This window comes from Streptomyces sp. NPDC043738, from assembly GCF_056436545.1.
In genome coordinates this window covers 10,083-67,030 of sequence record NZ_JBWKCJ010000012.1, presented here as the reverse complement: position 1 = coordinate 67,030, position 56,948 = coordinate 10,083, and the positions used below count along the sequence as shown (strand labels likewise).

The window sequence follows — 56,948 nt, the reverse complement described above, 5'->3', positions numbered from 1 at the left end:
GTTCACCAGCCATACCGGACCCGGATACGCCGACAGCGTCGCGAGCGGGTCAAGCTCGCGGACGGCGGCGACGACGTCCGGCACGGTCTCGCAGCTCAGACCGCCCGCGGCCATCGCTCGCCCCAGGGGGCCGGGCAGCCCGTGACGGAACGCGAACGCGCTGAGGCGGTTGGCCTCTTCCGGATACCTGGCCGCCGCGCGTGCCGCTCCCCGGTACACGGCGCCGAACGGTCCGCGTGGCAGGGCCGTACAGCCCATCGCCACCAGGCCCGCCACCCGGTCCGGGTGTCCGGCAGCCGTGGCCATCGCGACGTAACCGCCCAGGGACAGCCCCGCCACCACGGCGCGGCCGCCGAGTCGATCCACCGCCTCGGCCACTGCCGCCACGGCGCCGGGCAGGGTGAACTTCTCGCCGCGCCTGGCTCCATGGCCCGGTAGGTCAGGTGCCGCCACGGGGTGGCGGGTTCCGATGGCATGGACAACGGGTCGCCACATCGTGCTGCTGACGCGCGTGCCGTGCACGAAGACGACGGGCAGCGCGGGTTCATTGGTCTCCATGCCCCGGCACGCTACCGCAAATGCAACGCAACGTTGCGTTGTTTCTCGATGCTAACCTTCCCTCATGAGCGAGGAACGACACGGCGGAACGCGACGAAGCGGCGGCCCGCGCAAGGCACCGGAGATCTTCGATGCCACACTGGACCTGCTCGCGGAGAAGGGCTACGAGGGCCTGACCGTCGAGGGAGTCGCGCAGCGGTCCGGGGTCAACAAGACCACGATCTACCGCTGGTGGCCGTCGAAGGGGGCGCTCCTGGGCGCCGCACTCACGGGCGCCAGCCGGCTCGACGTCGAACTCCCCGACACCGGCAGCCTCCGAGGCGACCTGGAGGCACTGCTGCGCACGGTGGTGACCTTGCTGACCGCTCCACCGGGCTCCGACATCGCCGTCTCCGCACTGGGCGCGGTCACCCACAGCCCCGAACTCGCCGGCCATGTGCGCGACTTCTTCGCCGATCGGATCGACCGCGAGCGACCCGTCTTCGACCGCGCCGTCGCCCGCGGCGAACTCGCGGCGGACGCCGACCCGATGCTGCTGGTGGACCTGCTGGCCGGGGCCGCCTGGCTCCGCGTCGTACTGCGGCAGCTCCCGGTGGAGAACGACTTCGTCTCACGCGCCGTGAGTACCGTCCTCAACGGCGCGTCGACTGCCCGGCGATGAGAGAAGAAGGCCCGAAGAGACCCCGAGGGGCCCCGAAGAGAGCCCGCGGAGGACCTGCGCGAGACCCGCCAGAAAACTGACGCAGCCTCCGTTTCGATTCCCCCTAAAGGGACTGTTTCGCCATCAACTACAACTTTACCGACTCTTGGTGTAGTTGAATCAACTTTCACTCCAGTCTCGAACGCAACAGCGGCGGACGCGACATGCACCACACTCCACCCGGAACAGTCGCTTCCATGTGCCGTGTGTGAAATGGGCGAGAAGCACGAGAGGCAACACCAAGATGACGAAGAGGAACGGCAGAACGATCCGGTACGGGAGCCGGCTGATGGCGCTGTCGACGGCCGCACTGGGACTGGTCGCAGCAATGACCGTACCCGCTGCCGCAGACGACGGCCCCACCCGGGAGCAGCTCATAGCCGACTGCGCCTCCGGCGAGGGGAAGTGCAGCTTCAACGAGCCGACGCTCGGCAAGGCGTACCTCGGGGACTTCCGGCAGGTCTCCAACTCCCTTTACAACTGCAGCACTTCGGACGCCACGCAGTCGATGGGCTGGGCGGACACGGTGGGTTCGACGGACAGCGCCGGAGTCTCGGTCACCGCCGGCGGGAAGATCGCCGGTCTGATCGACCTGAGCGTGACCGCGACGTACAGTCACACCTGGTCGAGTTCGCACACCGAGAACAGCTCCCTGAACATGACGGTGAAGCCCGGCGAGGTGGGCTGGATCTCCCGTGCACAGGTCATGCAGACCGTCTCGGGTACCTGGCAGACCCATTACGACAGCCCCAAGTGGGGGCACTACTACTGGTTCGTGCCGGACACCGTCACGGGCCCCGCACCCAACGGGACGGACGGGCAGAGCAACGCGGTCACGGTCAAGACCCGCAAGATGACCGCGTCGGAGAAGGGTTCCTGCTCGGCCGACGCGAAGAAGGGCCGGGCGTTCGTCGTGAAGCGCTGATCTCGGCAGTCGCGGCCGTCTGACGGTGGGCGCGGCCGGCCGAGCAGCCAGCCCGGTGCCTCCCGGCCCACCCCATGGGGCCGGGAGGTTCCCCGGGCAGGACGTCCTTGAGCTGGGCGGTGAGGCGACCACCGAGGTCGCGGCGGCCATCGGCTTCCATGACCCGGCGCATCCGAACCGGCCCTTCGCCCGCCACGTGGGCACCCACGCCGGGGCGCTGTGCCGCCACCCGAGGGCACGGCTCGTCGTGAGGGCGCCGGGAGGGGTGTTTTGGCCGACCGTGGCGTTACGGGGAGCTGAAGTGCCGTCATTTCGGCCATCTCCCAGGGTTGTCGGCCCGACGCGCTGCGTGTTGTGCCTACAGTCCCGCCATGACGCATGGGCAGGACGTGGCCGGCGACCGGGTGCTGGTGGCCGGGGCGTACTCGGTCGATCTTGTGTACCGGGGGCTGACGGGACCCGTTGCGTACGGCAAGGAAGTGTGGGCCGAGGGCTTCAGCATGGTGCCCGGCGGGGCGTTCACCCTGGCCATGGGGCTGCGGCGGCTGGGGCGCGAGGTCGTCTGGGCGGCGGACTTCGGCAATGACCCGTTCAGCCTGGAGGTGCTCGCGGCGGCACGGGACGAGGGGCTGGACGAGCGGGGCTTTCGGCGCCATGCGCGACCGCTGCCCAATGTGACGACCGCGTTGTCACGGCCCGGTGACCGGGCGATGGTCTCGTACGAGGAACCGGTCGTCGCCCCTCCGCTGGCGCAGCTGATCGAGACCTACCGGCCGACGCTGGTGATGCTGCCGTTCCTGCAGTACGGACCGGCGGTGTCCAAGGCCCTGGACGCCGCCGCACGAGTGGGGGCGGAGGTGTTCATGGACTGCCAGGACTACGCCGGCAGCGTCGACGTCCCCGAGGTGGCCAAGGCGCTCGGGCAGGTCGCCGTCTTCGCGCCCAACGCCACGGAGGCCCTGCGGGTGACCGGGACCGGATCCGTCGACGACGCGCTGGAGGTGCTCGCGGGGTTGGTGCGCACCGTGGTGATCAAGCAGGACAGCAGGGGCGCGGTGGCCGCGCAGGACGGTGTACGGATCGCGCAGCCGTCGCTGCCGGTGGACGTGGTGGACACCACTGGCGCGGGGGACTGCTTCAACGTGGGCTTCGTCCATCGCCGCCTCGCGGGCGGGACGCTCGCCGAGTGTCTGGCCGCCGGAGTCGTCTGCGGGGCGGCGTCCGTCACCGCGGCCGGTTCGGGCGCCGCGCTGGACGCGGCCGGGCTCGAACGGTGGCTGGCGCGCCTGGCGACGTAGCGCGGCCGTCTTCGTACGGCGCACACGGGCCGCACGGAGCCGCTCGGAGCAGAACTGCTCGGCGGAGTACAGACCCGCCCCGCCGGAGTACCGACCCGTACCGCGGAGACGCGCCCGACCACAACGGGGGAAACATGGCAGCGCTGGAGTCGGACGAGCAGGCTGCGCGCGGGCCGTCGGCCGCGGGTCCCGGTGACCGGGTGCTGGTCACCGATCTGGACGGCACGCTGCTGGGCGGCGACCGCACGGACCGCCGGCGGCTGCGCCAGGCGCTCGACCGGCACCCGGAACTGACCGTGGTGTTCGCGACCGGCCGCTCACTGCCGTCCGTCGAAGGGATCGTGTGCGCCGATCCGCTCGTCCCCTCTCCCCGGTGGATCATCGCGGACGTCGGCGCGAGCGTGATCGACGGGAGGGACCGCACCTGCGTCGGCCCGTTGCAGGACCGGCTGCGTCACGGCTGGCCGGGGCAGCGGAGCGTACGGGAGCGGTTGGCGCGCTTTCCCGAACTCGTCTATCAGGACGGGGTGGTCCAGGAGGGCCGCTGCTCGTTCTTCCTGCGTCCCGAGCAGCTCTCCGAGGCGATCACCGACGCGGTGCGGGAGCTGGGTTGCGGATGGACGTACTCGGCAGGCCGCTACTTCGACGTCCTGCCGGCCCGGGCCAGCAAGGGCAACGCCCTGGCGCTGCTCGCCCGTCGGCAGCGGTGGCGCATGGACTCGGTCCTCGTGGCCGGGGACTCGCTCAACGACCTGTCGCTGTTCCAGCTCGGCGCACGGGGCGTGCTCATGAGCAATGCGGAAGCCGCACTCCGGGAGCGGCTCCCCGACCGCGCCGACGTCCACCGGCCGGACCGTCCGGGGGCGGCCGGCATCCTGTCCGCGTTGGAGAGCCTGGGCTGGATCGAGCGTGCTCGTCCCCTCGTGGTCGGCTATCACCGTCCGCCGGTGCGATGGGCCGACGGGCAGTGGCAACAGCCCCTGAGCCCGAACGGCGTGCTGCCCACGCTGCAGGGGCTGTTCAGCCCCGACGGTCCCGATGCCGTCTGGGCCACGGCGCTGGTCGGGGACGACGCCCCGCAGGGCAGGGTCGAGGTCACGCAGGGCACGGGCGGTGTCGCGTACGACGGCGGTGCCGGGCCGCGCGGCGGCGAGGGCGCCTTGGCCATCCCTCCCGGCGCGTCCGCCCGTCCGGGTCCCGCGCACGGGACCGGTCTGCCGCTGGCGTTCCTCCCGGTGGCCGCCGCCGAGTGGACGGAGTACTTCCACCGCGCGTGCAAGGAGACGCTCTGGCCGGCGCTGATGTCCCAGCCCGACCGGATGCGCTACAGCGCCTCGGCCTGGCGGCACTACGAGACGTTCAACGCGCGCTTCGCCGACCATGTGAGCGCCCACGCGGCGCGCGGCGCCACGGTCTGGCTGCACGACTACAACCTCTGGCTCGTGCCCGGCATCCTGCGCGCGACGCGGCCCGATCTGCACCTGGGGCTGTTCCACCACACGCCGTTCCCGCCGCCGGACGCCTTCGCGCGCATTCCCACCGCCGAGCAGCTCCGCGACTCCCTCGCCTGCCTGGACTGGGCCGGCTTCCACACCGCCGAGTTCGCCGGCCACTTCCGGCAGGCGCTGGCCGGGGCCCGTCGGGCACCGCGTACCGGCGTCCACCCCCTGGGCATCGACCGGCGGGCCGTCGAGGAGCTGGCCCGTACGCGCCGGGTGCCGGCGGCGCGGCCGGGGCCGGCCCTGATCCTGTCGGTGGAGCGACTCGACTACGCCAAGGCGCCGCTCGAAAAGGTCCGGGCCGTCGCGATCCTACTCTCCCAACACCCCGAATTATGCGGGAAGTTGAGGTTCCGACTGGTGTGCCCGCCGCCCGAACCGGGCATCCGCGTGCACGACGGCACCCGCGCCGCCCTGGAGCGCGCCATCGCGGGCCTCAACGACCGCTGGCGCACCGGCGGTTGGGAGCCGGTCGAGTACCTCCCCCGCGCCCTGTCCTTCGGCGAGGTGGTCGACCACTACCTGGCAGCGGATGTGTTCTGGGTGACGTCCCTGCAGGACGGTATGAACCTGACCGCCAAGGAGTTCATCGCCAGTCATGCCGCCACCGGCCGGTCCGGGGTGCTCGTCCTCTCCCGCCACACCGGAGCGGCCTCCCAACTGGGAGCCGTCGCCCTGCTCACCGACCCGCGCTCCCCCCGGGACCTCGTCGGCACCCTGCACCGCGCACTGACCATGACGCCTTCGGAGCGCCTGACCCACATCACCCGGCTCGCCGCCCTCCTCGACGACCAGACGCCCGCCCGCTGGGCCCGCCAGATCATCGGCGCCATCCCACGGCCGCCGAGGGAGACGGTCAAGGCGACGGGTGCGGCGAGCGGACCGAGCGCGGCGAGTGCGGCGAGTCCGGAGGAGGCCTTCATGCGCTGAGCCGCTCCCCCATCGTGCCTCGAAAGAGCGCGGTGCGAGCGCCCGAACAGCGGGTATCACCCTGGGGAATCCGCATTCTTGCGCTCCCGGGAGCCGCTCATGAGGCACACCCATCCCCAGCCCGGCGACATCGGACTCACCCAGATCTCCGGCGTCACCGGCCGGTTGATCCGCTTCGGACAGTGGATCAACGGCGACGGTTTCGCCGACTACCAGCACGCCTTCCTGGTCCTGCCCGACGAGCGGCTGCTCGAAGCCCAGCCCGGCGGGTCGCGCATCCGGCCGCTCGCGGACTACGCCGACGACGACGTGCTCTATGTGTGCCCGAAGGGGCTCACGGAGCAGCAGCGCGCCGGCATCTGCGCGGCAGCCTCCCGCTACGTCGGGGTGCCGTACAGCTTCCTCGACTACCTCGCGATCGCCACGCACCGGTTGCGGGTGCCCGTTCCGGGGCTGCGGCGCTATATCGCCAGCAGCCGGCACATGATCTGCTCCCAGCTCGTCGACCAGTGCTATCTGGACGCCGGCGTGCACCTGTTCGCCGACGGGCGGTGGCCCGGGTACGTGACGCCGATGGCGCTGTACAACCTGCTGGGCCGCTGACGCCGCCGGAGCCGAGGAGAGGGGCGGCACGAGGGCGGGGGCGGTGCGTCCGGGGCGCCGGAGCCATCCATCCGGCCGCTGGACCGGCGCCCCTTGCTCGTCGTCCTCGGTCGCCCTCGCCCGTCGTGCGTGCCCGGTGATCAGGTACCGGACTTGCGGCCGTAGACGTAGACGTCGTCGCCGTTCTTCAGCAGGGACCAGTACTTCTTCGCGTCATTGCCGCGCATGTTGACGCAGCCGTGCGAGCCGGGAGCCGACCAGACGCTGCCGCTGATGGAGTGGAAGGCCTGACCGCCGTCGAAGAACTGGCTGTAGGGCATGGGGACGTCGTACAGCGTCGAGACATGGTGCAGGTTGCGCCAGTAGATGTTCTTGGCGCCGGTGCGGGTCTCGTAGCCGTCGCGGCCGCTGCGGATCGGGACCGGCCCGAACACCAGCCTCGACCCGTCCTGTATCCAGCTGAGCTGGCGGGTCAGGTCGACACAGGCTATTCGCCCGCGATTGGTGGGGCATTTGCTGGATTTGTTCGGGTTGTGGCCGGCCGCCTTCTGCTGTGCGACCAGGCTCATCACGCCCCAGGTGACGGGACCGGCGTAGCCGATGTTCGGGGTGATGCCGTGGCTGGTCTGGAAGGCGCGGATCGCGCGGCAGTCGGCGGCCGACTGCCTGCCGTCGACCCGCAGGCCGAGGAACTTCTCGGCCTGCTTCTGGTAGGGGCCGCGGCTCGCGGTGCAGGCGGACGCGGCGGTGGCGGCCTGGGCGGTGGAGCCGAAGGCCGCCGTCAGCGGCAGGGTCAGCGCGGTGAGGGCGAGCGCCGCGCCCACCCGGCGGCCGGAGCCGGACCGCTGCCGTCTGCTGAGGTTCACCCGCTGCCGCAGTTTCAGTCGTGGTTTCATGCCGGGTATGACTGTTCGCCCGACCTGTCGGTTGCAGGCGTGACCGACCCGAAATAACGGCGTACATCATATCCGGTCAGGCAGGGCGCCACCCCGGCCCCGACCCGGCCCCGTCCCGGTGCCCGTCGCGGTCCGTCCCTGGCGACGGCGCGGCCCTTGCTCCGGACGCTCGCGCCGACGGATCAGCCTCCCACCATTCCTTCGCTTCCCTTGCGACCATGGGCGCGCCGCCGGGGCTGACGCCCTCCGCCCGTCGCCGCAAAGGAGCCCGTATGACCGCCGCCAGCGCAGAACTGCTCGTCGATGCCTTCGGCCGCATCCGGGAGGTCGTCGAGGAAGTGGTCAGCGGGCTCAGCCCCGAGGAGCTCGACGAGCGCCCCGACGACGCCGCCAATTCGATCGGCTGGCTGGTCTGGCACCTGACCAGGATCCAGGACGATCATGTGGCCGGCGCGGCCGAGGCGGAGCAGATCTGGATCTCGGACGACTGGTACGAGCGCTTCGGGCTGCCGTTCACGGCCGACGACACCGGATACGGCCACTCCCGCAAGGAGGTGGCGGCGGTGCAGGACCTCAGTGCGCAGCTGCTGACCGGCTACCACGAAGCGGTCCACGACAACACCGTGCAGTACCTCGCCGGGATCGAGGACAAGGACCTCAAGCGCGTCGTCGACCGTGCCTGGTCGCCGCCCGTCACGCTGGGCGTCCGGCTGATCAGCGTCATCGCCGACGATCTGCAGCACGCCGGCCAGGCGGCGTACGTGCGCGGCCTGCTCGGTCGCTGAACGGCAGGCCGCCGTCCGGCGGGCATGGCGCGCCCGCCGGACCGCGCCCGCGGGTGCTCACTGCGTGACGAGCCCGCGGGGCAGCTGGTTCTGCTGGAGGAACGTCTGCAGGCTGCGGTCCCAGGTGCGGGCGAAGCCCTGGGCCAGTTCGGAGGTACCGCGGACGGGGACGGGCAGGTGGAGGCCGGGCGTGAAGCCCATCATCCGGGCGATCGCGCGCCACAGCCGGGCGTCGGTGGTGCGGCCGACCGCGGCGTGGTGCACGGCCAGCAGGTGGGCGGCGAGCTCGTCGCCGGCGCCGGCCGCGAAGCGCCACCAGTACAGCGCACTGTCCCACTTGTCGAGGGTGTAGAGGAGACAGGCGAAGGTTCTCGCGCCGGCCGCGTCGTAGTCGGCGGCGAACGCGCCGAGGGTGTCGATGTCCTTGGAGCGCAGCACGACGTTGCACAGCCGCCGGGCCTCCGCGAGGACGGCGGCGGACGGGACGGGCGCGGCGAGGATGGGGGTCGGACGGCGGCGCCGGCGGCCGCGGACCGCGGTCGGACGCACGGGGGTGGGGCGGATGCCGCCGACCGTGCCGCGGGTGACGGGCTCGGGTTCGCGGGCGGTGCCGTCGGTGATGCGGGCGGCCAGGCGCCGGGTGAAGGCCGCCGGGTCGTGATCGGCGAACTCGGCGTCGAGGGCCTCGGCTTGGCGTCGTAGCAGGTCTTCGAGCATCACGCGTCCTCTCCGTCCCCGCAGGAACCGTTCGTCATGATCTCTTTGAGTCGCTGCAGTCCGACGCTGGTGCTGACCTTCGCGGCCCCGGGGGTGGTGCCCAGCCGCTCGGCGATCTGGTCGTACGACAGCCCCGCGAGGTGGCGCAGGCGTACGGAGTTGGCCTGCAGGGGCGCGGTGGACTCCAGCTCGTCCAGGGCGAGGTCGAGCGCTTCGCAGCTGCGCAGCTCCTGGAGGTAGGAGGTGTCGGGCGGGTCGGCGAAGGGCTGTACCCGGCTGTTGCGGACCTCGCGGCGGTAGAAGTCGGAGATGACGCCGTTGAGGATGGTGTACGTCATGGCTTTCGGGTTGACGTGGGCCAGGATGCGCTCCCACTTGCTGTACATGCGGCAACCGGCTTCCAAGGTGGCCTCCTCCGCGTCGCGGCGGTCCCTGAGGCGGGAGGCGGCGATGGCGAGGAGCGCCTTTTGTTCGCGCTGGAAGAAGACCTCGAAATCGAGCGGCAGATCGGTCGGGCTGGCCAGGGGGGAGTGCTCGTTCACCGGGCCTCCTCACAGGGGTGGCCGGTCGGCGGCAGCGGCGCGGACGCGATGCCGGCGTCAGGGAGCGCGCCGCCGCGTCGCGAGCGGCCCTGGAGGGGGGTGCCGTGTGGTGGTGGCACGGCGGTGGCACGGGCGGTGGTGACGGCACGGTGGTGCTCGGCACGGGCCTGCGAGGCGGTGCGGACCACACGGCGGACAAGGGCGTCGAGTCCTGTGGCGGTCAACCGGTAGACGCCGACCAGTGCCAGCGCGTACCAGGGCCATGAATGCCCCAAGTGCTCCACGAAGCCCTCCCTTCATGAGAGTTGCTGCCACCCGCGTCGTTGCGGGTGGGGCGGAACGTGCGATGCGTTCCTGCCCCTCTCACCGACGAGAGGGGCCCTCAGGGTTAATCAGGCTGCGCACATAATCAGCAGAAAGTGATCGATCAATTGCACACTGTGGGTCCGACCTGCGCATTCCTCCCCTCGGAGTGATCAATGCCACATTGACGGGAGGTTTAATGGTGGGTAACTCCTGTTCGAGAGGGGGCGGTTCACGCTCGGCGCCGACCTCACGGGGCGTCCGGGGCGGGCACCGCACCCCCCGCGGCGGCCGGCGCGGGCCCCACGGCTTTCGCCCCGCCCCTGGCGTCCCGGCCGGGGCCGCTCCGAACTGCCCTGGCGGGATGGGTTGTTGCACCGCCGCGCCAGGGCGGGACGAGCCGTTGCACTGCCCAGAGGTCCGTGCGCGGTGCGTGCGGACCTGCGCAGCGCATGCACCAAGTGCCCCGGGTGCGCTCGGCGGACACCCCCGCAGCGGGTGAACGATCCCCCCGACCCGGTGGGGCATGCGCCTACGGCCTGAGGGGTGCGCCCCTGCCCGTCAGAGCGGGTGCGCCGTGGGCAGGCATGCCCGTGCTCCGGAGGCAAGGGGGCAGACCGAGCGGCGACGGCGCTACCGCGCGCTCTGCCGATGCGAACTCGGTGCGTGGTTGTCTCATCCCCGTCGAATTCATGGCGCCGCACGGAAATCGCGGTCGGGGCACCGCTCGAACGCGATTTCCGCCAAGGCGTCACGTTTCCTGAATGGCCGCCAGGGAACTGCGCGGCAAGCGACGGGAGCAAACGCATGGAATTTCCGCAGGTATCGGAATCGACCGCCCGGAATGAATTCCGGGGCTACGGGGTCCGAGGCATCACGGCAGCAGCCGTACTGCTGGCGGCCGGCGCGCTGAACATGGCGGCCGAGCAGCCGGCCGAGGCGGCGGCAGGCGGGACGTGGGACCGCCTGGCCGGGTGCGAGAGCGGAGGCAACTGGCGTATCGATACCGGGAACGGGTTCTCCGGAGGGCTGCAGCTCGCCCACTCCACCTGGCGCTCGTTCGGCGGCCGGGCGTACGGGGTACGAGCGGCGCAGGCGACCCGGGCCCAGCAGATCCACGTGGCGGAACGGGTGCTGGCCCGGCAGGGGTGGGGTGCGTGGCCCGCCTGCTCGGCCCGGCTCGGACTCAACTCGGCCTCGCGGCACACCGCCCCGCGGGTCACCACCCCGCGCCCCGCCCCGCAGCACCGGGCCCAGCCGCCGGCTCGCCAGCGGCTGCCGCACCCGCAGTTCCACCAGAAGCGGTACAAGCCGCGTCCGCAGCGCAGCGGCACCACCGTCGTCGTCAACACCGGGGACACGCTGAGCGGTATCGCGCAGGAATTCGGCTGCCACTGGCAGCAATTCCACCGGCTGAACCGCGGGGTGATCGGCGCGAATCCGGACCTCATTTACCCCGGCACGCGACTGGCCGTGCCGCGAAACAGCTCCCGCTGAGCACCAATTGACCGGAAAGCGGCCGGCGGACACGAACTGAGCGCACCGTAGAACCGCTTCGAAACCCCTTTTCGAAGCCCGATCCGAAACCCGTTACGGAATACCCGGGTATTCCCCAGCGGTGGGTTGCAGGCCGTCCGTGGCGCCGCGGACGGCCTGCCCGCGCGAGCGGACCCGGTGCGGATGCGGGCTGGACGAAGCGTCAGACCTTGGTGAAGCAGAGCGTGTAGTTGCCGCTGCGAGAGCGCGAGCCCGTGAACACGATGCTGGCGTCGTACTGCGGCCCGCACTTCTGGCCGGCACCGTACAGCCGGTCCCCGGTCTTGTACTCGGCCTGGGCGGAACCGCAGTCGACGACCAACGGCCGCGGAGCGTCGTCGGTGCCCTGCATGTCGACGCAGTCACCGGTCTGCGGGGAGTACTTCTTGTTCTCCTCGGCCCGCGCGGACGCCGAGGCCTCCGCCTTGGCCTTGCCGCCGTTGGGGTTGGTGTTGTAGTCCCACACGTACCAGGCCCCGCCGCCGAAGACCGCCAGCACGACGACGGCGGTGATCAGCCCCCGCAGCGGACTCGCCTGCCGCTGCGGCGGCCGCTGGGGCCCGCCCGGCTGCTGCGGGTACGGGTGCTGCTGCGGCTGCTGGCCGTAAGGCTGCGGTGGCTGCTGCTGCCCGTACGGCTGCTGCTGCGGATACCCGTAGGGCTGCTGCGGCGGCTGGTTCTGGTAGGGCGGCGGTGCGGACACGACTGAGGTCCCCCATGGTTGACTGCACGATGACGTCAACGCGTTGTTGACCGATGCAGGTTACCTGCCGTCAGTCGGCCGCCGGTCAGGCGGTCCCCCGCGCCCGGACGGCGCGCCGGGCCGGAGCGCTCCCGGCTCCAGCGCACCGGTGCGCCAGGGTGTGCAGGAGGGCGACCGTCAGGCGGTCGCGTAGACGCGGGTCGCGAACTCCGCGATCTGCTTGTCGTTGAGGTTCTTGGCGAGGTTGGCCTCGGTGATCATTCCGATCAGGCGGTGGCCGCCCTTGACGTCGATCACCGGCAGGCGCTTGATGTGGTTGTTCTCCATGATCTCCAGGACCTTGGTGGCGTCCGCGTCGGCGTCGATCCAGTGCAGTTCCCCGCCCAGGGAACCGGCCTGCACGGACGCCGGGTCCACTCCTTCCGCACAACAGGTGACGACGATGTCGCGGTCGGTGATCATGCCCATGAGCTTGTTGTTGTCACCGCAGATGGGCAGGCATCCGACGTCGAGATCGCGCATCATCTTGGACGCGTCGTAGAGCGATTCATGCGCACCCACGCAGCGCACGCCGCCGGTCATGATGTCTCGGGCTCGCAGTTTGCCGGCCATGGTTCCTCCTGGCTTAAGGAGCGTTGCTTGCCTCGCCTTCGATGACACCACGGATGGCCCAACGACGCTTCCCGGGGCAGGGCCCGGCGGACCGTGTTCGGCGACTGCCGGACCGGGCGCCGCCCCCGGGCATAGGGTCGACGCCCGTGATGCCGACGAACCCTTTCTTCGAACCGAGTGACCTGCCCTACGAGCTGCCGCCCTTCGCGCGGATCCGGCACGAGCACTATCTGCCGGCCTTCGCACGCGGAATGGCCGACCAGTTGGCGGAGGTGGCGGCGATCGGAAGCCGCGCCGACCCGGCGACCTTCGAGAACACCGTGGAGGCGATCGAGCGCAGCGGTGCGCTCCTGGGCCGGGTCCGGCGGGCGTTCGCCACCAAGGCGGCGGCGGACACCGACGAGGAGATCCAGGCACTGGAGGCCGAGCTCGCGCCCCGGCTGGCCGCCCACGACGATGCGCTGCTGCTCGACTCCGCTCTGTTCGCCCGGATGGAGACGGTCTTCGAGCAGCGCGAGCGCCTCGGGCTGGACGCGGAGCAGCTGCGGCTGCTGGAGCGCCACCACTCCCTGCGGGTGCGGGCCGGCGCACGCCTCGCGCCGGAGCAGCAACGGCGGCTGCGCGAGCTGAACACCGAGATCGCCTCCCGGAGCACCGAGTTCCGCAGGAATCTGCGCGAGGACACCGCCCGCGCCGCGCTGGTGCTGGACCACGCCGAGGAGCTGGCCGGTCTGCCGCCGGACCAGATCGCCGCCGCCGCGGAGAACGCCCACGCGCTCGGACACAAGGGCAAGTTCGTGCTCGGCCTGAAGAACTTCTCGAACCAGACCGAGCTCGCCGCGCTCGACAGCCCCGAGCTGCGTGCGCGCCTGCTCGCTGCCTCACTGCGCCGCGGCGGCGAGCGCAACGGCCCGGTCGCCGTCGCGCTGGCCAGGCTGCGCGCCGAGCGTGCCGCCCTGCTCGGCTTCCCCAGCCACGCGGCCTGGGAGATCGCCGACCGGACCGCCGGCACCACCGGCGCCGTCGAGGACATGTTCGACCGGTTGGCCGCCCCCGCCGTCGCCAGCGCCGAGCGCGAGGCCGCGGCCCTGGCCGAGGCCGCCGGCGTCGCGCGGATCGGCGCCGCCGACTGGCAGTACTACGCCGAGCGGGTCCGCAAGGAGCGGTTCGACCTGGACGCGGCCGCGCTGCGGCCCTACCTGGAGCTGGAGCGGGTGCTGCGCGACGGGGTCTTCCACGCCGCGGAGCTGGTCTACGGGATCACCCTGACCGAGCGCCCCGATCTGGTGGCGTACCACCCGGACGCCCGGGTCTTCGAGGTGCGCGACGCCGACGGCGGCCCGCTCGGGCTGTACATCGGCGACTTCCACGCCCGCGAGTCCAAGCGGGGCGGCGCGTGGATGGACTCTCTGGTGCTGCAGTCCCATCTGCTGGACCAGCGGCCCGTGGTGGTCAACAACCTGAACATCGCCAAGCCCCCGGAGGGCGAGCCGGTGCTCATGACCTGGAGCGAAGTCACCACGCTGTTCCACGAGTTCGGGCACGCGCTGCACGGCCTGTTCTCCGACGTCCGCTATCCGCTGCTGTCCGGTCTGCAGGTGCCGCGCGATTTCGTCGAGTTCCCCTCGCAGGTCAACGAGGTCTGGGCGGACCGGCCCGAGGTGCTGGCCCGCTACGCCCGGCACCACGCGACGGGAGAGCCGATGCCGGCCGGCCTGCCGGCCCGTCTGCGCGAGGCGGAGAACTTCGGCGCCGGCTTCCGGATGGTGGAGCACCAGGCCGCCGCGGTGCTGGACTGGTCCTGGCACACCCTGTCCGCCGACGGCGACCTGCCGGGCGACGGCGACGCGGAGGCGTTCGAGGCGGCCGCGCTGGAGCGCTCGGGTCTCGCCGTGGCCGCGATCCCGCCGCGCTATCGCACCGGCTACTTCGCCCACATCTTCAGCAGCGGGTACGCGGCGGGGTATTACGGCTACCGCTGGGCGGAGGTGCTGGACGCCGATGCCGTGCGCTGGTTCCGCGAGAACGGCCGGACGGTCCGCGAGAGCGGTGAGATCTTCCGCCGGGAACTCCTCGCCAAGGGCGGCAGCGTCGATCCCATGGCGGCCTTCCGCGCGGTGGTGGGACGCGATCCGGAGATCGGGCCGCTGCTGGCCCGGCACGGTCTGACCGGCTGAGCGGGCCCGGACGGCGCCTCAGCGGGCTTCGAACCGGGCCTGCCGCTCCCCCCGGAGGCGTCCGGCGGGGAGCTTGCGGCCGAAGGCGACCAGCAGCAGGTCCTGGGCGGCGCCGGACAGTGGGGCACCGGCGCCGAAGGACCAGTCGAGGTCGTCGGCGCGCAGTGCGACGCCGCTGAGGTCGGCCCCGAAGAACCTGGCGGATCTGGGGGTGACGTTCTCCAGGAGGAGGCGCACCCAGTCTTCGGGGACCCGGCGGTCGAGGCCGAGGGCGACGGTGATGTCGAGGCCGTGCACCACGTCATGGCCCAGTGCGGAGGCGAGCCCGCCGACCGGCGGCTTCCAGGGGTGGTGGGCGTTGTCGCGGAGGAAGGCGACGAGTTCGTCCGTCGACGCGTCGGCGGCGTCCCTGCGGGCGAGCCGGTCGGCCACCTTGTTGATGCTGCCGCCCGCCTTGACGAGTTCGGCGGCCACCTTCGGGAACGAGTAGCGGAATCCCATCGACATGTGGGCCGCGACCTCCCGCACCCGCCAGCCCGCACACAGGGTGGGCGCCTCCCACTGGCTGTCCGTCAGCCCCGCCAACATGTCCGCGAGTTCCCGGCGTTCGGCCGCAATCGCCGCTTTGATGTCCATGCTCCAAGGATCTTGTTCCTTGAGCCATAAGTCCAAGAGCTGGTGATTCTGCGCTCCATAACCACTGGTTCTAGAATCTCGCACCATGGAACTCCGGCAGTTGCAGTACTTCGTCGCGGTGGTGGAGGAGGCGAGCTTCACCCGCGCCGCGGCCCGTCTGCATCTGGCGCAGCCCGGGGTGAGCGCCCAGATCCGGCAGTTGGAACGGGAGCTCGGTCAGCCGCTGCTGGACCGCTCCGGCCGTTCGGTGACGGTGACGGAGGTGGGCGAGGCGGTGCTCGCGTACGCGCGGGCAGCGCTCGCCGCCGTCGAGGGGATCCGCTCCACCGTGGACGAGTTCACCGGCCTGCTGCGCGGCCGGGTGGCGATCGGCCTGCTGTCCGGCGCCGTCATCGGCGCCTTCGACGTGCCCGCCCTGCTCGCCGACTTCCACGACGACCACCCCGAGGTGGAGATCTCGCTCACCGAGGACAACTCGGAGCGGATGCTCGCCGCGCTGCACGCCGGCGCACTCGACATCGCGGTGATCGGCCTCGCGGAGGAGGCGCCCCCGCAGGGCATCTCCCTGCAGATCCTGATCGATGTGCCGCTCGTCGCCGCCGTCGCGCCGGACGATCCCCTCCTTGCGCCCCCGGATCGCAGCAGCGTCCCGCTGGCCGCGCTGGGCGACCGCCCGTTGATCAGCCTGCCGCGCGGTACCGGCCTGCGCGGTGTCCTTGAGCGGGCTTGCGCACAGGCGGGTATCCGGCCCCGGATCGCCTTCGAGGCGGCCGCCCCGCAGGTGCTGGCGCAGCTGGCCGCCCGCGGTCTGGGCGTGGCGGTGATCCCGGCGCTGCCGGCGCAGGCGGCGGCGGAGGTGGGGCTGCGTACGCTGGCGATCACCGGGCCGCGGCCGCGCGGCCGGGTCGCGCTGGCCTGGCGGACGCGGGGACCGGCCGGCCCGGCGGCCAGGGCGCTGCTGGAGCGGCTGCGCCGCGCGCTGCCCGCGCCCGGTTGAGGCGCGGGCGCCGGCTCACCAGGCGGCCGGCGCGTAGTCCTTGAGGAAGCAGCCGAAGAGGTCCTCGCCGAGTTCGCCGCGGACGATCGGGTCGTACACCCGGGCGGCGCCGTCGACCAGGTCGAGCGGGGCGTGGAAGCCCTCCTCGGCCAGGCGCATCTTGTCGGGGTGCGGGCGCTCGTCGGTGATCCAGCCGGTGTCCACGGCGGTCATCAGGATGCCGTCGGTCTCCAGCATCTCCCGGGCGCTGGTGCGGGTGAGCATGTTCAGCGCAGCCTTGGCCATGTTGGTGTGGGGGTGGCCGGCGCCCTTGTAGCCGCGGCTGAACTGGCCTTCCATCGCGGAGACGTTGACCACGTACTTACGGCGTGCGGCGGCCGCGGCCATCGCCGGGCGCAGCCGGCTGACCAGCAGGAACGGCGCGGTCATATTGCACAGCTGGACTTCCAGGAGCTCGACCGGGTCGACCTCGTCCACCTTCTGGATCCAGCTGTTGGTCGCGTGCAGGTCCGGGACGAGCCCGCCGGCGTCGATCGCGGTGCCCGCCTCGATGCGGGCCGGCGAGGCGGAGCCGGTGGTCAGGGCGAGGGCGGTGACGTCCTCGGCGGTCAGCCCGCCGTGCCCGGCCGCCGAGGCGGCGGGCAGCGCCGCGGGGGCGCCGCTGCCGAAGTTGCCCAGGACCAGGGAGGCCGGCAGCTCGCCGGCGGGCAGCGGAGCCGACTCGGCGGCGAGCAGCTGCCCGTACGCCTCGGGCGAGCGGCGCACGGTCTGCGCGGCGTTGTTGATCAGGATGTCGAGCGGGCCCTGTGCGCTCACCTCGTCGGCGAGCGCGATGACCTGGGCCGGGTCGCGCAGGTCGATTCCGACGATCTTCAGCCGGTGCAGCCACTCCGCGCTGTCCGGCATCGCCTTGAACCGGCGGACGGCGTCGTTCGGGAAGCGGGTGGTGATCGTGGTGTGGGCGCCGTCGCGCAGCAGCCGGAGCGCGATGTACATGCCGATCTTGGCCCGCCCGCCGGTGAGCAGCGCGCGCCGGCCGGTGAGGTCCGTACGGGCGTCGCGGCGGGCCCGGTTCTCCTGGGCGCAGGGCCGGCAGAGCTGGTGGTAGAACGCGTCGACCTCGGTGTAGCGGGACTTGCAGGTGTAGCAGGACCGGGGGCGCTGCAGGATTCCGGCGATCTCCGTGGTCACGGAGCTGGTGAGGGCCAGGCCCTGGGTCTCGTCGTCGATCCGGTCGGGCGCTCCGGTGGCCGTGGCCGCGGTGACCGCCTTGTCGTTGGCCGTCTTCGCCGCCCGGCGCTCCTGCCTCCGGCGCTGCTTGACCTTGCGGTAGATGCCCGCGGTGGCGCGGCGTATGGCGATCGCGTCGGGGTGGTCCAGCGGCAGCGCGTCCAGCTCTTCGAGCACGCTCAGGCAGACCGCCATCCGCTCCGAGTCGATACCCGCGCCATCGGCCCGGCCTGTTTCGGTCACCGTCATCGCCGCTGCCGCTTTCCTGGGATCGTACGTTCTATTTTTCGTGCTTCGGCGGAACTGTACGTAGGCGGGGACGCGTCCGCCAAACCGGTGCGGGCCCGGCGCCGGTCCGGCACCGGGCCCGCGGCGCGGTCGGCCGCCCGGCGTCAGGTCACCGGGTCGTGCCCCAGCGCGATGTCGCACTCGCTCCGCCCGGCGGCTCCCACCCTCACCGAAGCGGCCACCGGCGGATAGCCGCCGGCGATCAGTGTGTAGGGGCCGCCGTCGAGGTCGGTGAGGGCATACGCGCCGTCCCGGTCACTGGTGGTGGTGCGCACCACATGGCCCGCCGGGTCCAGCAGGGTCACCCGGGCGTCGTCCACGGGGCCGCCGTCCGCCGTGCGGATGGTGCCGCGGAGCCGGGCTCCCGGCCTGAGCCGGACCCGGTACCGGTTGCGGCTGCCGGCGGCCGCATCGGCCTGGAGGGCGGCCGGGCGGTGGTGCTCGGCGCTGACGGCCAGGGTGTAGCCGCCCGGCGCCAGTTCGTCGAAGGCGAAGCCCCCGTCCGGGCCGGTCCGGTCCGAGGCCACGACCTCGCCGCGTACGTCGGTGACCACGACGAGCGCGTCGGGCACCGGGTCGTCGCCGCGCTCCGTACGGACATCACCGGTCAGGCCCGCCGCGCCGCTGAGGGTCAGGTCGTAGGGCGCGGGTTGCCCGCCCACCACGACGGTCACCGCCTGCGGCTGCCGGGCGTCCGCGGAGGCGATCAGCACATAGGTGCCGGCGCCGGGCACGGGCACGGTGTAGCCGCCGTCGGCCGCGGTCGAGGTACGGCCGAGCTGCCGGCCGTCGATGCCGACCAGGGTGAGGGCGGCGTCCGCCACCGGCCGTCCGGCGCCGTCCCGTACGGTGCCGTGGAGCGACGGGCCGGCCGGGCCGGTACCGGTCGCGGTGGCCGCGGGGGGCTCGGTGGGCGTCGGTGCGGGCCCGGCGGGCGGGGCGTCGGCCGGCTCGGCGGGCTCGGCCCGCGCCGGCGCGGCGTCCGCGGAGCCGGCGGCATCCGAGCCGGCGGCCTCCGCCTCCGCGCGTGCCTGCAGCCCGGACACCTGCCGCAGCGGCACCTCCTTGATGAACCACATCAGCAGGAAGGCCAGCGCGACGACGACCGCGCCGATCAGGAACACGGTGTGCATCGAGTCGGCGAAGCCGCGCTTGAACGGCTCGGCGAGCCGCGGGTCGAGGTGCTGGATGAACGACGAATCGCTGAGCACGCCGGAGGAGTCGCCGTTGCCCTGGTGCCCCAGCGTGTCCAGTACGGGCTTGTTGGCCGGGTCGCGCAGTACGGCGGGGTCGTGCAGCGCGGCCTGGAAGCGCTCGGTGGACGCGGCGCTGCGGAAGGCCGCGGAGATCTTGTCACCGACCGTGCTGAACAGCACCGACAGGAAGACCGCGGTACCGGCCGTGGCGCCCATCTGCCGGAAGAACGTGGACGAGGCGGTCGCCACCCCCATGTCCTGCGGCGGCACCGTGTTCTGCACGGCGAGCACCAGGCTCTGCAGACAGCCGCCCAGGCCGAGGCCGAAGACCAGCATGTAGGCCATGGTCTCCCACAGCGGGGTGTCCCACTGGACGCGGAGGTGGAAGAGCAGCATCCCCGCGACCATCAGCGCGGTGCCGACGAGCGGGAAGACCTTGTAGCGGCCGGTCTTGGCGGTGATCTGGCCCGACGCGATCGAGGCGATGATCATGCCGGCCATCAGCGGGAGCATCTGCAGGCCCGACGTGGTGGGGCTGGCGCCGTTCACGATCTGGAGGTACTGCGGGATCAGCAGCATCCCGCCGAACATGCCCATGCCGATCAGCACGGACAACAGGCTGATCGTGCTGAAGGTGCCGTTGCGGAACAGCCGCATCGGGATCAGCGCGTCGTCGCCGGTCCGCCGCTCGACGAGGATCCAGGCGATGATGCCGACGGCGCCGACGGCGTAACAGACGAGGGCGCGGGAGGAGTCCCACCCCCACTCCCGGCCCTGCTCGGCGACGAGCAGCAGCGGGACCACGCCGACGGAGAGGGTGAGCGCCCCCCACCAGTCGATGCGGTGGTCGCGCCGGGTGTGCGGGAGGTTGAGGACCTTGGCGACGACGAACAGCGCGATGACGCCGATCGGTACGTTGACCAGGAAGACCCAGCGCCAGCCGGTGATTCCCAGCAGCTGGTCCTGGCCGGCGAGGGCACCTCCGATCAGCGGGCCGGCGACGCTGGAGGTCGCGAAGGTGCCCAGCATGTAGCCCTGGTACCGGGCGCGTTCACGAGGCGGGACGATGTCACCGATGATCGCCAGCGCCAGCGACATCAGGCCGCCGGCGCCCAGGCCCTGCACCGCCCGGAACGCGGCGAGTCCGGTCATCGAGGTGGAGAAGGTGCACAGCACCGAGCCCACGACGAAGACGCTGATGGCGGCCAGGTAGTACGGCTTGCGGCCGTGCAGGTCGGACAGTTTGCCGTAGAGCGGGGTGGCGATGGTCGAGGTGATCAGATAGGCGGTGGTCGCCCAGGCCTGCTGGCTCAGGCCGTGCAGATCGTCGGCGATGGTCCGGATGGAGGTGCTGACGATGGTCTGGTCGAGTGCGGCGAGGAACATCCCCAGCATCAAGCCGCTGAGGATGGTGAGGATCTGACGGTGCGGCAGGCCCCCCGGCCCGGGTATCTCCCGGGCTCCGGCTTCAGGTGGGGAGGTGGCTGTGCTCATGTACGTATCTCTCCCTGCTCCACGGCGGCGCCCTGGACTCCCCCGGGACCCGGCCGTGTGTGGTGTCGTTCTGCCTGTCCTCGTCGAGGCGGCCCGGCGGCCGGATCGGCTCGGCCCGGCCGTCGGGATGGAGACCACGGATCAAGGAGCGCGGCCCGTTCGGTGTCGCGCTGACGGCGGTGGTGTGCGAAGGCGCCCCGCCCCGCATTGCTTGTACGTGCCAAGGTTAGCGGGCCCGCGGCGCCCCGGCGGTGCGCCACACCTCCAACTCCCCAGTAGGCAAGGGTGGTTGGGGTCGGCCGGAGGTGTTCACCCGGCGCCGGCCGCACACCGCTCCTCGTCCTTGACCACGGTCAGCGTGATCTGCCGCCCCTTCAGGGGCGTGCCCGGTGCCGGCTGCTGGCCGCAGACCTTCCAGGAGGCCGGCCACAGCACATGGCGGCCCGCGCCACGGCCGTCCCTGAACCGGATGCCGGTGTCGTAGTCCAGCGTCTGGAAGGCGTCCACCAGACCCCGGCCGGTCACGTCGGGCATGGTGCGTCCGTCGGCGTGGGCGAGTCCGGCCAGTGCCAGCGCGGACAGGACCAGGGCCGCGGCGGTGCCGGCCTGTGCGGTGCGGGTCCTTGCGGTGCGGTTCTTCGCGGTGAGGTTGTCGTTCACCACTGGGGAACGATCTTTACCGAGGAACGGTCACTCGCGGGCCGCGGGCTGCTGCTCCTGGGCGCCCGCCAGGTCCCGGGCCAGTCCCACTCGGGAGAGCAGCAGGGCGCCCCACAGGACCAGGGCCATGCCCAGCGCTTCGGGGAGCAGCCACCAGCCGGTCCGGATGCGTTCGTCGAACAGGGTGACGCCCAGGGACAGGCTCACCAGCGCCTCGCCGAGCGTGTCCACCGGCTGAGAGGCCGTCAGCGGGCCGGACTGCATGGCGTTTCCGTAGAGCAACAGCGCCAGTACTCCGACGAGTGCGAAGCCGTAGGTCTGCCAGGACGCGAAGAACGCGCCGGGGCCACCGGTCTCCCAGGCGTAGGTGGCGTCCTTCATCAGGGCCGCGGTGAGTGCGTAGGCGATCGCGGCCGACGCGGCGAAGCAGGCCGCCCGCACGCCGCCCACGCCCCGGCGCAGCGCGGCGCCGACCGCCGCGGCGATCACCGCGGCGCAGACCACCAGGGCGGGTACCCAGCGGCCGAACGGGGCGCGGGCGGTGCCGACGGTGGGCGCGGCGGCGGCGAGCGCGGACCCCAGGCCGACGACGATCAGCGCCACGCCGGTCCAGCCGGCGCGCGAGATCCTTCCGCCGAGGATCAGCCGTCCGATGAGCAGGGCCAGCGGCAGTTCGAGGACGCAGATCGGCTGGACCACCGACAGTGCGCCCTGCGACAGCGCCAGCGCCTGGAAGCAGGCGGCGGCGATGACCGCGAGCATCCCGCCGAGCCAGGCGGCGCGGTGCAGCAGATCGACGAGCAGGCCCAGGCGCAGCCTGGAGGAGAGCGGGATGGTGCGTGCGGCGTGGCGCTGCAGCACCGTGGCCAGACCGTTGCTGGCCGCCGCGAACAGCGCGAACAGCACGGACAGCCATACGCTCATGCGTCCTCCTCCTCGTGCGCCGTTGCCCGCCGCCGACGCTAGCGGGGCGGCGGCGGGGACCGGCCGACGACACGGGTGCGACGGCCGCGAGCACTGCGCCGGACGGCGGCGTCCGGTGCGCCCGGCCGCCGCGCCCGAGGTGGCGCAGCTGCCCTCTGCAGGATCGAAACAGCAGGTCAGCGCCGCTTTCCCGTGGGCCGTGGGTGGCGCAACATTGCGGCAACACCACTGCCCGGGATGCCTCGGTATGGTCCACCGCAGGCCGGTCCGGACCGCGCCGGCCGGCGCTCGCGGGGCCGGCCGCGCCGCACGGCCCGAGCCCCGTCGCCCCGCTCCCCCTGCCCCCTGCCCCCTGCCGTTCCCGCCTTGGAGACCGCCATGTCCCTGGTACCCCAACGGGCCGACGTGCCCGTGACCATCGACGAGTCGAAGTGCATCGACGGCTGCACCCTCTGCGTCGACATGTGCCCGCTCGACTCGCTCGCCATCGACCCGGCCAGCAACAAGGCGTACATGCACGTCGACGAGTGCTGGTACTGCGGGCCGTGCGCCGCTCGCTGCCCCACCGGCGCGGTCACCGTCAACATGCCCTACCTGCTGCGATGAGAGGCACCACCATGGAGATCCCCGCTCTGGGCTCCGCCGAGGAACTGTCCTGCGACGTCCTCGTCATCGGCGGTGGCACCGCCGGCACCATGGCCGCGCTCACCGCCGCCGAACAGGGCGCGTCGGTCCTGCTGTTGGAGAAGGCGCATGTGCGTCACTCCGGTGCGCTGGCCATGGGCATGGACGGCGTCAACAACGCGGTCGTCCCCGGGCGGGCGGAACCCGACGACTACGTCGCCGAGATCACCCGCGCCAACGACGGCGTCGTCGACCAGTCCACCGTCCGCCAGACCGCCACCCGAGGCTATGCGATGGTGCGGCGGCTGGAGTCGTACGGCGTGAAGTTCGAGAAGGACGAGCACGGGGCGTACGCGCTCCGGCAGGTGCACCGCTCCGGCTCGTACGTGCTGCCGATGCCGGAGGGCAAGGACGTCAAGAAGGTGCTCTACCGGCAGCTGCGCCGCCGCGAGATGCGCGAGCGCATCCGGATCGAGAACCGGGTGATGCCGGTGCGCGTCCTGACCGGCCCCGACGGCCGGGCGATCGGGGCGGCGGGCCTCCACACCCGCACCGGCGGCTTCGTCACGGTCCGGGCGGGGGCGGTGATCCTCGCCACCGGTGCCTGCGGCCGCCTCGGCCTGCCGGCCTCCGGATACCTCTACGGCACCTACGAGAACCCCACCAACGCGGGCGACGGCTACGCCATGGCGTACCACGCGGGCGCCGAGCTGACCGGTATCGAGTGCTTCCAGATCAATCCGCTGATCAAGGACTACAACGGCCCGGCCTGCGCCTATGTCGCCAACCCCTTCGGCGGCTACCAGGTCAACCGGCACGGCGAGCGGTTCGTGGAGTCCGACTACTGGTCGGGGCAGATGATGGCCGAGTTCGCGGCCGAGACCGCCTCCGAACGCGGGCCGGTCTACCTCAAGCTCAGCCACCTCCCCGAGGAGTCGGTGGCCGCGCTGGAGACGATCCTGCACACCACCGAGCGGCCCACCCGCGGCACCTTCCACGCCGGGCGCGGGCACGACTACCGCACCCACGACGTGGAGATGCACATCTCCGAGATCGGGCTGTGCGGCGGCCATTCGGCGTCCGGTGTCCGCGTCGACGACCACGCCCGCACCACCGTGCCCCGGCTGTACGCGGCCGGTGACCTGGCCTGCGTCCCGCACAACTACATGATCGGCGCGTTCGTGTACGGCGACCTGGCGGGCGCGGACGCCGCCCGATTCCGCGCGTACGAGGGCGAGTTGCCCGCGGATCAGCTGCGCGACGCCCATGAGCTGATCTACCGGCCGCTGCGCCATCCCGACGGCCCGCCCCAGCCGCAGGTCGAGTACAAGCTGCGGCGGTTCGTCAACGACTACGTCGCCCCGCCCAAGAGCGGCGCCCGGTTGTCGCTGGCCGTGGAGCACTTCGAGCGGATGCGCGCCGAGATCGCCGGCATGGGCGCCCGCACCCCGCACGAGCTGATGCGCTGCGCCGAGGTCGACTTCATCCGCGACTGCGCCGAGATGGCCGCCCGCTCCTCGCTGGCCCGTACCGAGTCCCGCTGGGGCCTCTACCACCAGCGCACCGACCATCCGCAGACCCACGACGGCGACTGGCTGTGCCACCTCGACCTGCGGAAGTCCGACACGGGGCGGATGGAGTTCACCGCCCGCCCGGTGGCGCCGTACCTCGTCCCGGTCGAGGGGTACGCACCGGCGGGCGGCGCCGCCCGCTTCCTGGGCGAGGTCCATCCGGAGCAGGTCGCGACGGCGGGACGGCGGGATACGCCGCCGGTGGGTTCCGTGTCCGGTCCCCGGCCCGGGAAGACCGGGCACGCCGACGAGCCCGGGCCCACTCCCGGCGCCCCCTCGCCGCGGATCCTCGAACTGCTGGCCCTCGCCGAGGACCAGCCGGACCTGGCGGCGCTCGCCCCCTACCTCGCCGACCCCGACCCCGCCGTACGCCGCGCGGCCGTCGACGCGCTCACCGAGAGCGTGCCGCCGGGCACCGGTCCGGCCCTCGCCGCCGCGCTCGCCGACACCGACGCCGCCGTACGGGCGGCGGCCGCCGGCTCGCTCCGCGAACTGGTCGAGGTGCTGGTGCCGGAACCGGGGCTGCGCGCGCCGCTGGCCGCCGCGGCGGGCGGTTTCGACCCGCTCGTGCGGTCGTCGGCCGTGGACGTGCTGCGCGCGCTCCGCCTCGGCGACCGTCCCCTGTTCGCCGCCGCGCTCGCCGATCCCGCCGTGGACGTCCGCATCCAGGCCGTCCGCGCGCTGGTCTCCGTGGACGCCGCCGACGAGCTCCGGCGGGCCGCGAAGGACGTCTCCCGCGAGGTCCGGGTGGCCGCCGCGCACGCCCTGGGTACGGTCGGCGGCGCGGCCGACCTGGCGGCGCTGCTCCACGACGAGGACGTCCTCGTCCGGGCCGCGGCGCTCGGGGCGCTGGCCACCACCGGCTGCCCGCCACCGTACGAGGCGCCGGTCGTCGCGGCGCTCGGCGACGCGGCCTGGCAGGTACGGGCCGGCGCCGCGCGGGCCCTGGCCGCGGCCCGTCCCGACGCCGCCGTGGCCGCGCTGCGCGCCGCCCTCCGCGACGGCCACGCCGACGTCCGCAAGGCCGCGGTGCTGGCGCTGCGGGCCCACGCCGGGCGCGCGGACACCCGCGCCGCGCTGGCCGCGGTCGCCGACGACCCGGACGCCGATGTGCGCGCATACGCCCGGCTCGCCGCGAAGGGGTGACACACGTTCGGGCCCTCCCGGTGGCCCCTCGGTCCCCGCCGCTGAAGGCTGGGGGGCCGAGGGTCCGTCCGTCGCGCGCAAGGAGTTCCCGATGGCCCCCACGTACCGCTACGACGACCTCAGTGCCCTGTTCGTCAACTGCACGCTCAAGCGTTCCCCGGAGACGAGCAACACCGAGGGGCTGATCGACAAGAGCCGCGCCCTGATGGCGGCGAACGGGGTGGCCACCGAGGTGATCCGCGCCGTCGACCATGACATCGCCACCGGGGTGTGGCCGGACATGACGGAGCACGGCTGGGCATCCGACGCCTGGCCGGAGCTGTACGCGAAGGTGCTGGCCGCCGACGTCCTGGTGCTCTGCGGGCCGATCTGGCTCGGCGACAACAGCTCCGTGATGAAGCGGGTCGTCGAGCGGCTCTACGCCTGTTCCAGCGTGCTCAACGACCGTGGCCAGTACGCCTATTACGGCCGGGTGGGCGGCTGTCTGATCACCGGCAACGAGGACGGGATCAAGCACTGCGCCATGAACGTCCTCTACAGCCTCCAGCACCTCGGCTACACGATTCCGCCGCAGGCCGACGCCGGCTGGATCGGCGAGGCCGGGCCGGGGCCCTCGTATCTGGATCCGGGCTCGGGCGGTCCGGACAACGACTTCACCAACCGCAACACGACGTTCATGACGTGGAACCTGATGCATCTCGGGTCGATGCTCAAGCAGGCCGGCGGCATCCCGGCGCACGGCAACCAGCGCACCGAGTGGGACGCCGGCTGCCGGCCGGAGTCCGCCAACCCCGAGCACCGCTGAGCGCCGGGGATCTGGGCCGCGCGGCATGCCGAACGATCCGCTCCCTTCCTACTCCACCCGATGGCCCCGGTACGTCGAGTTCGCACCGGGCGTCCTGGTCGCCGGCGGGCTGATCTGGGACACGCTGTCGCCTGAGGAGTACTGGGGCGATCCCATGCTGACGGCGGCCAGTGTCACGGCCGGTGCGCTGCTCTCGCTCCGGCACACCCTCGTGATCGGCGTGGTGATCATCGTCGGCGTCGCCGCGCTGACGGTGAAGGACGGCACCGCCGGCGACATCGTGGGCTATCTGGAACTGATCAACACGGTCTTCGCCGCGCTCATGGGGGTCGGCGTCAACTGGGTGGTCACCCGCCACGGACGCTCCCTGGACGTCATGCGCACGGTCGCGGAGGCCGCCCAGCGCGCCGTGCTGCCCGCGCCACCGGAGCGCATCGGCCCGCTGGCCATCGCGGCGCGCTACCAGGCCGCCCAGAGCGAGGCCCGGATCGGCGGCGACGCCTACGCGGTGCAACGCACTCCGTTCGGCGTCCGGCTGCTGATCGCCGACGTCCGCGGCAAGGGGCTGGACGCGGTGAGCGCGGTGTCGGTGCTGCTGGGCGCCTTCCGCGAGGCGGCCGAGGAGGAGCCGGGGCTGCCGGCGCTCGCCGACCGGATGGAGCGCGCGCTGCTGCGGGAGAGCGAGCAGACCTCCGAGGAGGTCCGCCTCGAAGGCTTCATCACGGCCCTGGTCTGCGAGGTCCAGCCGCAGGGCGACGGGCTGCGGCTGCTGAACTGCGGCCACCCCGCACCGTATCTCTGCCACGGCACCGAGGTCCGGGCGCTGGAGACCGGCGAGCCGGGGCTGCCCCTGGGCATGGGCGGGCTGGGCGTGGCACGGCCGGAACCGACCGACCGGCCCTTCCCGGCGGGCAGCACTCTGCTGCTGGTCACCGATGGCGTGACCGAGGCCCGGGACCGCACCGGAGCGTTCTACGACCCCGCGGCGCAGCTCGCCGGCCGGGGTCCGTTCCGGGAGCCGCGGGAGGCCATCGACCTCCTGGCGCGGGAGGTCGCGGGCTGGACCGGCGGGCCGCGCGACGACGACATGGCGATGCTCGCGATCACCCGTCAGCCGATGCCGGCGCCGAATCTCCTCGTGTGATACGGGCCTTGTGGGGCGAGAAATGAGAAGATCGATCCGAGCATCAGCGTCCGCACCGAGCGTGCCATCGCTCCCGCGCAGATCGGAGTTGATGTGTCCGACAACAGATCAGCACTGCACAACGGATCCGCACTCCACGACAGTTCGCCACGGCACGACAGCTCGGCGGCGCACAACAGATCGGCCCTGCTGAGTCAGCGCGCCGCCGTCATCCTCCTCCTGGGCGCCCTCACCGCCATCGGTGCCGGAGTGCTCACCTGCTTCAACGGCGGCACGCTGGCGTCCGCGGCCCTCGTCGGCGGCGCGGCCTTCGGCGCCGGCGTCACCTTCTTCCATACGGTCATCGACTGAGCCGTCCACCGATCCGGCCGCCCGGCGCCTCGCCGCAGCACAGCCGCCCCGGTGGGCGAGGCGGTCGGCCGGGCAGGGCTCCTGGGCGTGCCCCGGGCCGCTGCGGGTGGGCGGGCATCACCGGGATTATTGAAGGAGAAATCACCCATCGGCGTGCGCCGCCGGGCCGGGCCGCGCGGGCCGAGTGGTGCATCGGCGGAATTCGCGGCCCCGCATACGCTGCGCCGCCGCACCTCAAGTGCCAGACTTGAGGCACCGCGCCCGGCCGCCGGCCGGGGCCCTTGTCGCCGAGGGGAACATCATGACCTGGGCATCTTGGACCACTGTCGGGATCCACGCCCTACCCGGCGCGGTTCGCACCGAGGAGATCGGCGTGATCAACGGCGACCTGACCATCCATACGACCTGGTCGGAGAACCTGGCCCATGTGGCCGTGCAGCACACCGGGTCCTCGGACTGGTACACCATGGTCGGCAGCCCCGTCCCGTGCCCGTCCGAAGAGGCCAGCCGCAGCTTCCACCAGGCCGTGGTCGAGGCCGTACGGGGCGGCGAGCGGGCCGACGCCTCCCTTGAGGAGCTCTTCGACCCGCAGGGGGCGGCCGCCGCGGATCAGCCGGGCCGCCCGAAGACCGACTCCTAGGATCCTCTCCCACAGGCCAGGGCCGGGTCCGGCCCTGGCCTCCGCGCTGCCGTCTCGCTCGCCTGCCGCCTCGGCCGACCGCCCGCCGCCTCGTTCGGCACCCACTCGGCGCGTAGCGGCGCCGCTGCTCAGCGTGCACCCGCTGCGCCGCCCCGCCCGTCAGGGCACCCGCCTCCCCGTGCGGTGACCGCACCGCTCCCGGCTGCGCCCCGGCGCGTACCGACGCGCCTTTGGTGACGGCCGAGGGGGCTTCGCGCGCTCATCGGCCCGGCACCGGCAATTTCCGCCGGTGGCCGGGCAACCTTTTCGCGCCTCTTCATGTCTGTTGAGGCAGACCACAATTGGTCACCTCGCGGCTACCCAAAGGTGATCAATTGTCAAATTTAGACCACAAATCTCGAATACTGATCATTTAACTTTACATGCCCATGCCAGGGCATACAGGGTTTGCGCGGGGTCACACGGCCCCCGCGGTGCACAACAACACCGCGTGTACGGGCGGTTGGCCTGTCGACCGCCCCCGCAGCGCTAAGGACCCCCATCAGTGCGTAGACCCCACATACGCAGCCGCCGCCTGGCCATAGCCGTCGCGGTGGCCACGGCCGCGACCCTCACGGCCGGTGCGGCGACCGCCGTCGGCGCGACCAGCGCGGCTCCGCGAACCCAGACGCCCTCCTCGACTCCCGCCTCCGACAAGGTCGTTGACGCGGCACGTGCAGCCGCGTACGCACACGCCACGGCCACCGGAGTCAGCAAGCAGGACACCCTCAAGGCCACCGACACGATGGTCGACCCGGACGGCCGGCAGCATGTCCGTTTCGTCCGGACGCACCGCGGACTGCCGGTGCTCGGCGGCGACCTCGTCGTCCATCTGACCGCCACCTCGGCGTACGAGGGCGTGACCCGGGCCTTCGACCACCAGGTCTCGGTGCGCACCACCGACCCGAAGCTGTCGGCCGATCAGGCCCGGTCCAAGGCCGCCGCCGTGGCCAAGGGCGACGCCGGCGAGCCCGAACTGATCCTGGCCGCCCGGGACGACCAGACGACGCTGGCCTATCAGGTGCAGGTCGACGACAGCCGCACCGCCGAGGCAGGCGGCGCCCGTACGGTCGTCCTCGACGCGGCCACCGGGGCGGTGCTCAGCAACACCCCGGCGAACGACTCGTTCCTCTCCCCCGCCCTCCTGGACAAGCTGCGCGAGCGGGGCGAGCGGCTCAACCCCGTGACCGGGCTGCTGGCTCCCCCCGCGCCCGCCACGGACAAGGCGGCCAAGGCCCCCGGCTTCCCGACCACGGCCAAGGGGACCGGCTCGTCCCTCTTCGTCGGCAGTGTGCCGCTGTCGACCACCCAGACGGCGAAGAAGTCCTTCACCCTCAAGGACCCCACCCGCGGCAACACCGAGACCCGGGACGCCGGCGACAAGGAGCTGGAGAAGTTCACCAGCGGCAAGGCGTTCACCTCCGCCACCAACCGCTGGGGCAACGGCACCACGAGCAACCGGGCCACCGCCGCCGTGGACGCCCAGTACGGCATCACCAGCACCCTGGACTTCTACAAGAAGACCTTCGGCCGCAAGGGCATCAAGAACGACGGCCGCGGCGCCCGCGCTCTGGTGCACTTCGGCAAGAACGTCGGCAACGCCTTCTGGTCCTCGGACTGCGGCTGCATGCTCTACGGCGACGGTGACGGCCGGACCTTCGCCAAGCCGCTGGTCGTCCTGGACGTCACCGGCCATGAGCTCAGCCACGGCGTCGTCGACGCGACCGCCAACCTCCAGCCCACCCGCGTCGACGCCGAGGGCAACCAGTTCGGCGAGCCCGGGTCGCTCAACGAGTCGCTGGCGGACATCTTCGGCAGCGCGGTGGAGTTCGCCACCGACAACCCCAAGAACCCGCCGAACTACCTGATGGGCGAGAAGCTCGGCCTGGAGCAGAAGTTCCTGCGCCGTCTGGACAAGCCGTCCCTCGACAAGCTGGAGGGCACCGTCGACTACTGGTCGAAGGAGTCCTACGACACCGAGGTGCACGCCGGCTCCGGCGTCTCCTCGCACGCCTACTACCTGCTCGCCGAAGGCAGCGGGAAGAAGACGATCGGCGGGGTGGCCTACGACTCCCCCACCTACGACGGCTCCAAGGTGACCGGCATCGGCCGGAGCAAGGCGACGGCGATCTTCTACCGGGCACTGACCCGGTACATGGTCTCCACGACCGACTTCCACGACGCCCGGACCGCGACGCTGCACGCCGCCAAGGATCTGTACGGCGCCCGGAGCACCGAGTACAAGACGGTGGCCAAGGCCTGGGCCGCGGTGAACGTGACGGCGGCCAACGCTCCGTCGGCCAAGCACTGAGCACAGGCCCCGGCTCGTGTGGTGCCCCCGCCGTCCGGCGGGGGCACCGTGCGTTTTCCGGGCCGCCGGTCCTCGACCTCACGGCCCGCCTGCGCCTACGTTTGAGCCCATGATCACCGATCGCGCCGCCGGGAAACGGGCTCTGGGCTATCCGGCGGCGGCGGGCGTGTTCGCGGTCGGCATGGCCGGTACGACGCTGCCGACCCCGCTGTACGGGCTCTACCGCGAGCAGCTCGGTTTCTCCGAACTGATGGTGACGGTGGTCTTCGCCGTCTACGCCCTCGGCGTGATCACCGTTCTCCTCCTGGCGGGCAACCTCTCGGACGAGACCGGCCGGCGCCCGGTGCTGCTGTGTGCCCTGGGACTGTCGGCGGCGAGCGCGCTGTGCTTCCTCTTCGAGGGCGGGCTGCCGCTGTTGCTGGTGGGGCGGGTGCTGTCCGGGTTCGCCGCCGGCCTGTTCAGTGGCGCCGCCACCGCGGCCGTGCTGGAGCTGGCGAAGCCCGGCCAGGAGGCACACGCCGGATTCGCCGCGACCGCCGCGAACATGGGCGGCCTGGGCTGCGGCCCTCTGCTGTCCGGGCTGCTGGCCCAGTACACGCCCTGGCCGCTGGCCCTGCCGTTCCTGGTGCACCTGGTGCTGGTGGCCCTGGCGGCCGCGGTGACCTGGTCCCTGCCGGAGACCGTCGCGCGCCCCCGCCGGCCCCGCACCCTGCGGCCCCAGGGCCTCCGCGTCCCGCCCGAGGTACGCGGGGTCTTCGCCCCCTCGGCCGTTGCCGCCTTCGCCGGATTCGCGCTGCTGGGCCTGTTCACCGCCGTCGCACCGGCCTTCGTCAGCCAGACCCTGGACGAGCACAACCTGGCCGTCACCGGATCGGTCGTCTTCACCGTGTTCCTGGCATCGACCGCCGGCCAACTGCTGACCGGACGGATCGGCGTGCGCAGGGCCCTGCCCGTCGGCTGCCTGGTCCTGGTGGTGGGGCTGTCGCTGGTGGCCACCTCCCTGGCCGTCACCGCACTCCCCGTCCTGGTCGCCGGCGCGGTCTGCGGCGGCACCGGCCAGGGACTGGCCTTCCGCGCCGGCCTGACCGCGGTGGGCGACGCGGCCCCGCCCGCGCACCGCGGCGGCACCATCTCGGCCTTCTTCCTCGTCGCCTACCTCGGTATCTCCCTGCCGGTCGTCGGTGTCGGAGCGCTCACCCTGGAGCTCGGCCTGCGCGGGGCGGGCCTGACCTTCTCCGCGTGCGTCATCGTGCTCGCGGTGGCCGTCGGCCTGTACGTACTGCGGCGGCCGCTCCCGGATGCCCGCTGAGCGCACCCGGCCGGGGCCGCCCCCTGCTCAGGCCCCGCCGACCGCCGGCGCCGCCCCAGCCGCGAGCCGTACCCTGAGCTCCTTCGGCCCGCGGGTGAACACCCCGGCGTCGGCGGGCTCACCGCCGTCCGCTAAGGCCATGGCGGGGAAGGCGTCGAGCAACTGGTCGACCGCGGTCTCCACCTCGGCCCTGGCCAGCAGGGCACCTACGCAGAAGTGCCGGCCGAGGCCGAAGGCCACGTGGTCGGCGGCGGCGCTGAAGGCGTGGGACGGGGTCAGGTCGGTGCGGAAGATGTCGAACGAGTCGGGCCGGGCGTACCGGCTCTCATCGCGGTTGGCGGCACCGATCAGACAGGTGACCGTGGCGCCCGCCGGGACGGTGCCGCCGCTGAGGGTGACGTCCGCGGCGGGCTGCCGCATGATCATCTGGACCGGTGGGGTGTAGCGCAGCGTCTCGGCGAAGGCGGCCGGCACCAGCGACCGGTCGGCGCGTACCGCCGCGAGCTGCTCGGGGTGGGAGAGCAGATGACGGAAGATCAGTCCGATGGCCTTGTCGGTGGTCTCGCCGCCGGCGGCCAGCAGCAGGCTGACGAACGCGGTGATGTCCTGATCGGTCATCCGGATGCCGTCGATCTCCGCGGTGCAGAGCCTGGAGAGCAGGTCGCCGCCGGGCGCGGCGCGGCGCTGCCGGATGATCGGACGCAGGTACCCGGCGAGTTCCTCGCCCGCGCGCCGGCCCGCGGCCGCGACCTCGGGGTCCTGGGCGAGGTTGGACAGGAAGGCCACGACCGCCGCGTACCAGCCGTGGAAGCGGTCGTGGTCGGCCCGGTCCAGTCCGAGCATGTCGACGATCACGTTGACCGGGAAGCGGGTCGCGAACGTCGCCACCAGGTCGGTCTCCGCCGCGTCGCGGAAGGCGTCGATCAGCTCGCGGGCGTTGCGCTCGATGACCGGCCGGAACGTCTCGCGCAGCTCCCGGCCGCGGAAGGCCGGGGCCACCAGGGCGCGGCGTACGGCGTGTTCGTGGCCGCTCATCTGCGGGAGGGTGCGGCCGCCGTGCGCCGGCTCGATCTGCCAGTCGTAGTTGTCGCTGGTGAACACCGGCTCGCGGAAGGCCCGTTCCACGTCCTCGTACCGCGAGATCAGATAGCTGTCGATGCCCTTGTGGTGCAGCAGCGGATAGTGCTCGCGCAGGATGCGGTAGGCGGGGTACGGGTCGGCCGCGAACCCGGGTGACAGGATGTCGGGCGGCTGCGGGATGCTGGTCACACCGCGCGACGCTAGGGGGCGCCGATGGCTTCGTCCAGGGGGCGATTGCGGTGTGCGGATGCGCCCGGGGCGCACCCGGGCGTACGCATCAGTCGTCGCGGGCGGACCGCAGGCGCTCGGCCTCGCGGGGCGCGTTCTCGTTGAGCCGGCCGGCGCGGGAGCCGGCGAGCTTCTCGGACAGGTGCCGGCCGACCGTGGTGGGCGGGTAGAGCGGCTCGGTGCCGGCCGGTACGCAGCCGGGCAGGCAGCTGATCTCCGCGTCCCAGTTGCCGTCGTGGAAGTACGCGGCGGAGCGGCGCCTGACGACCCGTCCCGCGTCGTCGGTGGGCGGCAGGACCCGGTGCATCGTCGACAGCCAGCGGCCGTTGGTCCAACGGGCCAGCAGATCACCGAGGTTGACCAGCAGACAGCCGGGCTCGGGCAGTACGTCGTGCCAGTCGCCGCGGGTGTCGAGGATCTGCAGACCCGGTACGCGGTCGGCCCACAGCACGGTGACGATGCCGTAGTCGGTGTGCGCGCCCATCCCCATCTGGTCGCGGTCGAGGACGGTCTCCCGTTCGGGGCGCGGGTAGTGGTTCATGCGCAGCACGTCGAGGGAGTGATCGGTGAACGGGACGAAGTAGCCCTCCTCCAGGCCCAGCGCGTGCGCGAAGATCCCGGTCAGCTGCCGGGCGAGTCGGCCGGCCCGGGCGCACCACTCCTCCACCGCCTGCCGGAAGCCCGGCACGGACGGCCAGATGTTGGCCGGGTACAGCGCTTCGGGGAGCCCCAGGCCCGGATAGGCGGACGCTTCGGAGCCGACGTTGAAGGCCTCGAAGAGGTCCTCGGCGGCCGTGGGCACGCCCAGGCTCAGGCTGAGCTTCTCGGTGCGGGGCGGGGTGTAACCGCGGTTGATGTCGGGGGACGGCGGCCGCAGTTGCTTCTTGTCCTCCAGCGGGAGCGCGAAGAACGCGTCCATCGCGTCGGCGAAGGCCTGCGCCGTGGCCTCGGGGATCCCGTGCCCGCGCAGTTGCAGGAAGCCGACGGTGCTCGCCGCCCGGTCGACGGCCGTCGCGAGGGCGTCGCGGTGGCCCTCGGTGCCGGTGTGCCAGTCGGTGATGTCGATGACGGGTACGTCCAGTACGCCGTCGACCGCGGTGGCCCTGCCCTCGGTCCTGCCCATCGTGAGGTCGTCCTTCCTCGCCCGGTGCTCCGCAAAAGGTGCGGCCCACCTGTGTCGTTCAAGATTTCACTGAACGCTGCACAAAAGTCGTGGCCGGAACGAGCCGATCCGCGCCGGAGACATGGATACCCGAGGCAGCCGTGGAATATCGGGCGCGGCCCGCCCGGCGCCGGCAACGACCGTGGCCGCCGCGCCGGTTTCCGTTAGGTGGAGATCACTTCCTCCACCAGCCGGGTCATCTGCTGCGAGGGCGCGACCTCGAGTTCCTGCTGCAGCAGCTCGCGGTAGGTGCGGTACCGCTTGAGCGCGCAGGCGATGTTGCCCTCGGCGATATGGATCTCCACGATGATGCGGTGGGCGGTCTCCCTGATCGGATCGATGGCGATCGCGGTCAGCGCCGTCTGGAGGGCGGGCAGGTACTCCCCCGCCGTCTGGAGTTGCTGGGCGAGGCTTTCGAGGGCGTGCAGCCGTGCCTGGTCCCAGCGCTCACGCTCCAGCATGAGCCAGTCGTCCGGCCAGCCCGGCAGTAACTCCCGGTTCAGCTCGCCCACCAGTGCGTCGCAGTCCGCCGGCAGCGGGCTCAGCCCGGCGATCACCCGCTGGGCCGTCTTCCGCATCGCGTCCAGATCGACGTCCACCGAAGGCGAGAGCCGCAGGCGTTGACCGGCGCTGTCGATGACGGTCGCGGACCGGATCCGCCGGACCGGGCACAGGGCCGACCGCAGATTCGCCGCCGCCCGGCTGGGTGTGCAGTCGGGCCAGAGCTGCTCGGCGGCCGCCCCTCGGTAGACGCCGTGCTTCTGCAGGGCCAGTAAGGCCAACAGGCGCTGGGCTCCCAGGGGGAGGGGGATGCGGCTTCCGGCATATGCGAACTCGAAGGTCCTAAGTAGTTCCAGGTACGCGCTGTTCGAATTCACAAGCTCCACTCTGCGACCGGCGGCTGCATCGCGCATCCGGATATGCCGCAGGCATCGCGTTCACCGGCTGTTCGCGCGCCGTTCGAGCATCGCCGTCGGCCGGTTTCGTCGGGTGGGTCGAGGCGGTCTGACCGGCCAGTCAACGGCTCGGAGATGAACCAGAGACGTTTGCGCAACGCCCTTTGGACAATCCGGGGGACGCCCACCGGACGGGCCGGCCGGAGTCTGGTCCTGAACGGCACTCGTGACCTGAGCCCTTGGCGGAAAGGGGGGCCGGATGGAAGCCCGATCGGTCCTTGCACGCCTGCCCGCGCGCGAGGACGAGCTGCTCGGTGACGCCCGGGTGTGCATCGCCGTACTGGACGGTCCGGTGGACCTGTCCCACCCCTGCTTCGCCGACGCGGATCTGACCAGGCTCGACACCCTTGTCGAGGAGCCCGCTGGACCCGGACCGATGTCGCTGCACGGCACACACGTCACCAGCCTGCTCTTCGGCGCGCCCGGCAGCGTCGTCTCCGGCCTGGCCCCGAAGTGCCGGGGGCTGCTGCTCCCGGTGTTCCGGGACTCGGAGAAAGGCCGCGTCCCGCAGCTGGACTTGGCCAGGGCGATCGAGCGGGCCGTCCAGGAGGGCGCCCACATCATCAACATCAGCGGTGGCGAACGCACACCGGACGCCCAGGCGGACAGCCTGCTGGAACGGGCGCTGCGGCTCTGCGACGACCACGGCGTCCTGGTCGTCGCCGCGGTCGGCAACGACGGGTGCGACTGTCTGCAGGTCCCGGCTGCCGTGTCGTCGGTGCTCGCGGTCGGAGCGCTGGGCACCGACGGCGCACCACTGAAGATCAACAACTGGGGCGCCGCCTACCGCGCGAACGGGGTCCTGGCCCCCGGCCAGGACATCGAGGGTGCCGCGCCCGGCGGCGGCCGCGCGGCGCTCACCGGCAGCAGCTTCGCCACCCCCCTGGTATCGGGGGTTGCCGCGCTGCTCGTGGGGGCTCAGGTGCGGGCGGGGCGCGAGGCGGACCCCAAGGCGGCGGCCGAGGCCATCCTCAAGACCGCCTCCACGGTCCCGTGCTCCCCCGACGACGCCCCCCAGTGCCGCCGTCGCCTGGTCGGCACCCTGGACGCCGCGCGCGCCCATGACCTCATCACGGGGCGAAGTGGCACGACGGCGCGAAGTGACACGTCCGTGACGTCTTCCGACGTGACAGCGGTCCCGTCCGGGACCACACCGCACAGCGCGTACCGGACGCAGCTCCTCGCCCCCGAACCGGGAGTCAACGCCGCCGGTGCACTCCCTTCGCCCGGGACGTCCCCCGCGCAGGCGCCGCCGACCAAGGCGCCCTCCGGCGGGCCGTTCCCCTCGGAATCGACAGAGGGAGTCAATGCCATGGACACCGACCACACGGACATCGCCGCGGACGAGCCGGCGGAGACCACCGACGAGGAGGAGATCCCACAGACCCCTCCGGAGCCCCCTGACCAGGTATCCGGGACGTCCGCCGTGGAGACGTCCGGCGCGGAGTCGATGGAAGGAGACAGTGCCATGGAAAGCAACGGCATGGACGTCCCCGTGCGGGAGACGACCGGGGCCACGGATGACGAGGGCACCATGCCCCTGGCTCCGCCCGAACCGGCAGGCGTCGGCGGTGGGCAAGGGGGCGGGGTGCGTCCGGCCTGCGGGGGCGGCACGCGCGGCTCGTGCGAGTGCAGCGGAAAATCGGGCTCGCGGCAGCTCGTCTACGCGATCGGCACCATCGGGTTCGACTTCCAGACCGAGGCGCGCAGGGACACCTTCCGCCAGGCGATGGCCCCGACCCCGGGTGAAGAGAGTCCGGACGGTAAGCCGACCACCGTCCAGGCGAAGGTGTACGACCCCGTACAGCTCAGCGACTATCTGGCGCTGAATCCGTGGGAGTCGGACAAGCTGACCTGGACGCTCGAACTGGACCGCACACCGATCTACGCCCTGGAGGCCGAGACGCCGGCCGGGATGGACTGGGGCGGGCCGATCCCGCCGAAGCCGGCCGAGATGAAGCGCGCCGCGCAGGAGGCGGCGACCGACCCGGACAAGCTGGCGCAGCTCCTGATCGACCATTCCTACCCTCCGGTGTCGACGATCTACAAGACCTTCCGGGACGCGATCGTGGGCCAAGTCCAGGACCCCGAGGATCCGAACCTCATCACTCGTGTGTCGATCCCCGGAGTGCTCACCGACCGAACGGTTCGGCTGTTCTCCGGGCAGTACGTCCCCGTCGTCGAGGTATGGAGCCGAGGGGTCGCCACGTGGAACGAGAACGCGCTGGTCAAAGCGGTGGTCACCGCAGTCACCAAGCAACTGGGCAACAGCAAGAAGAAGGCTGTCTCCCGAGAGTTTCTGGAGCAGACGATCCGGGCGCTGCTGGACAAGGTCTACTACCAGTTCCGCAACCTCGGCCAGAGCTCCGCCGACCGGGCCATGAACTACGCCGGGACCAACGCGTTCCAGGCGGCGAGCGCCATCGCCGAAGGCCTGCTGTCGGCCCAGTTCGTCCCGGGGTCGAGCAACAACTTCTACGCGCTGGACACCGTCACCGTCTCCAAGAGCCCGTACTGCCGTATCGGCTCGGACTGCCAGGACGTCGTCGTCACCTTCATGGACCCCGAGGACGACCGCCGCGCGAAGGTGAACTACCTGTTCACGATCGATGTGAGCGACATACCTCCGGTCAGCCTGGCGCCGTCCCACAGGTTCCTCGGCGATATCTGAGCTTTCCCACGACGACGAGAACACAGGAGGCGAGCAGGCCATGAACGAGCACCTGGACGAGCGACTGAAGATCGCGCTCCCCGTACAGGCCCCACCGGTTCACCGGGACGGCAGCAACTCCGCGGCCGCCGCGGACACCGCGGACGGCGTCGAAGCGTCGCTGCGCTGCGCGGACTTGAAGGGCATGGCCCGACAGATCTGTTACTCCCAAGGCGGCCTGTCGGAGTGACGGGAGCGGACGATGACCGATCGGACGGTCCGGAAAGTCGCCAGATCACCGCCGGCGCCGCTGCGCGGGGAGCGAAAGGCGCCGGCGGACCCCTTCCGCCGACGTGACGCCACGAAGTGAAGGAAGGCAACGATGATTGACCGGATGGAGCGAGAGACGGACCGGCCGAAGAGGCCCGCCGCCCTGGAGATGCCTCGGCAGGCGCCGCCCGTCGACCGCAACGGAACGACCCCGGGTGCCCACGGCGACACCACCGGCGTCGAGGCGGACGGATTCCTCACCAACATCCTCGCCAAGATGCTCCCGATCTGAGCCGTCACGGCGCCGGTGTGGCGGTGTGCACCGGTCACCGGCTCCGTGACACCCGTTGCCGGCATGACGTGAAGACGCCCTGACGGCACGACACAAGGAAGGGCACGATGATCCAGCAGCCCGAACGAGACGTGGAAAGGCCGCTCAGGCCCGCCACGCTGGAGATGCCTCGGCAGGCGCCGCCCATCGACCGCAACGGAACGACCCCGGGTGCCCACGGCGACACCACCGGCGTCGAGGCGGATGGGCTCATCACCTCGCTGATCTCCAAGTTCCTCCCCATCTGAGCAGTCATCGGGCCGGTGACACGACCTGACCGGGTCACCGGCCGGTGACTCCGGAGGCCGGCATGTGACGGCATGGCGGCATGACGAAAGGAAGGCCATGAAGATCGACCGGACCGAACTCGATGTGGACCGGCCTGCCAGGGCCGCTACGCTGGAAATGCCACGGCAGGCGCCGCCCGTCGACCGCACCGGCACCACCACCGCAGGCACCTGCGGCGATGCCGCGGGCGTCGAGGCGGACGGGTTCTTCGACACACTCACCAAGATCCTCCAGATCTGAGCCCGTACCCGCGCCGGTGGCCGCGGACCGCACCGGCCACCGGCGCACACCCGGCGCGCGGCGGACGGGAGAGAAACCATGCAGCTCAACTTGCCGGTCCAGGGAGTGATCGACCGCTCGTTGCCCTACGAGCAGTTCCTCGTCACACGCCCGTTCAAGGAGCCCGACGGAACACCCAGCCTCAAGAAGAAGCAGGTCGGCGGCTACTACGGCCACGACGTCGGTGACCCGAGCCCGCTCCTGTGCCTCAACCCCCAGGGCGAGGAGTGCCAGCCCGTCCTGGGCTCCGCGTGGGGATCCCTGCTCTGATCCGCAGGCCGCAACCGGTGCCGTAGCGAGCGGGGCGGCCCCGGCACCGGCCGGCCGTACTCCGGCCGCCCCGAGACGAACGGAGTTGCTGTCATGGTGGCTCTCAGCACGGCGATCGCCTGGCCCAACGACAAGGTGTACCTCTTCTTCGACGACGACACCTACCACCGCTACAACGCCGTCACCGGAGGCTTCGAGCAGGGCTCGCTGGACGTGAAGACCAACTGGGGGTTCGACGGCTCGCCCGGAGCCTTCGTGTGGTGGGGCGCCGGCAAGGGCTATGCCTTCACCGGCCCGACGTACGAACGCTACGACCAGTTCGATGACAGCATCGACGGGCCGCCGAGACCGGTGGCGGGCAACTGGGCGGGGCTGCCGGACGGTTCGGGCGGCGGGGCGAACTGGCAGCAGGGCATCGACGCCGCGGTGAACTGGGGCACGGGCAAGCTGTTCCTGTTCAAGGGCGATGCCTATGTGCGCTACGACATCACCGCGGACCGGATGGACACCGGATATCCCCGTAAGATCGCCGGCAACTGGCCCGGGCTCTTCAGCCAGGACCTGGACGCCGCGGTCTACCCGGGCGGCCGCTTCGCCTACTTCTTCCGCGGCGGCTTCTACCAGCGCTACGACGTGGACGCCGACGGCGTCGACGACAGCGGGGCGCTGGCCGACCTCGCCCTGGCTCCGACACCGTCGGGCGCCCTGGCCCCGGCCCGCCTCCTCACCCTCACGCAGGCCAACCGGCTGATGGCGGATCTGATACGACGCGGCAAACTCACCCTGAAGAGCCCCGTCTTCGTGGACGGCGCTTCGGGGATCGTGTCACCTACCCCGAGTCAGCGGGTGACCGTCGGCCCGCCGACTCTTGACGGGATCCGGTACACCAACGCCATCAACCCCACGGCCGAATTCTTCGACAACGTCGACCAGCGCATGCTGCTGGCCCTCTACCGGCTGACCCGATGGCTCAACTCCTCGCGCCCCGACGTGGCGGAGCTGCTCCATCTGGGCATCGGCCACGGCTCCGGCCCGCCGAACGACTGCCACAACCAGGGCCGCGCACTCGACCTTTCGGGCATCCGCGGGACGGACGACGGGACCCCGTTCAAGAAGTCGATCAAGACCAACTGGGGGCAGCTGCCACCCCGTCCGGGCAGCAACGTCCGCATCGACCCCTCCGTCGACGCGCTGGCGTACGGCCTGTTCACCACGGCGTTCCGGTTCGCCACGTTCGAGTGCGAAGCCAAGGGCATCGGCGTCGCCAACAAATGGCCGATGCCCCAGCTCGGCGGCAGCGGCTTCGTCATCTACCCCGACTACGGCGGAGATGCCGCGCTCCGGGCGGCTCACCAGGACCACATCCATATGCAGGTCGGCCCGACCCTGATCTGACGGGCCGGCGGGGCAGAGGAGCGCGGGAGCCCACCCATCGGACCGGCCCTGCGCTACCAGGCACACATGCGCCGGTGACGGCTGCCACGCCCGAGGTCGTGGCAGCCGTCACCGGAAGGACGCCGGTCGGGATTACTTGCGGCCCTTGCCGCAGCCCTCGCTGAAGACCGGTTCGCCGTGCTTGATGCCCGCGAAGAACCAGCAGTGGTGGTGGCGGTCCTTGTGGTCCTTGCCGTGAGCCAGGGTGGCGCTCGCACCGCCCATGACGATGGTGGTTGCCAGGGCGCTGGCGGCGATCGCGGCGCGGATGCGCATGTCTGCTCCTCAGGAGGATCAAAGGGGTGTATCGATCCATTCAGGAATCACCTTCGCGCCATCCGCCAAAACCTGACCCACCGTCGATTGCTCGGGTCGGAGTAACGGGAGGAGGCGGGGCGCCGGTCGCCGCCGGTCGCCGCCGCGGTCAGCTCACTCCTTCCGTCGCCCGCGCGGCAGGTCGGGGTACGGGGCGGGTGCTCGGGCGCAGGCCGAACGCCACCAGTGCCACGGCCACGGCGAGGAAGGCGGCCAATACGGCGAAGCCGGTCACGCTGGAGCCCGTGGTGTCGGTCAGCCAGCCGACCAGATAGGGGCCGGCGAAGCCGCCGAGGTTGCCGAGCGCGTTGATCAGCCCCATGGCGACGGCCACCACCTCGAAGCGGAGCAGCTCGCCGGGGATCGCCCAAAAGGGGCCGTACGGAGCGTAGACCGCGGCCGCCGTCAGACACAGCAGCACCATCCGCGGCAGCGCGCCGTCCACGGCCTGGCCCAGCAGCAGGGCCGCGATGCCCACGACGAGGGGGACGGCCACCGCGCGGCGCCGTCTGCCGGTGCGGTCGGACCACGCGGCGTTGGCGATCATGACGGCCAGTGCGACGGTGAAGGGGATCGCGGTGAGCAGCCCGACCTCGGTGGACGATCCGTCGTGGGTCAGCTCCTTGATGACCGACGGCAGCCACAGGTTGAAGCCGTAGAAGCCGGTGATCCAGAAGAAGTAGACGCCGATGAGCACGAGGACCGGCCGCTGCCCGACCGCGTCGCGGTACGAGCCGCTGCCCGCCGAGGGCTTGGCGGCCTCGTCGGCGGCGATCGAGCGCTCCAGGTGCTCGGCCTCGGCCCGGGAGATCCACCGGGCCCGCGCGGGCCGGTCTGCGACGGTGAACCACCACACCACCGCCCACAGCAGGGGCGGCAGGCCCTGCAGCACCAGCACCCAGCGCCAGCCGGTGTGGTCGAGCATCCAGCCGGACAGCGGGGCCATCAGGACGGAGGACAGCGGCAGGCAGGCCATCCACAGCGCGTTGGCCCGGGCGCGCTCGCGCAGCGGGAACCAGGAGGCGAGCAGGATGAGGACGGCGGGCCACACGCCGCCCTCGAAGAAGCCCAGCACGAAACGGGCCACGTAGAACTGCGACTTGGTCTGTACGAGCCCGGACAGCGCGGCGGCCAGCCCCCACGCCACCATCAGCAGCAGAACGGTCTTCCGGGCGCTCCAGCGCTGGGCGAGGATCGCGGCCGGGATCTGCAGGAACACATAGCCCAGGAAGAAGACCCCGCCGACCAGGCCCTTGTCGGCGTTGGACAGCTCCAGGTCGCCGTGCATGTACGGGAGGATGACGGAGACGTTGTTCCGGTCGAGGTACGCCAGCATGTACATGACCGCGGCGACGGGGATGACGTACACCCAGCGCTTGGCGGGGGCGGCCGCCGGGGCGGACCGCGGCGTCGGGTCCGTCATCGGGCGGCCGCCGTTCCGTAGGTGGCGCGGATCCGGTCGGTGAAGCGGCTGAACTCGGCGGCGGCGCGGAAGGCCGCGGCCATCGTGCCGTGCGAGGCGCGGCCGCTGCCCGCGATGTCGAAGGCGGTGCCGTGGTCGACGGAGGTCCGCAGGACCGGCAGCCCGACGGTGACGGAGACCGTACCGTCGAAGTCGACGGTCTTGGCGGGGATATGGCCCTGGTCGTGGAAGTGGGACAGCACTCCGTCGAAGCGGCCTTCGAGGCCCTGGTGGAAGACCGAGTCGGCGGGGATCGGCCCCACGACGCCGAGGCCCTCGGCGGCCGCCTTCGCCACGGCCGGGCGCAGGACGGTGATCTCCTCGTCGCCGAAGTGGCCGCCCTCGCCGCCGTGCGGATTGATCGCGGCGACCGCGAGCCGGGGCTCGTCGTGGCCGAACACGCGCAGGGCGGTGACCGCGTGCCGGATGGCGTCCGCGACCCGGTCCTCGGTGATCTGGCCGAGGGCCTTGCGCAGGGCGAGGTGCCGGGTGGTGAAGAAGATCTTGAGGCCGCGGACCACGAACATGGTGTCGAAGTGCGCGGCGCCGGTGAGTTCGCCGAGCATTTCGGTGTGGCCGAGGTGCTGCGAACCGGCGGCCCAGATGGCCTCCTTGTTGATCGGCGAGGTGACGATGCCGTCGACCTCGCCGGCCAGCGCGGCACGGGTGGCCGCCTCGATCGCGGCCACGGCGGAGCGGCCCGCGACCGCGTCGACCCGGCCCCAGGGGAGGTCGGCGGGGGCGATGCCGAGGTCGAGCACGTCGATGGTCCCCGGCTCGAACCGGGCCTGCCCGGGGGCGCCGACCGCGCGGACCTCGACGTCCAGGCCGCATACCGCGACGGCACGGCGCAGTACGGCGGCGTCGCCGACGGCGAGTCCGCGGCCGAGTGCGGTGGTCGCCGGGTCGGCGAGGGTACGCGCGGTGATCTCGGGGCCGATGCCGACGGGGTCGCCGAGGGTGACGGCGAGGAGGGGCAACGGGCGGGCGGAGGCGGGCGGGTGGCCGGTCGCCGGCTGATGGGTGGTCATGGGGTCGCCTTTCGCGGTGCGGTGTTCACGGGCGCGCAGGAGGGTGGGTTTCGTGGTGGGGTGGCGGGCCCGCGGGGGCGGGCTCGTCCGGCGGTTGACGGGGCCTGGCGGGTGGGTCCAGGTGGTGGTCAGATGGCGCCCGGCGTGGCGCGGAGGGTGTGCCGGGTACCGGCCGCGCGCAGGTGTTCCAGGCAGTCGCGGGCGGCGTCGGGGCCGCCTATCAGGCCGCCCTTCGTGGCGAAGGGCAGTCCGTCGTGCGGGCCGCCGACCAGGTGCCCGGCGACGGCCAGCGGCAGCACCTCGGTCTCGATGGCGAAGCCGTCGGCGCCCAGCGCCGAGGTGACGGCCGCGGCGACGTCGCCGCCCGAGGCGTACAGCCCGCCGGGGCGCAGCTCGGCGACCGCCTGCTGGGCCACCTCGGCCAGACACCGCAGGATGCGCGCGGCGGTGCCGGGGTCGCAGGCCGGCGCCGCCCCGGCGGCCGCCGTCACCGGGGCGGGAGCCACCCGGACGCCGAGCACCGTGGCGTTCTCCTGCGCCGCCGCCCGCAGGGCCGCCAGTACCCGGTCGGGGTCGGGGTCGGCCGGATCGAGGTCGGCCCAGTGGGCGCCGAGCGCCGCTTCCGTACGGGCGAGTTGGGTGCGGGTGCGGTCCGTGGCGCTGCCGACGACGGCGAGGACCCGGACGGGCGCGCCGCCCTCGGACCGCAGTCCCAGCTCGGTGGCGAGGGCGGCGCCGAACGGCCCCGAGTCCAGCGCGACCCAGCGGATGTGGTCCTCGGCGGCGAGCCGGGCGGCGGCCGCCGCGACCGTGTGCAGATGGGCGTTCTCCGTGGCGTCGCACACCACGACCTCGGCCCCGTTCGCCCGCAGCGCCGCGGCCACCGCCTGCGGGCCGCGCTCGACCACGTCCAGCGCCAGTTCACTCGTGGTGCGCCGGCTCTGCGCGCCCAGCACGGCCGCGACCCGCGAATGCCGTACGGGGTCGAAGGGGTCGCGGGCGACGGCCGTCCGGGTCAGCGGGACGCCGTCGACGAGGTGCAGACCGCCGACCGTGGTGCGGCCGGCGTCGGGGAAGGCGGGGACCGCCAGCGTCCGGATCCGGGCCGAGGGCTCACGGGCGGCGAGGGCGTCGAGCACCGCGTCGAGTTCGCTGCCGGGGTTGCCGCGCAGGGTGGTGTCGACGCGCTTGACGATCAGGGGTGCCGCACCGGCCGTCTCGGCGGCGGCGCGGACGGCGGCGTAGGCGCGGGCGGGGGGCCAGTGGCGGGAGGCGGTGTTGACGACGAGGACGTCGACCCGGTCCGCGTAGCGCTCCCATTGGGTGATCGCGCTGATGGTGACGGCGCGCAGGCCCCGTCGTGCGTAGAGCGCGCCGGTCGCATTGCTTCCGGTGAGGTCGTCTCCGATGACGAGCACCTGGGCCATGAGACCTCCTCCCGAAGTGACTGAACCACGCATTGCTAATTGCATGGTCCACGCAATATGCGCACTCAGGGTCGCCAGTGGCGCCACACGCTGTCAAGGGGTGCGCACCAACCACCCCGCGTCCGTGAACGCCCCCAGCCGCCGCTCCCCGCCCCCGCAGATCAGCCCCGTACCGGCCGGCATCGCCGCCCAGTGCGGGAAGCCCGCTCCCCCGCCGGTCTTGGAGTGGTCGGCGAGCACCCAGGCGGCCCGGGCGCACTCGGCCATCGTCTCCTTCAGGGCGGCCTGTTCGAGGTCGGGGCAGTTGATACCGCGCCGGGGGTCGAGGCCGTCGACGCCGAGGAAGGCGATGTCCGGGGTGAGCCGGCGCAGCGCCTGGTCCGTACGGGTGCCCAGCATCGCCTCGTTGGGCCGCCGCAGCCGCCCGCCCAGCACCACGACCTCGACCTCCGCGTCCGCCAACTCCACCAGCGCGGCGAGCCCGTTGGTGACGACGGTGACGTCGGTGCGGTGGCGCAGCTCGTGTGCCAGCCGCGCGGTGGTGGTGCCGGCGTCGAGGAGCACCACATCGCCGCTGCGGATCAGCGCGGCCGCGGCGCGGGCGATGGCGTCCTTCTCGGTGCGGCGGGTGCGCTCCTTGTCGTACCGGGTCCGCTCCACCGCGCGGTGGTCGACCGCGCCGCCGTAGGTGCGGGTGATCCGGCCGAGCGCCGCCAGTGTCGCCAGATCACGGCGGACCGTGGACAGTGAGACGTCGAACTCGCCCGCCAGATCGTGCACGCTGATGTCGCCCGCCCCGAGCAGCTCGACCATCCGCTCCCGGCGACGTCGGGTGGCCGAGCGTTCCCCACTGGTCACGTCACTCTCCACCTCTCAAGTTGCGCGATTCACGCAACTTGAGACTAACAGCCACGGAGACCGGCCCGGAAGCAGTCGGCGCCCAACGGCCGGCGTCCGCGGCCGGCGCCCGCGGTGGGGTCCGCCGTCAGGCGAGCACCTTGGCCTTGGCCTTCTGGAACTCCTCCTCGGTGATGTCCCCGCGGTTCTTCAGCTCCGCGAGCTTCGCCAGGGAGTCCTCGGGCCGGATGGTCTCGCCCTCCGTCCTGGCGGTCTCCCGGATGTACTCCCGCAGCTGCCTCTGCTGCCGCTGGGCCAGCGCGACCTCACGTTCGCTCAATCCGCGGCCCCGCGCCAGCACATAGATGAAGACACCGACGAAGGGCAGCATGATCACCAGGACAAGCCACCCCGTTTTGGCCCAGTTGTTGATGTCCTGGCTGCGGAAGATGTCGCCGACGATCCTCACCAGCAGGAACAGCCACATCACCCACAGGAAGATCAGGCACATCGTCCAGAAAGCGTTGAGCAGCGGGTAATCCATCACGGCCTCCTTACCGCTGCGAGCCGTGCCCTCACCTCACAGCATCCTCGCCGTCGGCCGCCGCCGCGAACAGACCGCCGTCGGCGAGCGCCTGCTCCGTCCAGATGACCTTGCCGCCCGCGGTGTAGCGGGTCCCCCAGCGCTCCGCCAGCTGGGCGATCAGGAAGAGGCCGCGGCCGCCCTCGTCCGTGGTGGCGGCCTGCCGCAGATGTGGTGAGGTACTGCTGCGGTCGGAGACCTCGCAGATCAGCGAGGTGTCACGGATCAGCCGTACGCGGATGGGACCGGAGGCGTAGCGGATGGAGTTGGTGACCAGCTCGCTGAGGATCAGCTCGGTGGTGAACGCCTCGTCCGCCAGACCCCAGTCGACGAGCTTGCGGACCGCGGCCGCCCGCACCTGCGCCACGGCAGACGGGTCCGCAGGCACGTCCCAGTCGGCGACGTGTGCGGCGTCCAGCACCCGGGTGCTGGCGACCAGCAGCGCGATGTCGTCGCTGGGGAGTTCCGGCAGCAGCGCTCCCAGCGCGGCCTCGCAGGTCTCCTCGGGTGTCCGCTGGGGATGGTCGGCGAGGGTGCGGCTCAGCAGCTCCATCCCCTCGTCGATGTCGCGGTCGCGGTCCTCGACGAGCCCGTCGGTGAACAGGACCAGCCGGCTGCCTTCGGGCAGTTCCCGCTGCCAGGACTCGAAGGGCATACCGCCGAGCCCGAGGGGCGGACCGCCCGGCACCTCGGCGGTCTCCGCGGAGCCGTCCGGCCGCAGCACCAGGGGCTGGACGTGGCCGGCGCGCGCCATCGTGCAGGTCCCGGACGCCGGGTCGTAGATCGCGTAGAGGCAGGTGGCGCCGGTGACCCCGGCGCCTTCGGCGCCCTCGGATCCCTCGTCCTGGTCGATACGGGTGACCAGCTCGTCGAGGTGCCAGAGGATCTCGTCGGGCGGGAGGTCCAGATTGGCGAAGTTGTGGACGGCCGTGCGCAGCCGGCCCATGGTGGCGGCCGCGTGCAGGCCGTGCCCGACGACGTCGCCGACGACCAGCGCCACCCGGGCACCCGGCAGCGGGATGATGTCGAACCAGTCGCCGCCGACGCCGCCGAGTCCGCTGCGCCCGGCCTGCGCGGGCAGATAGCGGTAGGCGGCCTCGACGGCGTTCTGTTCCGGCAGCGCACGCGGCAGCAGGCTGCGCTGCAGGGTGACCGCCATGGTGTGCTCGCGGGTGTAACGGCGGGCGTTGTCGATGCTCACGCCGGCGCGGGCGACCAGTTCCTCGGCGAGGGAGAGATCCTCCTCCTCGAACGGCTCGGGCTCCTGCGAGCGCCAGAACATGACCACTCCCAGGATGACGCCGCGGGCCCGCAGCGGTACGGCGATCATCGAGTGGATGCCGTGCGCGACGATCTGCCGGGCGCGCCGGGGGTTTTGCAGCTGCCAGCCGGAGAACGCCGGCAGGTCCGCTTCGAGGACCGCCTCGCCGCTGGTGATGCCGGCGCCCACGGAGGTGGACGGCTCGAAGCGGATCGGGCTGCCGACGGGGTACAGGCCGCTGTCCGGCGGAATGCCGGCCGCCGCGGTGCGCCGCACCTCGATGCCGGCCCCGGCGAAGACCGCCGGCTCCTCGCCGGTCAGCACGTCCTCGGCCAGGTCGACGGTGACGATGTCGGCGAACCGGGCCGCCGCGAACTCCGCCAGCTCCTCGCAGGTGCGCACCACGTCGAGGGTGGTGCCGATCTCCGTGCCGGCGTCGTAGAGCAGCTTGAGGCGCCCGCGGGCCACATCGGCCCGGCCGGTGACCGCCCGCAGTTCGGTGGTGTCCCGCAGCGTCGTGACGCTGCCGGGCGGCCCGCCGGCCTGGTCCGTCGAGCGCTGGTTGACGGCCAGCAGCCGTTCGCCCACCGGGTGCACCTCGTCGGTGACGACCCGGCCGGAGGCGAGCAGTTGGGCGGTGGCCCGGTCGAGCCCGAGGTCGGCGATCTGGCGCCCTTCGACGTCCAGCGGCAGGTCCAGGAGCCGGCGTGCCTCGTCGTTGGCGAGCAGTACCCGGCCGTCGCCGCCGGCGATGATCACGCCTTCGCGTACGGCGTGCAGCACCGCGTCGTGGTGCTCGTACATGCGGGTCATCTCGGCGGGCCCCAGGCCGTGGGTCTGACGGCGCAGCCGCCGGCTGACGAGCGCGGTGCCGCCGGTGGTGAGGAGGAGGATGCCGGCCGCGGCGCCGAACAGCAGCGGGAACTGGTCGTCCACGACGCCGCTGACCTTCTTGATGGTGATGCCGGACGAGACCAGTCCGATGACCTTGCCGTCGCGGCCGAAGACCGGCACCGTCGCCTGGACCAGGGGTCCTATGGTGCCGACGATCTTCTCGGTGACCACAGCGCCGGACAGCGCCGGTTTCAGCGTGCCGACGAACTTCTTGCCTATCCGGTTGCTGATCGGGTGGGTGTAGCGGATGCCCTCGGTGTTCATCACGACGATGAAGTCGACGCCGGTGGCCTTGCGGGCGGCCTCGGCCCGCGGTTGCAGTACGGCGGTCGGATCGGGGCTCCGCAGCGCCGCCTCCATGCCGGGCGCATGGGCGAAGGACTCGGCGACGGCGATCGATCGGTGGCGGGCCTCGCGTTCGGAGTCGGTCCGGGACTGCAGCACGAGCGCCGCCATGGCGGCGGCGACCAGCAGCACCACGATCGCCACCTGCAGGAGAAAGACCTGGCCTGCGACAGTTCGCATCCTGAGAACCGAACGCGGGCGGCCGTAGCGTCCGGCCATGTCCTCTTTCTACACCTCCCGCATACGGTGGGCGAGCCGCGCACTGCGGAGCGCAGCGGCCGCCGGGCCCGTATCGCATCGGACGTCCTCACGGGCTGTTCGAGGATCGTCCCGTGATCTGGGGCCGGACGCCAGAGGGCGGAAAGACCCTCGGGTAGGTTTTACTGATGCACATATGCGAACGTCCTCGACGAACAGGACAAACGCGCCGGTCACCGCCCGGCATCAGACCGGGAACAAATCGCCCAGGTTCTGGATTGTGCATGTAACTCTCCCCACAGGTTTGAACTCTTGCAGGGCGGAAGTGTGCCGGCCGGGTCATCCGGGCCCCGGCACAACGTGCCTGGTCAGCACGGTCCGCCGGGGGCCGGATGGCGTCGGGCGAGCCCCGGTGAGGCGCACCTTGCCGCCCTATGGGCCGGCGATGCGGTATGAGACGTTCTTGGGCATGCATGTTCCAGAGGAGATCCGTGCCGAGGCGGCGGGGCTCATCGACCACCACGCGCTCGGGCTGTGGAAGCCGCACGACGCCGACCGGCGCATCGCCGTGGCGCTCTTCCGCTTCCTCGAGACCGGTGTGCCCCTCACCGGCGGGCAGATCCGCTCCGCACTGGCGCACGCGGAGCCGTCCGACGGGGCCAGTGAGCGGCTGCTGAAGCTGCTGCGCGGGACCGCCGGGCTGCTCGACGACGCACCCGCGGCCGACTCCCCCACGGGGCGGGACGCCGTCGACCACGTATGCCTGCTGCTGGACGCACTGGCACTCTCCCGCCCGTCGGAGCGGTAGCGCACGAGCCCGCGGCGTAGCGGCCCCGCCATAGGGGCACGCGCCCGCGTCTTTGTGTCTCTGCGCACCTCGTGCTTCGCGCCTCGTAGTACTTCGCGCGTCGCGTCTCGTAGCACTTCGCGCCTCGCGTCTCTGCGTACCTCGTGCCTCGTGCCTCGTGCCTCGTGCCTCGTGCCTCGTGCCTCGTGCCTCGTGCCTCGTGCCTCTGCGCACCTTGCACCTCGCGCCTCGCGCCTCTACGCACCTCGCGCCTCGCGCCTCGCGCCTCTGCGCACCTCGTAGCTCGCACCTCTGCGTACCTCGCGCCTCTGCGCTCCTCGTCTCCACGCTCCTCTACACCCGCCCACCCCCCGTAGGGGGGGTGGGCGGAGGGGAAAAACAGGAGGGCGAGGAAGCAGCAAGAGGGCAAGGACCCAGCGGGCGAGGCAACAAGAGGGCGAAGCAACAAGAGGACGAGGCAAGAGGAAAACAAGAGGGCGAGGAAAACCGGACCACAGGTAAAGCCCGCCCGGACAACTGCTCCGGGCGGGCTTTGCCTTGTTCTCGTACGACTGAGAGACGTTCTTGTACGGCTGAGAGGCGTAGAGCCGAGGGGCCGGCCGAGGCCCCGGTTCGGTCCGGGGGGGACGGCTCCCGGCCCCGCGAAGCCCCCTCCGCCCCTCCAGGGGCCTACCGCCCTTCCGCGGGCACCCCCACGGCCGACGGCTCCAGCGCCACGGCCTGTCCGTCCTCCGGGACCGAGATCACCCAGTGCGTCTCCTGCCGCGGGCGCAGGTAGCAGGCCCAGTACAGCGCGGCGGCGACGACGATGACCCCGGTGATGACCAGGCTCTTGGTGCTCTGCTGGGTCAGCACCCAGGCCAGCGCCACGACGAGGAGCGCCGGGACCGCCGGCCACAGCGGCATCCGCCAGGCCGCCCGGTGCTTGTGCTCGCCGCGGCGCGAGACCAGGGCGCCCAGGGCGACGAAGACGTACATCGCGGCGACGGCCACGCCGGTCACCTCGCTGAGGGTGTCGAGGTTGACGAAGCACAGGGCCGCGCCGGGGACGCCGACGACGAGGGTGGCCGCCCACGGCGAGCCGAAGCGGCGGCCGACGTGCGAGAAGACGCGGTTGACCGGGGCGGGCCAGGCCGCGTCGCGGGCCGAGGAGAACACCACCCGCGAGTTCTGGATCACCATCACGATCGCCGCGTTGATGATCGCCAGGGCGATGCAGAGGCTGACGAAGGTGCCGATGCCGGAGTTGCTCCAGTCCTGCACCATGCCCGCGACGTCACCGGCGCCGAGGGTCTTGAGGTCGGGGGCGCCGAGGGTGATCGCGATGACGGGGATCAGGACGACGGCCGCACCGATGGCGAGGGTCCACAGCACCGTGCGGGAGACGTTGCGGCGCGGGTTCTCGATCTCCTCGGCGAGGTACACGGCGGTGGAGAAGCCCTGCAGGATGAAGAGCGCGGTGGCCAGGCCCGTGACGATGAGGCCGGCGGTGACGGCGCTGGTGTGGCCGTGTCCGGCGTCGATGACGGGGTGGACGAGCACGGACGCGGAGCGCTGGGTGTGACTGAAGCCGAGGAAGGCGACGACCGCGCAGGCCACGACCTCCAGCACGAGGAAGATGCCGGTGATCCAGGCGTTGGCACGCAGGTCGAGCAGGCCCATGGCGGTGGCCAGCAGCATCACGCCGGCGGCGGTGTACTGCGGATCCAGCTGGATGATCGGCGCCAGATAGTCGGCGGTGCCCAGGGCGATGATGGGCGGCACGATCATGACGACGATCAGCGAGAGTATGAAGACCAGCCAGCCCGCGAGGCGGCCCATGAGGGTGCCGACCATGGCGTACTCGCCGCCGGAGCTCGGGATCAGCGTGCCGAGCTCGGAGTAGGTGAAGGCCACACCGATGCACAGCAGGCCCGCGATGGCGATGGTCAGCGCGGTGCCGGTGCCCAGGCTGGCGAACGAGTCCGGCACGATCACGAAGAGCGAGGAGGCCGGGGTCAGACAGGAGAGCGTGAGCAGCGTGCCGCCGACCACACCGATCGACCGGGTGAGCTTGGGGCCGTTGGCGGCACCTCCCTCCGCCGCGCTGGGGGTGTCCCGCTCAGGGGCTGCGGAGGCAACAGGCGTGTAGGGCATATCGGCTATCCGTATCCCATCGGTCCGGCGGCAGAGGGGGGCACTTTGGGGGAAGTGCGCCAAAACGCGGTGCAGACCTGGCGAGACGCAGGCGCCGCTTTGGTGACCGAATAAAACCCCCGCGTCCGACCCACGTCAAGGTCTTGTTAAGCCCGTGAGACAACGAAATCCGTAGGTGCTGAGCCGATCGGTGACTCGTATCCATATCCATGCTGTGGAATGGAAGCGGATTTCGCGGCCTGGGGGTGCGAGGCAGGGTTCCCGCGGGGGCCGCCCGGCGAGGCCGTCGAATCCGTAGTCGGCCCCCCGAATCCACAGCCGCCCCGGCCGGGGCGGGCGTCCGGCCCGCCTCACTCCTCCAGCGCGTTCACCCGGGCGATGAGCAGGGCGACGTCGTCGTGACCGTGTTCGTCACGCAGCGCGCTCAGGAGGCGGTCGCACAGGGCCTCCGGGTCCGGCCCGGGCTCGGCGAGCAGGGTGAGCAGGGTGTCCAGGCGGGTGTCGATGGCCTTGTCGCGGGTCTCGATCAGGCCGTCGGTGTAGAGCACCAGGTGGTCGCCGTCGCGCAGCGGAACCGTGGTCTGCTCGAAGGGGACCCCGCCGACGCCGAGCGGGGCGCCGGTGGGCAGGTCGAGCAGCTCGGGCGGCTGGCCCGGCCGGACCAGCACGGGCGGGAGGTGCCCGGCGACGGCGATCCGGCACAGGCTGCGGTGCGGGTCGTAGATGGCGTAGAGGCAGGTGGCGAAGGCCGGATCGAGGCCGCCGGCGATGTGGTCGAGGTGGCGGAGCACCTCGGCGGGGTCGAGGTCGAGATCGGCCAGCGCACGGATGGTGGTGCGCAACTGGCCCATGGTGGCAGCGGCGTTGATACCGCTGCCCATGACGTCGCCGACCACCAGGGCGGTCTTGTCGCCGGCCACGGGGATGGCGTCGAACCAGTCGCCGCCGACCTCACTGGCGGCCTGGGCGGGCTGGTAGCGGTAGGCGATCTGCATGGCCGTGGGCTGCGGCGGCCGGTGGTTCATCAGATGGCGCTGGAGGGTGAGCGCGGTGCGGCGTTCGCTCTGGTACGAACGGGCGTTGTCGATGCAGACCGCCGCCCGCGCGGCCAGTTCGACGGCGAGCACGGCGTCGTCCTCGTCGAACGGCTCGGGATTGCGTACGCGGTAGAGCGACAGCGCGCCGAGCACCTCGCCGCGGGCGATCAGCGGCACCGCGAGATAGGAGCGGAGTCCGGCCTGCTTGAGGAAGGCGGCGCCCTGCGGGCCCGCCGCGATGCGCCGCAGGTCGTCGTCGTCCACATGGGCGACGATGACCGGACGGGCCTCGGTCACGCAGCGGGTGATCAGCCGGTCGGCCTCGTAGGAGGCGATCTGGCCGGTGGGGTCGGCGGCGCGGACGGCACCGGTGTCGTAGGCCGTGGACACCGCGAGCGCCCGGAAACGGGCGGGGCCGCCGCGGGAGAGCACAGAGGGGCGCCGGCCGTCGAGGATCGCGTCGAGGACGTCGACCGCGGCCATGTCCGCGAGTTCGGGCACGATGACGTCGGCCAGCTCATGCGCGGTCTGGTCGACGTCGAGGGTGGTGCCGACGGTCGCGGACGCGTCGGCGATGAGGGCGAGGCGGCGGCGGGCGCGGGCGGCCTCGGTGGCGGCCCGGTGCTGCTCGGTGATGTCGACGACGGAGGTGGCCAGCCCCAGCACCCGGCCGTGGGCGTCCTCCAGCCGGTAGTACGAGACCGACCAGGCCTGGTCGGCGAGGGGGTCGGCGGCGGTGCCGCCGGCGGTGAACTGGTCGAGCAGCGGCCGGCCGGTCTCCAGGACCTCCTGCATCCGGGCCACGATGACGTCGGTGTCCAGAAAGGACAGCGCCTCGCGGACATGGCGGCCGACGTGCTGGTCGGCGGGCAGGCCGTTGATGCGTTCCAGCGCCGGGTTGACCATGACGAAGCGGAGTGCGGTGTCCAGCACCGCCAGGCCGATCGGCGACTGGGCCACCAGCCGTACCGACAGCGCCAGGTCCCGCTCGACCCGCCGAAGTACGGCCTGGTCGGTGGCGATGCCCAGCGCGTAGGTCCGGCCGCGTTCGTCCAGCAGGCGCATGTTGCGGAACTCGACGAGCCGGGTGCTGCCGTCCTTGTGCTGGATGGGGAAGACCCCCGCCCAGCTCTCGCCGCTGGACATGACCTGGGAGAACAGCCGCAGCACCAGGTCGATGTCGTCGGGCCCGACCAGCAGCTGGGCGGCCGGCCGGCCGAGCGCTTCCTGTGCGGTCCAGCCGAAGAGTTGCTCGGCCTGCGGGCTCCACAGGGTGATCCGCCCCTCCGCGTCCAGCATCACGGCGGCCACACCCAGCACGTCGAGCAGGCCACCGGGCTGCCCCGGTACGGCCCCGACCGGGGCGGCGCCCTCGGGGAACGCGTCGGTCGCACCCATCCAGGCACTCCTTCCGCCGGTCTCCGCTGACCGACAGCCGTGGCGCTCTCCGTACATCGGCCGATTCTCGCCGTGTTTCCGATGCCCTCCATCATCCCTCGACACGGGACGGCCCCGCAGGGAGAGCGAGAGCCGCAGGGCAAGGGCGTCCCGTGCGCGAGGGAGAATTATCCGCCGTTGCACCCGGGCCTGCGACCGAGTTGGCGATATTCAGTGCGAATATTCCGGCCGGGCTTGGCCACCGGCCCCACAGGCCGGTGGCCAAGCGCCACAAGGCCTGGGGGCACGGCGGTCGACTGCGCAACACCCGTGCTTCACGCTCCGACTTGGAGATGTTGATCTCCAGCGACTACCCTACCTTTAGTTGCCTCCAGCAACTAACTATCGGTACCGCACCCGGCGACGGTGACCGCGTCCGCCGGCGTCAGGAGGAAGCCCGACATCATGTCCATCACCGACCGGACATTCCGTACCTACGTGGAGGAGAACCTCGATGCACTTAGCTCGAACCCGGCGCGCGAAGCCCTGGTCCACCAGGGGCGCCGGGTAACCGCAGGCGAGTTCCGCGCCCTGGTGCACCGCATGGCGCGGGCACTGCGCACCCGGGGAGTCGAGCGCGGGGTCACCGTCACCCTGCTCAGCGGCAACCTCCCGGAGACCGTCGCCGCCCGATACGCGGCCAACCTGATCGGCGCCCGGGTCAACCACCTCTACAGCAAGCTGTCCGCCGAGTCCCAGGCCCACATCGTCCGCGACGTCGAGACCCGTGCCCTGATCGTCGACCCGCGCTACGCCGAGCGGGCCGCGGAGGTCACCGAGTTGGCGCCGGTGCCGGACGTCCTCGTACTCGGTCCAGCGAAGCTGGGCACGGACCTGCTGGAGCTGGCGGCCGGGCAGTCCGACGAGCCGTTCGGGAGCCTGGCCCGGCCCGACGACGTGTGCACCATCCGCCACACCGGCGGCACCACCGGCCACCCCAAGGGCATCTGCACCACCTTCGAGCAGGCCCGCTGGTTCCGCGGAGTGGTGGCGGAGCAGCCGGAGTTCGAGCGCCGGCAGCTGGTCTGCACGACCCTCGCGCACGCCGCGGGCGCACTGGCCGACCACACGTTGTACGGGGGCGGCACGATCGTCCTGCTCGACGACTTCGACCCCGAGACCGTGCTCGCGGCCATCGCCCGCGAGCGCATCACCGACATGTTCCTGCTGCCACCGCTGCTCTACCAGCTGATGGACCATCCGTCCGCCCGGCACACCGACACCTCCAGCCTGCGGATGCTGACGTACGGCGGCTGCCAGGCGTCCCCGGCCCGCATAGCCGACGCGGTGCGCAGGTTCGGTCCGGTGCTGCTGCAGGGTTACGGGCAGAACGAGGCGGGCGGCATCAGCGTGCTCACCCCGGAGGACCACGACCCGGACCGCCCCGACCGGCTGCGCTCCGCGGGCAAGGTGCTGCGCGACGTCGAGGTGGTGATCCGCGACGAGTCGGGACGCGATCTGCCCGCCGGCGAGCACGGCGAGGTCTGCGTCCGCTCCGACATGATCATGAAGGGGTACTGGAAGCAGCCCGAGCTGACCGCCGAAGTGCTGCGGGACGGCTGGCTGCACACGGGGGACATCGGATTCCTGGACGACGAGGGCTACTTGACCATCGTCGACCGGATCAAGGACATGATCGTCGTGGTCGGCGGCCATGTGTACACCACCGAGCTGGAGGACGTGCTGAACTCGCACCCGCAGGTCCTCCAGAGCGCCGTCTTCGGCGTCCGCGACGCCCACCGCATGGAGCAGGTGCACGCCGTGGTGGTGCCGGTGCCCGGCAGCACCGTCGACGGACGGCAGCTGTGCGAGAAGGTGCGCCAGGAGCGCGGTGCGATGTACGAGCCGGCCCGGATCACCTTCGTCGACGCGCTGCCGCTGACCGATGCCGGGAAGCCGGACAAGAAGGAGCTGCGCCGGCAGGCCGAGCGGGAGGTGGGCGCCGCCGGCTGACGACGTTCGGGCCGCCGCGGCTCCGCGCCGCGGCGGCCCCACGCGCTCCCCCCCCTCCCCGCAGAACAAACAAACCCAAAACCACCAAAAAAAAAACAAAAGGCTTCCCCTCCCTTTTGTGGTGGGG

Annotated in this window: 50 protein-coding genes (1 of these 50 only partly in view); 26 read left to right on the top strand and 24 right to left on the bottom strand. The window is 71.8% G+C overall.

What is annotated here, in order from left to right; all coding sequences use genetic code 11:
* On the bottom strand, window positions 1-558 hold the 5' portion of the coding sequence (locus AC0680_RS17780; protein WP_478629448.1) for an alpha/beta fold hydrolase. Its footprint begins 201 nt before the window's first position; the window shows 558 of its 759 coding nt (coding positions 1-558); it begins with the start codon at window positions 556-558; its stop codon lies off the left edge, out of view.
* A 64-nt stretch (window positions 559-622) separates the two neighbouring features.
* Between AC0680_RS17780 and AC0680_RS17775 the strand changes: the two genes are divergently transcribed.
* The 5 genes from AC0680_RS17775 (at window position 623) to AC0680_RS17755 (ending at window position 6,513) form a co-directional block, all read left to right on the top strand.
* Entirely contained in the window at window positions 623-1,219 is a 597-nt protein-coding gene (locus AC0680_RS17775; RefSeq protein ID WP_478629446.1) for a TetR/AcrR family transcriptional regulator, read from the top strand.
* A gap of 283 nt (window positions 1,220-1,502) precedes the next feature.
* On the top strand, window positions 1,503-2,183 hold the full coding sequence (locus AC0680_RS17770) for a hypothetical protein (RefSeq protein WP_478629444.1): 681 nt from the start codon (window positions 1,503-1,505) through the stop codon (window positions 2,181-2,183).
* Between the two features lie 371 nt (window positions 2,184-2,554).
* Window positions 2,555-3,481 (top strand): carbohydrate kinase family protein, encoded by a 927-nt coding sequence (locus AC0680_RS17765; RefSeq protein ID WP_478629441.1) that lies wholly within the window; start codon window positions 2,555-2,557, stop codon window positions 3,479-3,481.
* A 134-nt stretch (window positions 3,482-3,615) separates the two neighbouring features.
* Window positions 3,616-5,910 (top strand): trehalose-6-phosphate synthase, encoded by a 2,295-nt coding sequence (locus tag AC0680_RS17760; RefSeq protein WP_478629440.1) that lies wholly within the window; start codon window positions 3,616-3,618, stop codon window positions 5,908-5,910.
* 99 nt (window positions 5,911-6,009) lie between these two features.
* Window positions 6,010-6,513 carry a C40 family peptidase gene (locus tag AC0680_RS17755; RefSeq protein WP_478629438.1) on the top strand — a complete coding sequence of 168 codons (504 nt, stop codon included), beginning with the start codon at window positions 6,010-6,012 and terminating at the stop codon, window positions 6,511-6,513.
* A gap of 140 nt (window positions 6,514-6,653) precedes the next feature.
* On the opposite strand, the gene AC0680_RS17750 is transcribed toward AC0680_RS17755, so the two are convergent.
* Window positions 6,654-7,409: a L,D-transpeptidase family protein gene (locus tag AC0680_RS17750; protein ID WP_478629437.1), complete on the bottom strand. Its 756-nt coding sequence runs from the start codon at window positions 7,407-7,409 to the stop codon at window positions 6,654-6,656.
* 272 nt (window positions 7,410-7,681) lie between these two features.
* Here AC0680_RS17750 and AC0680_RS17745 point away from each other — a divergent pair, with 272 nt between their 5' ends.
* On the top strand, window positions 7,682-8,194 hold the full coding sequence (locus AC0680_RS17745; RefSeq protein ID WP_478629435.1) for a mycothiol transferase: 513 nt from the start codon (window positions 7,682-7,684) through the stop codon (window positions 8,192-8,194).
* A gap of 57 nt (window positions 8,195-8,251) precedes the next feature.
* On the opposite strand, the gene AC0680_RS17740 is transcribed toward AC0680_RS17745, so the two are convergent.
* The 3 genes from AC0680_RS17740 to AC0680_RS17730 are packed head-to-tail and all read right to left on the bottom strand — an operon-like array spanning window position 8,252 to window position 9,737.
* Entirely contained in the window at window positions 8,252-8,914 is a 663-nt protein-coding gene (locus AC0680_RS17740) for a hypothetical protein (protein WP_478629433.1), read from the bottom strand.
* Window positions 8,911-9,453: an RNA polymerase sigma factor gene (locus tag AC0680_RS17735; protein ID WP_478629431.1), complete on the bottom strand. Its 543-nt coding sequence runs from the start codon at window positions 9,451-9,453 to the stop codon at window positions 8,911-8,913. Before AC0680_RS17735 ends, AC0680_RS17740 begins: the two co-directional genes overlap by 4 nt.
* Window positions 9,450-9,737, bottom strand: a complete 288-nt coding sequence (locus tag AC0680_RS17730) for a hypothetical protein (protein ID WP_478629428.1) — start codon at window positions 9,735-9,737, stop codon at window positions 9,450-9,452. The genes AC0680_RS17735 and AC0680_RS17730 overlap by 4 nt, the downstream gene beginning before the upstream one ends.
* 826 nt (window positions 9,738-10,563) lie before the next feature.
* On the opposite strand from AC0680_RS17730, the gene AC0680_RS17725 reads away from it, so the two are divergent.
* Window positions 10,564-11,253, top strand: coding sequence for a transglycosylase family protein (locus tag AC0680_RS17725; protein WP_478629425.1), 690 nt, complete (start codon window positions 10,564-10,566; stop codon window positions 11,251-11,253).
* Between the two features lie 202 nt (window positions 11,254-11,455).
* Here AC0680_RS17725 and AC0680_RS17720 read toward each other — a convergent pair whose 3' ends face one another.
* Together AC0680_RS17720 and AC0680_RS17715 are read right to left on the bottom strand one after the other, a co-directional pair.
* Complete coding sequence (locus tag AC0680_RS17720; RefSeq protein WP_478629422.1) at window positions 11,456-11,995, bottom strand: LppU/SCO3897 family protein; 540 nt, start codon at window positions 11,993-11,995, stop codon at window positions 11,456-11,458.
* A 177-nt stretch (window positions 11,996-12,172) separates the two neighbouring features.
* Window positions 12,173-12,607, bottom strand: coding sequence for a CBS domain-containing protein (locus AC0680_RS17715; RefSeq protein ID WP_478629419.1), 435 nt, complete (start codon window positions 12,605-12,607; stop codon window positions 12,173-12,175).
* Window positions 12,608-12,756: 149 nt separating this feature from the next.
* Here AC0680_RS17715 and AC0680_RS17710 point away from each other — a divergent pair, with 149 nt between their 5' ends.
* Window positions 12,757-14,784 carry a M3 family metallopeptidase gene (locus tag AC0680_RS17710; protein WP_478629416.1) on the top strand — a complete coding sequence of 676 codons (2,028 nt, stop codon included), beginning with the start codon at window positions 12,757-12,759 and terminating at the stop codon, window positions 14,782-14,784.
* A gap of 18 nt (window positions 14,785-14,802) precedes the next feature.
* Here the strand turns inward: AC0680_RS17710 and AC0680_RS17705 are convergent, their stop codons facing one another.
* A complete protein-coding gene (locus AC0680_RS17705; RefSeq protein WP_478629413.1) occupies window positions 14,803-15,420 on the bottom strand; it encodes a maleylpyruvate isomerase family mycothiol-dependent enzyme in 618 nt (205 codons plus the stop codon).
* Between the two features lie 85 nt (window positions 15,421-15,505).
* On the opposite strand from AC0680_RS17705, the gene AC0680_RS17700 reads away from it, so the two are divergent.
* Window positions 15,506-16,417, top strand: a complete 912-nt coding sequence (locus AC0680_RS17700; RefSeq protein ID WP_478629410.1) for a LysR family transcriptional regulator — start codon at window positions 15,506-15,508, stop codon at window positions 16,415-16,417.
* 15 nt (window positions 16,418-16,432) lie between these two features.
* Here AC0680_RS17700 and AC0680_RS17695 read toward each other — a convergent pair whose 3' ends face one another.
* The 4 genes from AC0680_RS17695 to AC0680_RS17680 form a co-directional block, all read right to left on the bottom strand.
* The gene (locus AC0680_RS17695) at window positions 16,433-17,896 is read right to left on the bottom strand and encodes an SDR family NAD(P)-dependent oxidoreductase (RefSeq protein WP_478629407.1); all 1,464 of its coding nucleotides are present in this window, start codon (window positions 17,894-17,896) and stop codon (window positions 16,433-16,435) included.
* A gap of 143 nt (window positions 17,897-18,039) precedes the next feature.
* On the bottom strand, window positions 18,040-20,625 hold the full coding sequence (locus tag AC0680_RS17690; protein WP_478629404.1) for an MFS transporter: 2,586 nt from the start codon (window positions 20,623-20,625) through the stop codon (window positions 18,040-18,042).
* A gap of 309 nt (window positions 20,626-20,934) precedes the next feature.
* Window positions 20,935-21,288, bottom strand: coding sequence for a PASTA domain-containing protein (locus AC0680_RS17685; RefSeq protein ID WP_478629401.1), 354 nt, complete (start codon window positions 21,286-21,288; stop codon window positions 20,935-20,937).
* Window positions 21,289-21,315: 27 nt separating this feature from the next.
* Window positions 21,316-22,209, bottom strand: a complete 894-nt coding sequence (locus AC0680_RS17680; RefSeq protein WP_478629398.1) for a DMT family transporter — start codon at window positions 22,207-22,209, stop codon at window positions 21,316-21,318.
* Between the two features lie 378 nt (window positions 22,210-22,587).
* Here AC0680_RS17680 and AC0680_RS17675 point away from each other — a divergent pair, with 378 nt between their 5' ends.
* The 8 genes from AC0680_RS17675 (at window position 22,588) to AC0680_RS17640 (ending at window position 32,149) form a co-directional block, all read left to right on the top strand.
* On the top strand, window positions 22,588-22,815 hold the full coding sequence (locus AC0680_RS17675; RefSeq protein ID WP_384437254.1) for a 4Fe-4S dicluster domain-containing protein: 228 nt from the start codon (window positions 22,588-22,590) through the stop codon (window positions 22,813-22,815).
* An 11-nt stretch (window positions 22,816-22,826) separates the two neighbouring features.
* A complete protein-coding gene (locus AC0680_RS17670) occupies window positions 22,827-25,550 on the top strand; it encodes a fumarate reductase/succinate dehydrogenase flavoprotein subunit (RefSeq protein WP_478629736.1) in 2,724 nt (907 codons plus the stop codon).
* Between the two features lie 91 nt (window positions 25,551-25,641).
* Window positions 25,642-26,355: a flavodoxin family protein gene (locus AC0680_RS17665; RefSeq protein WP_478629395.1), complete on the top strand. Its 714-nt coding sequence runs from the start codon at window positions 25,642-25,644 to the stop codon at window positions 26,353-26,355.
* A gap of 25 nt (window positions 26,356-26,380) precedes the next feature.
* Window positions 26,381-27,499 (top strand): PP2C family protein-serine/threonine phosphatase, encoded by a 1,119-nt coding sequence (locus tag AC0680_RS17660; RefSeq protein ID WP_478629392.1) that lies wholly within the window; start codon window positions 26,381-26,383, stop codon window positions 27,497-27,499.
* A 93-nt stretch (window positions 27,500-27,592) separates the two neighbouring features.
* Window positions 27,593-27,850 (top strand): hypothetical protein, encoded by a 258-nt coding sequence (locus AC0680_RS17655; protein WP_393496024.1) that lies wholly within the window; start codon window positions 27,593-27,595, stop codon window positions 27,848-27,850.
* Between the two features lie 301 nt (window positions 27,851-28,151).
* The gene (locus AC0680_RS17650; protein WP_478629389.1) at window positions 28,152-28,490 is read left to right on the top strand and encodes a hypothetical protein; all 339 of its coding nucleotides are present in this window, start codon (window positions 28,152-28,154) and stop codon (window positions 28,488-28,490) included.
* A 544-nt stretch (window positions 28,491-29,034) separates the two neighbouring features.
* Complete coding sequence (locus tag AC0680_RS17645; RefSeq protein ID WP_478629386.1) at window positions 29,035-30,840, top strand: M4 family metallopeptidase; 1,806 nt, start codon at window positions 29,035-29,037, stop codon at window positions 30,838-30,840.
* 109 nt (window positions 30,841-30,949) lie between these two features.
* Window positions 30,950-32,149 (top strand): MFS transporter, encoded by a 1,200-nt coding sequence (locus tag AC0680_RS17640; protein WP_478629383.1) that lies wholly within the window; start codon window positions 30,950-30,952, stop codon window positions 32,147-32,149.
* Window positions 32,150-32,176: 27 nt separating this feature from the next.
* Here AC0680_RS17640 and AC0680_RS17635 read toward each other — a convergent pair whose 3' ends face one another.
* The 3 genes from AC0680_RS17635 to AC0680_RS17625 form a co-directional block, all read right to left on the bottom strand.
* Window positions 32,177-33,418 carry a cytochrome P450 gene (locus AC0680_RS17635; RefSeq protein WP_478629380.1) on the bottom strand — a complete coding sequence of 414 codons (1,242 nt, stop codon included), beginning with the start codon at window positions 33,416-33,418 and terminating at the stop codon, window positions 32,177-32,179.
* Between the two features lie 88 nt (window positions 33,419-33,506).
* Window positions 33,507-34,580: an isopenicillin N synthase family dioxygenase gene (locus tag AC0680_RS17630; RefSeq protein WP_478629377.1), complete on the bottom strand. Its 1,074-nt coding sequence runs from the start codon at window positions 34,578-34,580 to the stop codon at window positions 33,507-33,509.
* Window positions 34,581-34,783: 203 nt separating this feature from the next.
* Window positions 34,784-35,497 carry an AfsR/SARP family transcriptional regulator gene (locus AC0680_RS17625; RefSeq protein ID WP_478629374.1) on the bottom strand — a complete coding sequence of 238 codons (714 nt, stop codon included), beginning with the start codon at window positions 35,495-35,497 and terminating at the stop codon, window positions 34,784-34,786.
* A 277-nt stretch (window positions 35,498-35,774) separates the two neighbouring features.
* On the opposite strand from AC0680_RS17625, the gene AC0680_RS17620 reads away from it, so the two are divergent.
* The 7 genes from AC0680_RS17620 (at window position 35,775) to AC0680_RS17590 (ending at window position 41,058) form a co-directional block, all read left to right on the top strand.
* Entirely contained in the window at window positions 35,775-38,246 is a 2,472-nt protein-coding gene (locus AC0680_RS17620; RefSeq protein WP_478629370.1) for a cyanobactin maturation protease PatG family protein, read from the top strand.
* Window positions 38,247-38,286: 40 nt separating this feature from the next.
* Complete coding sequence (locus AC0680_RS17615) at window positions 38,287-38,475, top strand: hypothetical protein (RefSeq protein ID WP_478629367.1); 189 nt, start codon at window positions 38,287-38,289, stop codon at window positions 38,473-38,475.
* 144 nt (window positions 38,476-38,619) lie between these two features.
* On the top strand, window positions 38,620-38,787 hold the full coding sequence (locus AC0680_RS17610; RefSeq protein WP_478629364.1) for a hypothetical protein: 168 nt from the start codon (window positions 38,620-38,622) through the stop codon (window positions 38,785-38,787).
* A 107-nt stretch (window positions 38,788-38,894) separates the two neighbouring features.
* Window positions 38,895-39,074, top strand: a complete 180-nt coding sequence (locus AC0680_RS17605) for a hypothetical protein (RefSeq protein WP_478629361.1) — start codon at window positions 38,895-38,897, stop codon at window positions 39,072-39,074.
* 97 nt (window positions 39,075-39,171) lie between these two features.
* Window positions 39,172-39,354 (top strand): hypothetical protein, encoded by a 183-nt coding sequence (locus AC0680_RS17600; protein WP_478629359.1) that lies wholly within the window; start codon window positions 39,172-39,174, stop codon window positions 39,352-39,354.
* Window positions 39,355-39,432: 78 nt separating this feature from the next.
* Window positions 39,433-39,663, top strand: coding sequence for a hypothetical protein (locus AC0680_RS17595; RefSeq protein WP_478629357.1), 231 nt, complete (start codon window positions 39,433-39,435; stop codon window positions 39,661-39,663).
* Window positions 39,664-39,756: 93 nt separating this feature from the next.
* On the top strand, window positions 39,757-41,058 hold the full coding sequence (locus AC0680_RS17590) for a hemopexin repeat-containing protein (RefSeq protein ID WP_478629356.1): 1,302 nt from the start codon (window positions 39,757-39,759) through the stop codon (window positions 41,056-41,058).
* Window positions 41,059-41,190: 132 nt separating this feature from the next.
* Here the strand turns inward: AC0680_RS17590 and AC0680_RS17585 are convergent, their stop codons facing one another.
* The 7 genes from AC0680_RS17585 to AC0680_RS17555 form a co-directional block, all read right to left on the bottom strand.
* Complete coding sequence (locus AC0680_RS17585) at window positions 41,191-41,373, bottom strand: hypothetical protein (RefSeq protein WP_384437209.1); 183 nt, start codon at window positions 41,371-41,373, stop codon at window positions 41,191-41,193.
* A gap of 148 nt (window positions 41,374-41,521) precedes the next feature.
* Window positions 41,522-42,835, bottom strand: coding sequence for an MFS transporter (locus tag AC0680_RS17580; protein ID WP_478629352.1), 1,314 nt, complete (start codon window positions 42,833-42,835; stop codon window positions 41,522-41,524).
* Window positions 42,832-43,905 carry a 4-hydroxythreonine-4-phosphate dehydrogenase PdxA gene (pdxA, locus tag AC0680_RS17575; RefSeq protein ID WP_478629350.1) on the bottom strand — a complete coding sequence of 358 codons (1,074 nt, stop codon included), beginning with the start codon at window positions 43,903-43,905 and terminating at the stop codon, window positions 42,832-42,834. The genes AC0680_RS17580 and pdxA overlap by 4 nt, the downstream gene beginning before the upstream one ends.
* Before the next feature lie 128 nt (window positions 43,906-44,033).
* On the bottom strand, window positions 44,034-45,332 hold the full coding sequence (locus tag AC0680_RS17570; protein WP_478629348.1) for a four-carbon acid sugar kinase family protein: 1,299 nt from the start codon (window positions 45,330-45,332) through the stop codon (window positions 44,034-44,036).
* A gap of 93 nt (window positions 45,333-45,425) precedes the next feature.
* Window positions 45,426-46,190, bottom strand: coding sequence for a DeoR/GlpR family DNA-binding transcription regulator (locus tag AC0680_RS17565; RefSeq protein WP_478629346.1), 765 nt, complete (start codon window positions 46,188-46,190; stop codon window positions 45,426-45,428).
* Window positions 46,191-46,317: 127 nt separating this feature from the next.
* Window positions 46,318-46,713: an SHOCT domain-containing protein gene (locus AC0680_RS17560; RefSeq protein ID WP_478629345.1), complete on the bottom strand. Its 396-nt coding sequence runs from the start codon at window positions 46,711-46,713 to the stop codon at window positions 46,318-46,320.
* Window positions 46,714-46,744: 31 nt separating this feature from the next.
* A complete protein-coding gene (locus AC0680_RS17555; protein ID WP_478629343.1) occupies window positions 46,745-49,471 on the bottom strand; it encodes a SpoIIE family protein phosphatase in 2,727 nt (908 codons plus the stop codon).
* A gap of 448 nt (window positions 49,472-49,919) precedes the next feature.
* On the opposite strand from AC0680_RS17555, the gene AC0680_RS17550 reads away from it, so the two are divergent.
* Window positions 49,920-50,258 carry a hypothetical protein gene (locus AC0680_RS17550; protein ID WP_478629340.1) on the top strand — a complete coding sequence of 113 codons (339 nt, stop codon included), beginning with the start codon at window positions 49,920-49,922 and terminating at the stop codon, window positions 50,256-50,258.
* A 669-nt stretch (window positions 50,259-50,927) separates the two neighbouring features.
* Here AC0680_RS17550 and AC0680_RS17545 read toward each other — a convergent pair.
* Together AC0680_RS17545 and AC0680_RS17540 are read right to left on the bottom strand one after the other, a co-directional pair.
* Window positions 50,928-52,394 carry an APC family permease gene (locus tag AC0680_RS17545; protein ID WP_478629338.1) on the bottom strand — a complete coding sequence of 489 codons (1,467 nt, stop codon included), beginning with the start codon at window positions 52,392-52,394 and terminating at the stop codon, window positions 50,928-50,930.
* A 350-nt stretch (window positions 52,395-52,744) separates the two neighbouring features.
* Window positions 52,745-54,829 carry a SpoIIE family protein phosphatase gene (locus AC0680_RS17540; protein WP_478629335.1) on the bottom strand — a complete coding sequence of 695 codons (2,085 nt, stop codon included), beginning with the start codon at window positions 54,827-54,829 and terminating at the stop codon, window positions 52,745-52,747.
* Between the two features lie 444 nt (window positions 54,830-55,273).
* Here AC0680_RS17540 and AC0680_RS17535 point away from each other — a divergent pair, with 444 nt between their 5' ends.
* A complete protein-coding gene (locus AC0680_RS17535; protein ID WP_478629334.1) occupies window positions 55,274-56,821 on the top strand; it encodes an AMP-binding protein in 1,548 nt (515 codons plus the stop codon).
* Window positions 56,822-56,948 lie beyond the last annotated feature (127 nt).

Bases quoted from the DNA above. Each gene is read 5' to 3' on its own strand.
- AC0680_RS17540 (WP_478629335.1), bottom strand. From the start codon at position 54,829: ATGGGTGCGACCGACGCGTTCCCCGAGGGCGCCGCCCCGGTCGGGGCC.
- AC0680_RS17775 (WP_478629446.1), top strand. From the start codon at position 623: ATGAGCGAGGAACGACACGGCGGAACGCGACGAAGCGGCGGCCCGCGC.
- AC0680_RS17755 (WP_478629438.1), top strand. From the start codon at position 6,010: ATGAGGCACACCCATCCCCAGCCCGGCGACATCGGACTCACCCAGATC.
- AC0680_RS17560 (WP_478629345.1), bottom strand. From the start codon at position 46,713: ATGGATTACCCGCTGCTCAACGCTTTCTGGACGATGTGCCTGATCTTC.
- AC0680_RS17760 (WP_478629440.1), top strand. From the start codon at position 3,616: ATGGCAGCGCTGGAGTCGGACGAGCAGGCTGCGCGCGGGCCGTCGGCC.
- AC0680_RS17660 (WP_478629392.1), top strand. From the start codon at position 26,381: ATGCCGAACGATCCGCTCCCTTCCTACTCCACCCGATGGCCCCGGTAC.
- AC0680_RS17750 (WP_478629437.1), bottom strand. From the start codon at position 7,409: ATGAAACCACGACTGAAACTGCGGCAGCGGGTGAACCTCAGCAGACGG.
- AC0680_RS17670 (WP_478629736.1), top strand. From the start codon at position 22,827: ATGGAGATCCCCGCTCTGGGCTCCGCCGAGGAACTGTCCTGCGACGTC.
- AC0680_RS17745 (WP_478629435.1), top strand. From the start codon at position 7,682: ATGACCGCCGCCAGCGCAGAACTGCTCGTCGATGCCTTCGGCCGCATC.
- AC0680_RS17570 (WP_478629348.1), bottom strand. From the start codon at position 45,332: ATGGCCCAGGTGCTCGTCATCGGAGACGACCTCACCGGAAGCAATGCG.
- AC0680_RS17710 (WP_478629416.1), top strand. From the start codon at position 12,757: ATGCCGACGAACCCTTTCTTCGAACCGAGTGACCTGCCCTACGAGCTG.
- AC0680_RS17640 (WP_478629383.1), top strand. From the start codon at position 30,950: ATGATCACCGATCGCGCCGCCGGGAAACGGGCTCTGGGCTATCCGGCG.
- AC0680_RS17765 (WP_478629441.1), top strand. From the start codon at position 2,555: ATGACGCATGGGCAGGACGTGGCCGGCGACCGGGTGCTGGTGGCCGGG.
- AC0680_RS17665 (WP_478629395.1), top strand. From the start codon at position 25,642: ATGGCCCCCACGTACCGCTACGACGACCTCAGTGCCCTGTTCGTCAAC.
- AC0680_RS17700 (WP_478629410.1), top strand. From the start codon at position 15,506: ATGGAACTCCGGCAGTTGCAGTACTTCGTCGCGGTGGTGGAGGAGGCG.
- AC0680_RS17535 (WP_478629334.1), top strand. From the start codon at position 55,274: ATGTCCATCACCGACCGGACATTCCGTACCTACGTGGAGGAGAACCTC.
- AC0680_RS17555 (WP_478629343.1), bottom strand. From the start codon at position 49,471: ATGGCCGGACGCTACGGCCGCCCGCGTTCGGTTCTCAGGATGCGAACT.
- AC0680_RS17580 (WP_478629352.1), bottom strand. From the start codon at position 42,835: ATGACGGACCCGACGCCGCGGTCCGCCCCGGCGGCCGCCCCCGCCAAG.
- pdxA (WP_478629350.1), bottom strand. From the start codon at position 43,905: ATGACCACCCATCAGCCGGCGACCGGCCACCCGCCCGCCTCCGCCCGC.
- AC0680_RS17675 (WP_384437254.1), top strand. From the start codon at position 22,588: ATGTCCCTGGTACCCCAACGGGCCGACGTGCCCGTGACCATCGACGAG.
- AC0680_RS17695 (WP_478629407.1), bottom strand. From the start codon at position 17,896: ATGACGGTGACCGAAACAGGCCGGGCCGATGGCGCGGGTATCGACTCG.
- AC0680_RS17590 (WP_478629356.1), top strand. From the start codon at position 39,757: ATGGTGGCTCTCAGCACGGCGATCGCCTGGCCCAACGACAAGGTGTAC.
- AC0680_RS17605 (WP_478629361.1), top strand. From the start codon at position 38,895: ATGATCCAGCAGCCCGAACGAGACGTGGAAAGGCCGCTCAGGCCCGCC.
- AC0680_RS17715 (WP_478629419.1), bottom strand. From the start codon at position 12,607: ATGGCCGGCAAACTGCGAGCCCGAGACATCATGACCGGCGGCGTGCGC.
- AC0680_RS17630 (WP_478629377.1), bottom strand. From the start codon at position 34,580: ATGGGCAGGACCGAGGGCAGGGCCACCGCGGTCGACGGCGTACTGGAC.
- AC0680_RS17650 (WP_478629389.1), top strand. From the start codon at position 28,152: ATGACCTGGGCATCTTGGACCACTGTCGGGATCCACGCCCTACCCGGC.
- AC0680_RS17550 (WP_478629340.1), top strand. From the start codon at position 49,920: ATGCATGTTCCAGAGGAGATCCGTGCCGAGGCGGCGGGGCTCATCGAC.
- AC0680_RS17545 (WP_478629338.1), bottom strand. From the start codon at position 52,394: ATGCCCTACACGCCTGTTGCCTCCGCAGCCCCTGAGCGGGACACCCCC.
- AC0680_RS17595 (WP_478629357.1), top strand. From the start codon at position 39,433: ATGCAGCTCAACTTGCCGGTCCAGGGAGTGATCGACCGCTCGTTGCCC.
- AC0680_RS17615 (WP_478629367.1), top strand. From the start codon at position 38,287: ATGAACGAGCACCTGGACGAGCGACTGAAGATCGCGCTCCCCGTACAG.
- AC0680_RS17690 (WP_478629404.1), bottom strand. From the start codon at position 20,625: ATGAGCACAGCCACCTCCCCACCTGAAGCCGGAGCCCGGGAGATACCC.
- AC0680_RS17725 (WP_478629425.1), top strand. From the start codon at position 10,564: ATGGAATTTCCGCAGGTATCGGAATCGACCGCCCGGAATGAATTCCGG.
- AC0680_RS17620 (WP_478629370.1), top strand. From the start codon at position 35,775: ATGGAAGCCCGATCGGTCCTTGCACGCCTGCCCGCGCGCGAGGACGAG.
- AC0680_RS17680 (WP_478629398.1), bottom strand. From the start codon at position 22,209: ATGAGCGTATGGCTGTCCGTGCTGTTCGCGCTGTTCGCGGCGGCCAGC.
- AC0680_RS17770 (WP_478629444.1), top strand. From the start codon at position 1,503: ATGACGAAGAGGAACGGCAGAACGATCCGGTACGGGAGCCGGCTGATG.
- AC0680_RS17600 (WP_478629359.1), top strand. From the start codon at position 39,172: ATGAAGATCGACCGGACCGAACTCGATGTGGACCGGCCTGCCAGGGCC.
- AC0680_RS17705 (WP_478629413.1), bottom strand. From the start codon at position 15,420: ATGGACATCAAAGCGGCGATTGCGGCCGAACGCCGGGAACTCGCGGAC.
- AC0680_RS17585 (WP_384437209.1), bottom strand. From the start codon at position 41,373: ATGCGCATCCGCGCCGCGATCGCCGCCAGCGCCCTGGCAACCACCATC.
- AC0680_RS17610 (WP_478629364.1), top strand. From the start codon at position 38,620: ATGGAGCGAGAGACGGACCGGCCGAAGAGGCCCGCCGCCCTGGAGATG.